Origin of the sequence: Halopseudomonas sp. SMJS2 (genome assembly GCF_029866945.1) — a bacterium.
Classification (GTDB): Bacteria; Pseudomonadota; Gammaproteobacteria; order Pseudomonadales; family Pseudomonadaceae; genus Halopseudomonas; species Halopseudomonas bauzanensis.
On the sequence record NZ_CP123445.1, the window covers coordinates 3,204,685 to 3,260,863 of the forward strand.

The window sequence follows — 56,179 nt, forward strand, 5'->3', positions numbered from 1 at the left end:
GCACACCTCGGCACCAAGTGCCTATCCTGCATTAGCCCACACCCTTCAACATTTTTTCGTCATGACGAAACTTCCTTAGTCATGAACAAGGCTTTTTTCACATCTCGGGGCTTGGCAGTTGCGATGAAACTGTCTTGCAGGAGGGGCGACGTGTAGGCCGCGCAACGCATACGATGAAGCCGCCCCGGTAGGGAGCATCCTGGGGCATTGTGTAATACACTTCACCGGCGTTAGCCTATCCTGCATTAGCCCACACCCTCCCCCACTTTTCGTCATGACGAAAAATCTCCTTGATCATGACCAAGGTTTTGATTTGCAGTTAAGTAAGGCGACGCAGGTGTCGGCCCTGTTTAATGGTGCGCTGAAACTGTCTTGGCCTGCTACCCAAACGTTGTGTAGCACATAGAACCGGCGCGAGCCTATCCTGCACTAGTCCACGCACTCCCCCATTTTTTCGTCATGACGAAATTTCCTTGGTCGTGACCAAGGTTTTGATTTGCAGTAAGTAGGGCGACAAATGGTATCGGTCATGTTTGATGGCGCGCTGGCATTGTCTTACATCAGCGCTGAAACTATCTTGGCCGTGATGCCCGCAGTATTGTGCAGCACATAGATCCGGCGCCTCGCCGATTCTGCATTGGCCTACATTCCTGCTATCCATTTGGTGTCGCCAGCAGCAAGATCATAGGCTTGGCAAAACTGACCGAATGCACGCCGCCCTTGGCCTGTCGGCTGTGGGGGAAAGGCGCGTTCCGCGCTGATAGGTGGCCTGGGCTTACAATAATAAGAAGAATAATAAGATTATTATTCTTATGGGTCGGTGCGAGTCTCTAGGAAGATGGTGACAAAATCCGCCGTACCTGGAAGGTTCGCCGTCACCAAAAAGAAGCCCCGCATCTACGGGGCTGTGGTATGAATTTGATGAGCTATCGTTTGCCTTGTGCTCTTCTCAGATTAGCCAAGACAGCATCACGGTAGGCAGGTTGCCAGCCACCGTCACCGGAGCCACTACCGCTACCCGCTGATCCGCCATTCTCAACCTTGTTGCCCCGGCGGAGCTTGTTGGCGGCCCATTGCCCTGCGCCGTACATGCCTTTTCCAGCTGCCAGGGAGCCTTTCCCGGCACCTTTAGCAATATCAGCGGTTTGCTTCACGCCACCGCTCAGGTTTCGTGCTGTCATGACGCCCATTGTGAGGCCACCAGCAAGCGCTGCCGCCATGGGCATCACGCCTTTAACCAAGGCGTACAGAATGGCAGCCACGATCAGAAGCTCCAGAGCGACGGCCAGCATGTTCTGGTCGCTATCCATCACGACCTTTGATATTTGATGGTCATAGATGCTGACCCCCAAGGTCAACACAACGGCTGTCAGTGCAACAATTATTGTGTGGTTAATGACGAAGCCGAACCATTGGTCAAAGAACCGTGCCGTGACAGGCCACATAAGCATCAAAATGAACAAAGGACCGATAGCGAAAAGGATTTTCAGGTAGACGGTCGACAATAATATGGCAATGCCGCCGAAGACCACGACCAAAGCAAACCCTACGGCGATCAATACGGCGATCAGCCACCACCCGAAGATTGTCCCCATCTGCCGCCAACTGGCTTCACTGGCTTTTTCGCGAGCCTGGAGAATGAGTTCCAATCCTTTGCTCAGGCTGCTATCCAATGTTTCATAAACGGTACCGCCGCCACCACCGCCAAACGCCGATGTAAGCCCCTCCTCAACGCCTTGTAAGCCACTTACCACCCAATTTAGATAAATGTCTGCATTAAGTGCCAGAAGGCTGATGATGATGACCTTGCCGGTCATGATAAGCCCGTTCGGGCCTGCATCTTGTATTCTTCCCATCATCAGCATGTAGCCGTAGAGAACAATAAAGAGGGTGAGACCGCCAATAGCCCAGGGGTAAATTGTTGCAATGGTGTCTGACACAACATCCGTCACGAAGGTGGCTGTAGCATTATCCAGCGTGGCACCGATCCCCTGGAATACAGTGGTTTTTGCTGTCATGGCCGCTACCTCCCAAGCTTGATATCGGACATGGGCTGCACGTCGAGACCGCCCCGTTTAGACGTATCAGCGAGGCTTTCCGCTTGTTCTGCATTGATGCAATTTGGCGTGTCAGCGAGTTCGCCGGGGTTGGCCCGGCACTGCGCCAAGCGCTCAGCACGCTCAACAGTGTTTTCTTTGTACCAGTCAACGGACTGGACGACTTCGGCCTGTTCCTGTTTGCAGCCTGCCAATGTAGAAGCGATGACCAAGGGAAGAATGATCCTCTTCATTTCCGCACCTCCAAAGCATTGGAATCAATGACAAATCCGCTGGTTTTCATGGCGCGGGATACTTCGACCGCATCCAAAATGCGGAACGCAACCAAGGTACGAACGGCACTTTCACGCATTCCGCCCCAGGACGGGCCAGCTTCAAAGCGACGTCCTGCGTTTTGCCACGATAACCCCATGCAAGTGAGGCAGCAGGCCGTCGCCATGAGGACGTATCCCCAATCAGCCAAAGGTTCGTCGTGGAAGAACAGCGGCAGAGTGAAGCCCCAGCCTAGAGCGGCAAAATAGAGGGTGGTAAGAGCGGCGAAGATGGTTACCCCATCGAGGGCCATCATGTGTGGCGCAAAGCGCATCAACTCTTTTGATTGTCCGAGCTGGTGAACGCAACTCCAAAACCGATAGAGACCAACGCTTATGAGCGTTACAGGAACAAGCGTAAAAACAAAAAAAGCATTCATGACAGCCTCCTTAGCGACGAAGTGAAAAGTTCATCGGCTCGACGTTGAGGCCGCCGCGCTTGGCCGCTTCCTCCATAACCATTTCCTGTTCGCGCTGTTCTTGAAGCCGGTCTTCGGCTTCGGCCACCATCGCGTACATTTGCAATTTCGTTTGTTCATTGGCAATCATGGCCTGTTCAGCCGCGATTCGACCTTGCAGTTCCTGAATGTCTTTTGGGTCTTGGGTGCTGTTGATGCGTGCCATTAGCTGGTCAATCTGGGTCAGGCGGTCGCGGGCGGCATCGTAGGCGTCCAGAGCGAAGGCTTTGTCCTGGGCACCTTTCACTGCCCTAGCTTCACATGCGAGCTGCTGGGCATTGACCTGTATATGGGCGCAGCCATCAAAAACTTGGTTCTCGTTGTGAATTTCATAGGCACGGCCAGACAGCCCGGCATAACCACCATTCCGCACAGTGTCATAAACGCCCTGCCATTCAGTGGGAAGGTATTCGCGGTATCGCGGGTCATTCATGATGGTGCCAAGGCCACGGCCACCAGTCATGGATTCATATTCACGGTCCAGTTGTTCAATTTGGTTATCCAGCTGCTCTATTTGATTGAGCATGTGCTCAATCTGCATCGTCCATTGGGCAATGGTCTGGATTTGATTCGCCATGTTTTGCGCGATGGAAGCCCCGTCGGTAACGGGAATTTGCGCCTGGGCTTCGTGATTGCCGAAGAGCATCCAAGCGGATACACCGGCCACGGCCAGAATTTTGATAGTAGACATAGTTGCCACTCCTTGTTGAATCAGGAAGGCATCGGGCTGGCATAAAGCCAAGGCCATTCAGTTGTTAGCTGTCTTGATCCCCATCCGGAACCGTACCTTGAAGGCGATTAAACAACGCGTCTTTCCGTGTGGTCATGCTGTCTGTTCCAGCAAGTCATACCGGGCGCAGCGCGTAGCCGGTCAAGCAGATGGGCGATACCCAGTTAATAAAGCTTTCGCTGAAATTTTGAAGTCAGCGTTACCAATCTTTCCTATCTACGATGAACCGTTCGCTCAAATACGGGATATTAATCAGTTCGTCCAGAGCTTGATCGACCGTTCTGAACCAGACTTGTCGACCGCCACCATCAACTACCCGTCGGCTATCTCCTGCGTTCTCGACCCACAGAGCGAAGCCATTTTCCCGATTGGCTTCTAGAATCACTTGAACGCATCCGTCACGCTCCAAGCTGTCACAGTAGTTATCCAGATCGCTGTATCGAAGCGTTTTCTGGCGACGCCCATAGCTCATTCGCCGCTAGCTCTCGTTCTGCCCAGTAACTCATTGATCTGAGTTAGGTACTGACGGCTACTCTTCGCACCGACTGGTGCTCCACAAGAGGCTCCCTGGGCGTCCCTATTGTGGGTTTCCTTATATCGCCGTGCCTGCACGCTCAACGCAGCTGTTGGCTGAAACTGGCCCTTGCGATAGGCCGCAGCGACAGCGCGAAACCAGCGCTCTGGTGATGTTTTAATGCTACGCGTCGCCATCACGCCGTCGAGTTCGTCCAGTAACGTTTGTGCGGGATCACGCGGTATCCCCTCGAGCATGATGGCGATGGTTTGGCGCGCACTCTCATGCAGCTTGCTTGGCCATACCAATGCGCCGTAGGCGCCTTTCTCTGCCCCGCCCGGAACGGGCGAGGGGGGCGGCGTGTGCATATGGAAACGCTGTAGTTGTGGTGATTCTTTTTTAAGATTCGTTGGTGGTTCAAGGGATGACATAGTTTCGTCATGGGGGGATGTTGTCGGTGTCACCGGGGGGGTGCCACCTGTGCCGCCCTGGGATGTCGGTTTGTCGGATAGGGGTGACAATTTGTCGGGGCGCTGAGATAGATGAAGGTAGTAGGCATTTGACGATTGGCTCCCGTCCCTTCGATACCGCCGATCAACCCGCAGGTAACCTTTTGCTTCCAAGTCTTTCAAAGTCCGCTGCACCGTCCTTTCGGACATACAGCATTTTTGGGCGATAACACGTATGCGGGGCCAGCATAGGCCGTCTTCGTCTGCAGCATCGGCGAGCGACATCAGGATCAGCTTTGACCCGGGGGGTAACGTTTGATCCCATGCCCAGTTCATCGCCTTGATGCTCATTGGCCGCCCACACCATCAGCATCAGCGCCTTCAAGAGCCAAAGCGTCGTTAACTTGGAGTGTGCGGAAATAGACGCGACGCCCTACGCGCAGCATGGTGGGTTTCAGCTTCCTTGACACGTCTGTGTCGCTATACAGAGCAACCCGCACACCTTCCGGTGATCGATCCAATAATGTTGCTATGTCCACCAGGCTCATCAATGGGCCATAGCGTTGAAGTAAGTATTCTTCCGTCGTCATTGATACGTTCCACCCGTGTTTGAGTAAGTGAGCGTAGTTTTTGACGAAAGCAGCAAAAGATCAAATTTAAGCCATTGATTTAAAAGGCCAAAATAGATCATCGGCTACTACCAAGATACCTAACACGCGAAGACCAATATATGGCATCGTGGCTTTTTACTATTTCGGCTTATTCAAAAACCTAGTGAAATCAATAGGATGCGAAGTCTATTAAGGTCGCAGAAGCGATAGAGATTAATCATCAAATACCGCGTTCTTTTTCAGCTTGTCGAGCTTGTCTACAAGGTCTTCAGCTCGAAGATGCGTGTACCGCTTGAGCATCTGCATGGATTTGTGGCCGCTAATCGCGGCTACCTCCTGGTCTGAAAGACCACCCTCGACCAACCTGCTTACAGCTTCATGCCGCAAGTCATGAAAATGCAGATCCGACATGCCAAGCTCTTTTTTTAGCTCGTTCCAAATCTTGTTGAATGCATAAGGTCTGCGACGGCCGTCCTTCCCTGGCTCGCCAAAAAACACGAGGTCGGTGTCGATAGGACGCACAGGATTATCCAAAGCCAGTCTCAGAGTATCCGTTGCCTGCTGAGTCAAGGGCACCGTACGAGCGCTGTCGTTCTTTGTATCGGCGAGACGTACCACACGCCGTTTAAGATCGATCTGACGTCGGCGGAGTCCTGTAATTTCTGAGGAGCGCATGCCCGTTTCTAGGGCCAATCGGATGATCCAAGAGAGCATCGGGTTACTGTGGTTCGCAGCCGCCGCCATTAACCGCCGCTCTTCCCCTGCAGCTAGTCTGCGATCCCTACCTTCCCCTGGACTGGGCTTGCGGATATTCATAACAGGGTTAAACGGTAGCCCCATCCGCCATTCTTTGATCGCGACATTGAAGAGGTGACTGAGCAACGCAAGCTCCAATCTCACGGTGTTTGCGCTTAGCAAATTCCCACGCTGGCTACGTTCGCTGAGCCGCGAGTCGCGATAGCTTGCCAATATATCTGGGGTCAAAGCTGCAAGAGAATATTTCCCCAGCCTGGCGGCAAGGACTTTAGCCGATCCAGCCTCGCTCTGCTGCGTTTTGGGGGCTTTTGTAGGACTTACTTCAGCGAGGTAACGATTCAACGCCATCGCAAGCGTCATGCGCTCTGAAGAGCTGCGCTGAATGAATACCCCGCGCACCATCTCATCCTCAATGCGGCGGGACCAATCTTCAGCATCACGTTTAGTACGGAAGGTTTTGGATGACGTAGGCCAGCCGGTCTTTCGGATGACCGCTTTCCACGTACCAGAGGGGGTTTTGACGATTGTTGCCAAGGGTGCGCTCCTGACTCGGCCAGTGTAGGACTGTACCGAAAATGTACCCCAGGAACGACTGATTGTGCAGCGAAGAGGCAGAAAAATCTCTAACCTCTTGATTTGTATGGTGCCGGCACAAGAGTCGAACTCGGGACCTACTGATTACAAGTCAGTTGCTCTACCAGCTGAGCTATACCGGCATGGGCACGCATTATATAGGGATGGGCAATTCTGTAAAGCACTGAGGGGAAGCGAGGCATGAAATTCTTTTTCTCCGGCCTCAAAAAGCCCTTCTGTCACTTGTGAATTGTTTCTCTCGCTTCACTTGACATTGCGCTCCTAACTCCTTGTTTGCATGAACTTATTCACGCTGTACATTTTTTGACCTGATCTCTGGAGGCCGCGCCACAGAAGGTTCCCGACCACTTGCCAAGGGGTCATCAACATCTTTATGCACAGCAGTCGGGGATAAGTGTGAACAACCGATTCCTGTGGATAACTCTGTGCGCAACCCGTTCACAGCATGGGTGTGCTTTGTGGGCGGATTTTTTCTGCGGTCAGCAGCAGGTTGCGCGGAGTGAGCTGGTATTCACAGAAGTGGCCAAGGCGAACCTGGTAACCCGCCTCCTGGAGATAGAGTGCACGATCCAGTAGCAGCCAGATTTCCAGCGGGCGGCGGAACAGGCCGGGCAGTAGTTCCAGATTGCGCACCTGGGCCAGGCGCTGCCAGCCTCGGCGCTCCAACTGCTCCCAGCTCGCGGGATCTGGAAGCTGCAACTGATGATGTGCCGCCAGGTCCCGGCAGAAATGGGCGATGCCTTGGCTCAGGGCGCTTTCCGGACGCGAAGGGGTGGGCAGATAGTGATCGACACCGCGGGTTTCGCGCTGCCAGAGGTCGAAGGCCAGTCGCCAGGCCATGGATTGATCGCGCAGACGGCGCACCCGTTGGCCGGCGGTGATGCTTTCCTGAAGGGGCAGACCGAGATCGTCCCGTGTCAGGCGCAGCTGGGCGTACCGAGCCGCGGTCGACAGCGGTTGGTATTCCCGGCCCTCAATACGGTTGTAGCAGCAGGGCGAAATGGCTATTTGTGCACAGCCCTGGGCAGCGGCTTGCTGTAGCAGGGTCATGTGCAACTGCCCACAGGCATGCAGTGCCACCACGCTGTGCTGCGGCTGCAGTCGTTGCCAGGCGGCTGGAGTCAGTACATCGGCATCCACATGACGACTGCTGATACCGACCTCTGCTCCCAGGACTTCCCCTGCCCGGTTGAGCGCGGCATCACGCTCCAGGCAGAGCAGCGACTGACCACCCTGCCAGGCCAGCAGGCGCCCCAGGTGGCCCTTGCCGGCGCACCAGTCCAGCCACTCGCCGGTGGGCTGCTGCCACTGGCGGGTGGTGCAATCCGCGAACCGGGTGATCTGCTGCCATTTGCGTCCGGGAATATGTCGCGTCAGCCGCTCTGGAATCTCTGCCGGCCCTGCCCCGCTCCAGTCCGGCAAACGGGTCAGCTCGCGCGCCTGCCGGGCCAGATTGGCAAATGGCTCGGGCGCGTTCAACAGCTGAGGGTGATTGTGCGCCGCCTCGGCTTGTTCCAGAGTGCGTGCACGGAGCCAGGCGGCCAGTTCCGGCAACTCGGCTTCCCAGGGCAAGACTGGAGTGGTAAAGGGTTTGCCGCGCCAGAGCGCCTGATGTTCATGCAACCAGGCGTCCAGCTCGGCGAAACGGGCAGCGTAATCGATGCCCGCTTCAGCGGTTGCGGCTGGCATCCACTTTCAGCCAGCGTTCGACCAGCTTGAACAGCTGGGTAAATAGCAGGGTGATGACCAGGTAGATCAAGCCGGCGATGAGGAAGAACATCTCGTACTGGTAGGTGCGCGCGTTCAGGGTACGCACCACGCCCATGATGTCCAGCAACGTGACGGTATACACCACGGCGCTGGCCTTGAGCATGAGGATGACCTCGTTGCCGTACGCCGGCAGGCCGATGCGGATCGCCCGCGGCAGGATGATGTGCTGCAGCGCCTGGCGCTTGGACATGCCTAGCGCCCGGGCCGCCTCCACCTCACCCGGCGGCACCGCCTGGATCGCGCCCCGCAGGATCTCGGCAATATAGGCCGCGGTATGCAGGGTCATGGTGATCAGCGCGCACCAATAAGGCTCACGCAGGTAGGGCCACAGAACACTGTCACGCACCACTTCAAATTGCGACAGGCCGTAATACACCAGAAACAGCTGCAGTAGCAGGGGCGTACCGCGGAAGAAGAAGATGTAGCTGTAGGGCACCGCACGGATGTACCAGTGCCGCGACGCTCGACCCAGGCCCAGCGGAATGGCGAAGAACAACCCGACCAGCACGGCAATGCCGACCAGTTGCAGGGTAACCAGGGTGCCGTCCCACAGCATCGGCGCCCAACGGACGATCAATTCCCAGCGTTCGGCCCAGCTCACAGTTCGGTCCTCACGTAGCCACGGTTGGCGCGGTGTTCAAACCAGTGCAGCGCCCCCATGATGATCACGGTCAGGCCGAGGTAGATCAGTGCCGCCATGAAATAGAAAGTGAAAGGCTCCTTGGTCGAGTTGGCCGCCACCTGCGCCTTGCGCATGATCTCTTCAAGGGAAATCAGCGACACCAAGGCCGTATCCTTGAGCAGGATCAGATACAGGTTGCCGAGCCCCGGCAAAGCCACGCGCCACAGCTGCGGCAGGGTGATGCGCCAGAAGATCCGCAGCCGCGACATACCCAACGCCAGCCCGGCCTCACGCTGGCCCGGCGGAATCGACAGCAACGCGCCGCGGAAGACCTCGGTGGCATAGGCACCAAAGCACAGCGCCAGGGCAATGGTGCCCGCAGCGAAGGGGCTGAGCGTCAGATAGGGGTTGCCGAAATGACTGCCCAACCAGTTCATGATCGAGGTGGTGCCGTAATAGGCTATCAGCACCCAGAGGGTTTCCGGCACGCCCCGCACCACCGAGGTGTAGAAGCCGCCGACGCCGCGCAGTGCGACGCTGTTGGAGATCTTGGCGCTGGCACCCAGCAGGCCCAGCAGCAGCCCCAAGGCCACCGAGGCCAGGGACAAACGTATGGTCATCCAGGTCCCTTCAATCAGGGCTGGACCGAATCCGTGCAAATCGAGCATGAGGGTCAGAGTCAGTTGGTCAGCGCAACCGGGCCCCGCAGGGCCCGGTCAGTCATCAGTAAATGCTGAAGGGAAAGTATTTGGCGTTGATCTTCTCGTAGGTACCGTCTTCGACGATTTCCTTCAGCGCCTTGTTCAGACGCTCGCGCAGCGGGTCGCCCTTGCGCACGGCAATACCGATCTTGTCATCATCGAATACCGGGTCACCCTTGAACTCGAAATCGGAACCCGCGTCGCTCTGCAGCCACTCGTACTGGACGAAGACGTCAGCAAGTACGCCATCGATGCGGCCGGAGGCCATATCGAGGTAGGCGTTCTCCTGGGTGTCGTACAGGCGGATGTTGACCAGATCACCGATGTCTTCTTCCAGCCACTGCCCGGCGATGGTCGCGCGCTGGGCGCCGATGGTCTTGCCCTTCAGGTAGTCCTTGTCCACCTTGAAGTCGCTGTTCTTCGGTGCGACGAACTGCAGCTTGTTGGTGTAGTACGGGTCAGTGAAGTCCACCGCGCGCTGGCGCTCCTCGGTGATCGACATCGACGCGACCAGGAAGTCGAAGCGACGGGTGTTCAGTGCCGGAATGATGCCATCCCAGTCGGAGGTAACCACGCTGCATTCGGCGCCCATCTTCTCGCACAGGGCATGGGCGATATCCAGATCGAAACCCACGGCCTTGCCGGTGTTGTCGATTTCGTTGAAGGGAGGATAGGCTCCCTCGGTGCCGATGCGCAGCTTATCCGCTGCAACTGCCTGACCGCCGAGGAGAACGGCGGTCAATGCCGCCAGGAGAACTGCCTTGTAGCTTTTCATCGATACTGCTCCTTCTTGTGGCTGGACATGAACTGTTTGCAGCGCTCGGAGTTGGGGTTGTCGAATACCTGCTCCGGCGTGCCAATCTCTTCCACCTGTCCCTGGTGCAGAAATACTACCTGACTGGACACCTGACGGGCGAAGCCCATTTCGTGGGTAACCAACAGCATAGTACGTCCTTCGTCGGCCAGCGCCCGAATTACCATCAGCACCTCCTGGACCATTTCCGGGTCCAGGGCCGAGGTGGGTTCGTCGAACAGGATGACCTGTGGCTGCATGGCCAGGGTGCGGGCGATAGCGGCGCGCTGTTGCTGGCCTCCGGACAGCTGGGCCGGGAAGGCATCGCGCTTGTCGGCGATCCCGACCTTCTCCAGAAATACCTCGGCGGCGGCAACGGCATCGACCTTGGACTGGCCCAGCACCCGGCGCGGCGCCTCGATGATGTTGTCGAGAATGCTCAGGTGCGGCCAGAGGTTGAAATTCTGGAAGACAAAGCCGACCCGGGCCCGCAGGCGGTTGATCTGGGCGCTATCGGCCGCGACCAGGGCACCATCGCGACCGGACTTGAGTTTGATTTCCTCACCGGCGACCAGAATCTGGCCGGCATGGGGGTTTTCCAGCAGGTTGATGCAACGCAGCAGGGTGCTTTTGCCGGAGCCGGACGAGCCGAGGATGGAGATCACGTCGCCGTCGCGGGCGACCAGATCCACACCCTTGAGTACCTCCAGGTCACCATAGCGCTTGTGCAGGTTGCGCACTTCGAGAGCAGGGGGTGTCACGTATCGTTATCCATTTTGAAGCAATTCGGCAAAGCTAGCACAGCCGTTGGGTTCGACCAACAATCCGTTATGCCGACCCGACCAACACCATCGGCTCTGCCCGATTGCATGTCACCGACCAGATCTCGACAGACAACGAAGCTCGTCTGACCGACTGGCCGCTGACAGGGACGGTGTCCGGACCGGCCTGACTGGGCGGTCACCGCAACACGCCAATAAAAAAGCCCGCTGGTGTAAGCCAGCGGGCTTGAAATAGTGGTGCCCGGGGACGGAATCGAACCGCCGACACGGGGATTTTCAATCCCCTGCTCTACCGACTGAGCTACCCGGGCAACGGGGCGCTATTAAACGATTCGAGGCCTTGCATGTCAAGCACCGGCTGAAGATATTTTCACTTTTTTCAGCCGCTTAGGCGGAAGGCCGGATTTTCAGGCGCTGGGTGGAACGTAACCGTCGGCCTGGGCGTATTCCTCACCGGCCAGGAACTTGTCCATTTCCTGCTGCAGGAACTTGCGGTCCTCGGCATCCATCATGTTCAGACGGCGCTCGTTGATCAACATGGTCTGGTGGGCCTGCCACTCATCCCAGGCCTTCTTCGAGACATCCTTGAAGATGGCGTCCCCCTTCGGACCGGGGTATGGCGGCCGTTCGAGGCCGGGCAGTTCCTGCTTGTACTTGCGACACAACACCATGCGTGACATGGACTTCTCCTCTCAGCAATCGAGAATCTGTTCTGCCCGCTTGAGCAACTTGCTGACCGGTGCGGCCAGCCCCAGGCGGGAAGGTTGGCGCAGGTTATACCAGACCTGCCCGGCTTCGGCCACGCTCGGTGTCGGGCTGACCCGCACCAGCAGCGGCTGGATGTCCAGATGAAAGTGGCTGAAGGTATGCCGCAGCGGTGCCAGCGTTTCGGTCGCCTGCACCGGCCAGCCCAGCCGTTCGAGCAGCTCTTCCAGCGCCAGATGGTCATCCAGCTGCGGCGGGCACCAAAGCCCACCCCAGAGGCCGCTGTCAGGCCGCCGCTGCAGCCAGATGTCCCCTTCCGGGTTGACCATCAGCGGCATCACGCATTGGCGCACCGGCAACGCCTTGCGCGGCTTGGAATGTGGATAGGCGCTGGGCGTGCCCAGGATGCGCGCCGCGCACCCCGCCTGTACCGGGCACAGCAGGCACGACGGCTTGCTGCGCGTGCACAGGGTCGCACCCAGATCCATCATTGCCTGGGTGTAATGATCGAAGCGCTGCTGCGGCGTATAGCCCTCGGCGATCTGCCACAGCCGATCATGCACCGCCTTCTCACCGGGCCAGCCTTCGACCGCGTGATAACGCGCCAGCACCCGTTTGACGTTGCCATCCAGGATTGCCGCGCGCAGCCCCATGCTCAGGCTGGCGATGGCACCGGCAGTGGAGCGGCCGATACCCGGCAGCGCCTCCAGGCCTTCGATACTGGCCGGAAACACGCCAGCATATTCACTGACGACGATCTGCGCGGTCTTGTGCAGGTTGCGCGCCCGGCTGTAATAGCCAAGCCCGGTCCACAAATGCAGTACCTCGTCCGGATCGGCCGCCGCCAGCGCATGAACATCCGGCAGTGTGTCCATGAACCGCTGGTAATAGGGAATCACCGTAGCAACCTGGGTCTGCTGCAGCATGATTTCCGAAACCCAGACGCGGTAGGGATTCATATCCTGCTGCCAGGGCAGGTCCTTGCGGCCATGCTGGTCGTACCAGGCCAGCACGGCGCTGGCGAAGGAGTCAGTACTCACCGGCCGAACAGCCCCTTGAGCGCATCGCGCACCGCCGGGGCCTTGTCGCCGAACTCTTCCTCCAACTTCTCGCCAACCTTGTCCTGCACCTTGCGTTCGGCCTCGTTGCGCAGCAACTGACCGGCGATCCGGGTCACGCCTTCGGTATCCACTCCGCAGCTCTTGGCAGCGTTGTGCAGATAGCCGTCACAACGGATCGGCCATTCGATGCCGACATAGCGCTCGTTCACCTGACAGGCCGGGTCGGGCATGTCGCTCTTGTCACCATCGAGCAGCAAGCCAAGCCGATAGTCCAGACGCTGCTCCGGCAGATTGATATCGCCATTGCCCTTGGCTGCAATGCCCGGCAGAGCAGCGATCAGGTCGCGATTGTTGATGTTGCCATTGACGATCTTGAAGCTGCCGCCCAGCTGAGTGAACGGCGTATCCGCGCCGCCATGCTCGGCGCTCAGCGGCTTGCGGTTGGCCAGAGCGATGGCCTGACACAGCTTCTGCTCCAGATTGACGCCGAGCAACGCGCCGTCAGCCACATCAAACCGCACATCGCCGTTCAGTCCATTGATCCACTGGCGCATGCTGTTGCCGCGAGTCGTCAGGTTCATGTTCAGATCCAGGCCGCCGCGAAACTGCTCGGCCATCTCGTAGGCACGCTGCAGCGCCAGCGAGTCCATGTCATCCAGCTTGCCGTTGAGGCTCAGGGTCGCCGGCGAGCGGGTAGTGTTGATGGCTGCAGTGGCGGCGAACTGCCCGCCGAACACGCCACCCTCGAACTGCGTGAGGCGCACATTGCCGTCCACCACCTCGACTGCGGCCTTGAATGGGCTGATGGTCTGGCCGGTCAGCTGCACCTGCTGCAGGTCCAGGCTGCCGATCACGTTCAACCCGGCCAGGGTCTCCAATGGCAGCACGGGGTCATTGCTCCAGGCTTCCGGTGGCTGTCGTGAGGTACTGCCGCCCTGGCCGCCCGCTGCCGCTGCCGGCTTGTCTTCCGGCGGTGGCAGGTAATGATCGATGTTCAGGCTGTTGCCGCGCAGGTCGAAGCGCAGGGCCTGGCGCTCGAAATCGGCAAGGCCCAGATTGCCGTTCAGCTCGGTGCCATCAACGATCAGCTTGAGATTCTGCAGCATCAGGCTGTTGCTGCTTCCGGCCAGCTCGGCATTCAGTGCCACCTTGCTCAGGGCATTGTTCTGCGCCATGGCCGGCAGGCTCTGCCCCAGCGCATGGGCCAATGCACGGGCGTCGAATTCCGCCACGTTAATGACACCGGCCAGCTGCGGCTCACTGTCCAGCTGACTGACGGTCAACTGGCCGGTCGCCCGCAGATCCGCCAGGGACAGGCGCAACTGCTTCAGCTCAGCCACCTGCTGTTGCAGGTCGATCACGCTGTCCCCCTGCAGCTGCATATTCACCGCACGACCGCCGAAGGGGTCGCCGCTGGCATCCAGCTTCAGGTCGAAGCCGTCCAGTTGGTACCGCTCTTTGTCCAGATTGAAGCTGGCCACGGTGTTCAGATCGATGCGCATGCGCATGGCCGGTTGGCCGGTGACCAGCAGGCCGAGAAATGCCACATCGAAGGGCTCGTTCTCGATCAGCGCGCCAGTGGTCAGGTTCACGTCTTCCAGCGACACCTGCTGGGCAGTGCGGCGGTCGGTATAGCTGATATCGGCATTGGTGATGCGCACGCTTTCCACTGCCACATCCAACCGACCATGTTCTTCGGCTTCAGCCTCGGCTTCGGCACTCGCCCCGGTATTCCCTTGCGCGCCGGCATCGGCCTCGCTCTGCGGTCCGATGCTGGACCAGTTGGCCACGCCGTCTTCGTCGATTTCCAGGTTCAGGCTGATATTGTCCAAAATCACGTCGCTCATTCGCAGCTGCTTGCGCAACAGCGGCAGCACTTCGACACCCAGCCCCATGCTGCCGATACTGGCCAGGGTCTTTTCCGGATGCTCGACGGGCGCCAGCCCGACCTGCTTGAGCTCGATGCCCAGCCAGGGAAACAGCGACCAACCAATATCACCGCCCAGGGTCAGCTCGACATTGGCCTGCTCCCGGGCAGCCTGGCGGATCTGTTCCTTGTAGTCATTGGGATCGAACATGCGGGTCAGGAAGAACAGCACTCCGACGCCCAGAACGACAAGGGCCAGCACCACCAGACCGATGATCTTGGCTAGTTTTTTCATGATTACTCCCGTAATTCCGTGTGATCTGGAAACATTAAAGCTTGTCCAGCGATGTTGCCACCTCTTCGGCCAGCGCCAGGCTGGCGGTCAGCCCCGGCGACTCGATGCCGAACAGGCTGATGAAACCAGCAATGCCGTGGATGTCAGGCCCGTGAATCAGAAAGTCCGCCGCCGCTTCACCCGGCCCGCTGAGCTTGGCCCGCACGCCGGTATAACCCGGCTGCAGGCGCTCGCTGCGGCAGTCGGGCCAATAACGCCGTATTGCCCTGGCGAAAGTATCGGCCAACCCGGGGTCGACCTGGTAATCCAGCGCCGCCGTGTAACGAACATCCGGGCCGAAGCGCAACTGGCCCTGCAGGTCCAGAGTGGCATGGATGCCCAACCCGGCGGTGCCCGGCTCCGGCATGGGATAGATCAGATGCCGGAACGGCGAGCGCCCGGCATAGCTGTAATAGCGCCCCTGGCAAGGATACAGCGGCGGTATCGAAGCAGCCGCATAGCCCTCCACTCTGCCGGCCAGCTGCTGGGCAAACAGCCCTCCGGCATTGATCAGATAGCGGCAACTGACGCTGAAACTCTCCCCTGCGCTGACGCCGTGCACGCGCAGTAGACTCGGTTCGCGGCGCACATGTTCCACCCGGGTGTTCAAGCACAGCTGCCCGCCGTAGTGGAGCAGCATCGCCTCGAAGGACTGCATCAGGGCGTGACTATCGATGATACCGGTGGTCGGCGAGTGCAATCCGGCCACCGCCCGCAACTCTGGCTCCAGCCGGCGAAGCTGTTGTTCATTCAGCGGCTGCAGCTCGACGCCATTGGCCGCGGCATTGGCCCGCAGTTTCTCCAGGGCCGGCAGCTCATCGGGGCTGGTGGCGACCAGCAGTTTGCCGATCCGCCGGCACGGCACCTGATGCTCTTCGCACCAGCGGTACAGCAAGGCCTGGCCCTGCCGACACAGCAGCGCCTTGCGCGAGCCGGGCGGGTAATAGAGCCCGGCGTGAACCACCTCGCTGTTGCGGCTGGAGGCATGCTGGCCGAGCCAGTTTTCCTGCTCCAATACCAGCACCTCGCGCCCGGCCGCGGCCAGCCGCTGGGCAACGGCCAGGCCAACTACCCCCGCTCCCACCACAATGATCTCGGTATCCGCCAAACCCTGTCCCTCTCAGTCATCTCGCCCCATTCTGCCGAGCGATCAGATGCATGGGAAGATGAACCATCCCCCTTCTATAGCCCCCGAGCGCGGGCTGCACGTATAATGCCCGCCCTTGAATGACATATTGTGGAGAATTGCCATGACGCAGCGCAGGGCGAGTGTCGAGCGCAACACGTCAGAGACGCAGATCAAAGTGGAAATCAACCTGGACGGTACCGGCCAGGCCCACTTTGATATCGGCGTTCCCTTCCTCGAACACATGCTGGACCAAGTCGCCCGGCATGGCCTGATCGATATGCACATCGAATGTCGTGGTGACCTTCACATCGACGACCACCATACCGTGGAAGACGTCGGCATCACTCTCGGCCAGGCTTTTGCCAAGGCCGTCGGTGACAAGAAGGGCCTGCGCCGCTACGGCCACTCCTATGTGCCTATGGACGAAGCGCTGTCGCGCGTGGCGCTGGACTTTTCCGGCCGCCCCGGTCTGCAGATGCATGTGCCCTTCACCCGCGCGGTGGTGGGTCGGTTCGATGTGGATCTGTTCCAGGAATTTTTCCAGGGCTTCGTCAACCACGCGCTGGTCACCTTGCACATCGACAACTTGCGTGGCGTCAATACCCACCACCAGATCGAGACCGTGTTCAAGGCCTTCGGTCGCGCCCTGCGCATGGCCGTCGAAATCGATCCACGGATGGGCGACCGCATTCCCTCGACCAAGGGTTCGCTGTAGATGAGCTCGGTAGCCGTCATCGATTACGGCATGGGCAACCTGCATTCCGTCGCCAAGGCGCTGGAGCACGTCGGTGCCCGTCAGATCATCGTTACCAGCGATGCGCAGCAGATTCTCGACGCTGACCGCGTGGTGTTACCCGGCGTCGGCGCGATTCGTGACTGTATCAATGAGCTGCGCCAGCTGGGGCTGGATCAGGTAGTGCGCCAGGTGGCCAGCGAGAAGCCGCTGCTGGGTATCTGCGTCGGTATGCAGATGCTGCTGCAGCGCAGCGAGGAAAATGGCGGCGTCGACGCACTGGGGCTATTCCCCGGCACGGTGAAGTACTTCGGCGACGACCTGCGTGAAGGCGATGTGCGCCTGAAAGTGCCGCACATGGGCTGGAACCAGGTCAAGCAGAGCGCCGACCACCCGCTGTGGCACCGCATCGAACAGGATGCGCGCTTCTACTTCGTGCACAGTTATTACGCCAGCCCCGAGCGCACCAGCCAATTGGCCGGGCGTTGCCACTACGGCGTGGATTTTGCCGCCGCACTGGCCCAGGACAATGTATTCGCCACCCAGTTTCACCCGGAAAAGAGCCATACCAATGGCCTGCAGCTGCTGCAGAATTTTCTGGCCTGGGATGGGCGGTGGTAAACCGGAGCTGCAAGCCCTCGACAACCGGCTGCAAGCACACCCGTTAAAGGAACAAGACAATGCTGATTATCCCCGCTATCGATCTCAAGGACGGCGCTTGCGTGCGCCTGCGCCAAGGGCTGATGGACGATGCCACGGTATTTTCCGATGACCCCGTGGCCATGGCGGCCAAGTGGGTCGAGGCCGGCTGCCGGCGGTTGCATCTGGTGGACCTGAATGGCGCCTTCGAGGGCAAGCCGGTCAATGGCGAGGTGGTCACCGCCATTGCCAAACGTTATCCCGACCTGCCGATCCAGATCGGCGGCGGCATCCGTTCGCTGGAAACCATCGAGCATTATGTTCGCGCCGGGGTCAGCTACGTGATCATCGGTACCAAGGCGGTGAAGCAGCCGGAGTTCGTTGGTGAAGCCTGTCGCGCCTTTCCCGGCAAGGTCATTGTCGGCCTGGACGCCAAGGACGGCTTCGTCGCCACCGACGGCTGGGCTGAAGTCAGCAATGTCCAGGTAATCGACCTGGCCAAGCGCTTTGAAGCAGATGGTGTCTCCGCGATCGTCTATACCGACATCGCCAAGGACGGCATGATGCAGGGCTGCAACGTCGAAGCCACCGCAGCGCTGGCCAATGCCACTTCGATCCCGGTCATCGCCTCGGGCGGCATTCATAACCTGGGCGATATCCAGAGCCTGCTGAACGCCAACGCCCCTGGCATCATTGGCGCCATCACCGGCCGTGCCATCTATGAAGGCACCCTGGATGTAGCTGAAGCCCAGGCGCTGTGCGACCAGGCCGTTCCACGGTAGGAGCGGCGCCTCGCCGCGAAGATTGCACTCGCTGTTACCCTTGATCTGGAGCCGCCCATGAGCCTCGCCAAACGCATCATCCCCTGCCTCGACGTGGAGAATGGCCGCGTCGTCAAAGGCGTGAAGTTCGAGAATATCCGCGACGCCGGCGACCCGGTGGAAATCGCCCGCCGCTATAACGAACAGGGTGCCGACGAAATCACTTTCCTCGACATCACTGCCACCCATGAAGGCCGCGACACCACCCTGCACACCGTCGAACGCATGGCCAGCGAGGTATTCATTCCGCTGACCGTGGGCGGTGGTGTGCGCACCGTGCAGGATATCCGCAACCTGCTCAATGCAGGCGCCGACAAGGTGTCGATCAACTCCGCCGCAGTGTTCACGCCGGAGTTCGTCGGCGAGGCTGCCGACCGCTTCGGCTCCCAGTGCATCGTCGTCGCCATCGATGCCAAGCGGGTGTCCGCACCCGGCGAGCCGGCACGCTGGGAAATTTTCACCCACGGCGGCCGCAAGCCCACCGGGCTGGATGCGGTCGAGTGGGCGAAGAAGATGGAGGCGCTGGGCGCCGGTGAGATTCTGCTGACCAGTATGGATCAGGACGGCGTGAAGAGCGGCTACGATCTGGGCGTGACCCGCGCCATCAGTGACGCGGTCAATGTGCCGGTAATCGCCTCCGGTGGCGTCGGCAATCTGCAGCACCTGGCCGACGGCGTCCTGCTCGGCGGCGCCGATGCGGTACTGGCCGCCAGCATCTTCCATTTCGGCGAGTTCACCGTCGGCGAAGCCAAGGCCTACATGGCCAAACGCGGCATCGAGATGCGGCTGTAACCCCAGCCGCTCCCACAATTCGAGATCAATTCCGGTACTTGCGCGCCAGCAACGCCTCCAGACTGACCACCTTTACTCCCTCCTCACGCTGCAGCTCAGGCAACCGCTGCTCCAGATATTCCAGCGTCTGCGGATAAGGGTGCCCGATGATCAGCGCACTACCCTGTTTGCGTGCCAGCGTCAGGGCGTGCTGGAAAGCGGCGTCGATGGCCTCAAAGGTGCGCTCATTGTCGAGAAACACGTCCCGCGACAGGTGCCGCACGCCCGCCGCCTCGGCAGCGAAGGCAGCCTGGGTTGCCGCCGAGGTGCGGCTGTCGATAAAGAACAGCCCGCGCGCAGCCAGCACCTGCATCACCCAGTCCATCGCCTGACGGTCGCTGGTCAGGCGGCTGCCCATATGGTTGTTGACCCCCTGAATGGGCACAAAGTTGTTGAGGTTTGCCTGCAGGGTTTGCTCCAGCTTGGCTCTGTCCATATCGGCATACAGACCGCCTGGCCCAATCGCCAGCGCCGCGCCGTTCTCCATGGGCTGATGGAGTATCACTGTCTTGCCGGCGACGGCAGCTTCACTTGCCAGCAGTTGGGCCGCCTGCGTGTGGGGCAGGATAGCCAGTGCCACCGGGGCCGGCAGGGCGATGATGCGCCGGCCGCGGCTCAGGCTGTGCCCCAGATCGTCGATGATGATCCCGATGGCAGGCGTGGATTCCGGCTCGATGACCGCCACCGGCAGTTCCGAAACCGGCTCCGGTTCCGCCGATAGCGGTGCTTGCTCAGGATCAGCATTGCGGGAGTCGGGGCTTGCTGCAGCACTTCGCTCGGCATGCTCCAACGCAAACCAGCGCGCCCGCAGCTCGTCGTAATAGGCGTCGTCCTGCTGGATGACCGCAGCACCCGGCTCCGCCACCTCCACCGCCGGCGGTTCAGCGGAGGCGGCAACTTCCGGCTCATCCGAGTCGCCGCAGGCGGCCAACATCAGCGTCAGCCATGCGGCCATCAATAGACGCGCGGCGGGCCACCGGCCGGGCAAGCGCCTCATCGACGGCGGGTAATATTCAGCCCCTTGAGCAGGTTCAAGGCCTGATTCAACTGGTAGTCAGCATCACGCTCGGCCGTGGCATCCGTAGGGGGTGTACGCAGGGTCGGGGTTTCTTCGCCATTGATATTATTCAGATGGCCGAGCAGATCCGCCTCGCGGTAGCTGGCTTCTTCATCGTTGCGGGTCAGCTGCGCCCGCTCCACGCGAATATCCGGCACGATGCCCTGGGCCTGAATCGACCGGCCATTGGGCGTGAAATAGAGCGCTGTGGTCAGCTTCAGTGCACGATCATTGTTCAGCGGCAATACCGTCTGCACCGAACCCTTGCCGAAGCTGTCGGTCCCCATGATCACCGCCCGCCCACGGTCCTGCAGCGCGCCGGCGACGATCTCCGAGGCCGAGGCCGAGCCGCCGTTGATCAACACCACCATGGGGATATCCTTGCCGGGGTTGGCCGAGGAGGCATTGAAGCGCATCTCGGTATTGGGCAACCGGCCCTCGGTGTAGACGATCAGCCCCTCGGTGAGGAAGGCATCAGCCACTTCCACGGCGGATTGCAGCACGCCACCGGGATTATTGCGCAGATCCATCACGATACCCTTGAGCTCACCCTTGTCAGTCAGGGTCTTGAGACTGCGCCGGACCTCATCGCCCGTATTGTTCTGGAACTGGGTGATACGCAGGTAGGCATAGCCCGGCTCGAGCGTTTCGGTGCGCAAGCTCTTGACCTTGATCACCGCGCGTTCCAGTTGCACATCGAACGGCCGGCCGGCGCCACGTACCAGGGTCAGGGTAATCTTTGAACCAGCCGGTCCGCGCATTCTGTCGACCGCGTCCACCAGGCTCATGCCCTTGACCGGATGATCATCGATCTTGACGATCAGGTCGCCTGGCTCGATACCAGCGCGGGAGGCCGGGGTGTCATCAATCGGTGAGATGACCTTGATGAAACCATCTTCCTGTCCCACCTCGATACCCAGCCCGCCGAACTGACCACTGGTGGTGTCCTGCAGCCCCTGGAAGGCTTCAGGTTCGAGATAGGCCGAGTGCGGGTCCAGCCCTTCGAGCATCCCGCGGATGGCATTCTCCAATAAGGTGGCATCGTCCACCGGCTCGACATAGGAGGTACGAATTCGCTCCAGCACCTCGGTAAAGGTGCGCAGTTCATTGAGCGGAAGCGGGGCCGCAGCTTCCCTGTCCTGAGCCTGTACGGGCATGAAGCCGAGCATGAAGCTCACGCAAGCGATGGACATTTTCTGCACAGCGGTCATCGAATTCTCCAAGTCAAGACGTTGGATCCGTAAAAGATTCCAGCCAGGCCGGAATTTAACTGATGACTTCCGGCCGCACGAAGTCACTCAGCGAACCCCACCACCCCGCAAAGCGCAGCGAGACACTGCAGCATGACCGAGCCCAGGGGATTTTTCAAAGCGTTCTCAACTGGAAAGCATACACCAGGCAGCCGGATCCAGAGCCTGCCCGCGATGACGGATGGAGAAATACAGCGCTGCCTCGCCCAGCCCACCGCTGTTGCCGACGGTGGCAATGGCCTCGCCCGGCTGCACCCAACTGCCGACATCCCGCAGCAGACTCTGGTTGTGACCGTACAGGCTCAGGTAACCGTTGCCGTGGTCAAGAATGAGCAGCAGGCCGGAGCCGCGCAGCCAATCGGCAAAGACCACGCGCCCGCCATGCACAGCGTGCACCTGCGCGCCTTCCCGGGCGCCGATCAACAAACCATCCCACTTGAGCCGGGAATCGGCGCCCCGCTGGCTGCCGAAGCGTGCCCGGATAGGCCCGCTCACTGGCATCGGCAACTTGCCCTTGGCCTGGGCGAAGGGCAGGCTACCGGCCGGCGCCGGGATGCTGGTGATGGCTTCATCGAGCTTCTTGATCAGGGCCGCCAGTTCGGCCCGCTCGCTTTCGCGCCGGGTAATCTGCTGTTGCTGCGACTGGCTGCGCTCACGCAGCCCGGCAAGCACCTGGCTACGCTTTTCACGCTCGGCTTCCAGTTCACCCTGGCGCGCTGCCAGGGCCTGACGGTCCTGCTGCAGCGCGGTCTGCTGGCTGGCGATTTGCGCACTGGCTTCGCGGATCTGCTCAATGGTGTCACTGTAGCGCTCGATCTCTTCGACCCGCGCGCGGCTGACATAGCCGTAATAACGCAGCATGCGGGCAACCCGCGAGGGGTCGTCCTGATTGAGCACCATCTTCAGATAATCCTGCTGCCCGGCCATGTAGGCGGCCCGGACCTGCCGGGCGATCTGGTCCTGCTGGGCCTCGAGCGCCACCTGCAACGCCTCGGCCTGCTGCTGCAGATCCTGCAACCGGCTTTCGCCTTCGCGAATCTGCTGTTCCAGCTCGCCGCTCTCGCGGCGCAATCGGCCGATCTCGCTCTCGCTGTTCTGCAGCTCCTTTTCCAGACCGGAGGCTTCCTGCCTGATCGAGCCGAGCAGCTTCTTCAGCCGGACGATTTCCTGCTCGGCCTGCTTCAACTCCGCCCGGGCCTTTTCCGCATCAGCCGGCTGCGCCGCGGCAGGCAATGCCGGCAGCAGCATCAGGCACAGCAATAATCCCGCCCATGACCGCATGCCCATGGCGGCGTTCAGTTGTGCAGACTGACGATGGAGCGGCCGGTCATTTCCACCGGCTGTTGCAGCCCCAACAGAGTCAGTACCGTGGGCGCCACATCGGAGAGAATGCCGCCATCGCGCATGCTCACCCGGCGCGGGCCAACATACACGAAGGGAACCGGTTCGCAGGTATGCGCGGTGTGAGCCTGGCCGGTGCTGGCATCAGCCATCTGTTCGACGTTGCCGTGGTCAGCGGTGATCAGGGCTTCGCCACCGACCTTGGCCAGTGCTGCCTCGATGCGGCCAATGCAATGATCCAGGCACTCGACCGCCTTGACCGCTGCCTCGAATACACCGGTATGGCCGACCATGTCGCCGTTGGCGTAGTTGACGATGATGGCGTCATAACGCTGCTGTTCGATCGCTTCGACGATGCGGTCGGTCACTTCCGGTGCGCTCATCTCCGGTTGCAGGTCATAGGTAGCGACCTTGGGCGATGGAATCAGGATGCGCTCTTCGCCCTCGAACGGCTCTTCGCGGCCGCCGGAAAAGAAGAAGGTAACGTGGGCGTACTTCTCGGTCTCGGCAATGCGCAGCTGGGTCTTGCCCTGGCTGGCCAGGTACTCACCCAGCACGTTGGTCAGTGCGGATGGCGGGAAGGCGCAGGGCGCCGGAATGTCAGCAGCATATTGGGTGAGCATGACGTAGCCCGCCATGTTCAGCGCGCGCTGGCGAGCGAAGCCATCAAAGTCCGGCTGGACGAAGGCCCGGGTCAATTCACGGGCGCGGTCGGCGCGGAAGTTCATGAAGATCACTGCATCGCCATCCTCCACTCGCACCGGCTCGCCGATGACCGTCGCCTTGACGAACTCGTCGCTCTCGCCGCGCTCATAGGCAGCTTCCAGGCCGGCGGCGGCGGTGGCAGCGCGGAATTCACCCTGACCTTCGGTAATCAGATTGTAGGCAGCCTGGACCCGCTCCCAGCGATTGTCCCGGTCCATGGCGAAATAGCGGCCGATCAGGCTTGCGGTACGGCCCTTGCCCAGACGCTGGTAGGCCTGTTCGAGCAGGACCAGCGACGGCGCAGCGCTTTTCGGGGGCGTATCGCGCCCATCGAGAAAGGCATGCACCTGAATCTGCTCGGCACCGCGACGGGCAGCCAGCTCGACCATGGCGACCAGCTGCTCCTCATGGCTATGCACCCCGCCCGGCGACAGCAGCCCCATGACATGCACGGCGCGACCGGCCTGTACCGCTTTGTCCACCGCCTGACAGATGGTTGGATTGTCGAAGAATTCTCCGTCGGCGATAGCCTTGGTGACCCGGGTGAAATCCTGGTACACCACGCGGCCGGCGCCCAGATTCATGTGACCGACCTCGGAGTTGCCCATCTGCCCGTCCGGCAGGCCGACATCCATGCCCGAACCGGAAACCAGAGTGTGCGGAGCGTTCGCCCATAGACGATCCCAGACAGGGGTGTTGGCGGCCATGATGGCATTGGACTCAGGTGATTCACTGTGTCCAAAACCATCCAGAATCATCAATACCACGGGTTTGGGAGTTGCTGTCATCCGATTAGACTCGCTGTATGAAAGAGGCATGAGAGTGCACTGCCGAGCCCCGGCAGGCGCGCTGGCGCCAGTTTACTTGGCCGACCGCGGTGTGTCATGCACACCGGGAGGTTCTGCCGCCCGACCGGGCTGTGTATACTGGCGGCCTTCAACGGTTCCGGAATCATACATCCATGCAGTTTCTACAGCACCTTATCGAATTCATAGGCAACCATTATTGGCTGACTAGCGCCTTTCTGGTTGTACTTGCGCTGTTGATCATCACCGAAGGCCGCAAGGCGGGCAAAGCCATTACCACCCAGCAGGCCACGGCGCTGATCAACCGGGAGAATGCATTGGTCGTCGATGTGCGGTCGAAGAAAGACTTCGCTGCCGGTCATATCGTCGATTCCATCAACATTCCACAGGATAGCTTCGCCAAACGCATGGTCGAACTGGAGAAGCACAAGGACAAACCGATCATCCTGGCATGCGCCAACGGCCAGCATGCCGGCGCCCTTTCCAAGCAGCTCAAGGCCGCTGGCTACACCCATGTGCACCGCCTGGCACAGGGCGTGGGTGGCTGGCGTTCGGACAACCTGCCTCTGGTAAAGAGTTGACGATATGACTGATATCACCATCTACAGCAGTAATTACTGCCCTTTCTGCATCCGCGCCAAACAGTTGCTGGACAGCAAGGGAGTCAGTTACAACGAGATCCGGGTGGATGGCAAACCCGCAGTGCGTGCCGAGATGGCGCGCCTGGCCGGCCGCACCTCGGTGCCGCAAATCTGGATCAACGACGCGCATGTCGGTGGGTGTGATGAGCTGGTAGCGCTGGAACGCTCAGGCAAACTGGATACAATGCTGGCGGGCTGACTGCCTACCCAAGACCACTGGAATAAAACAAGGACCGAACATGGCTGACGAACAACAGAACAACGCAACCGCCAATGGCGCACAGAGCAACCAGCCTCAGGTGCAGTTCAATCTGCAGCGCATCTACGTCAAGGACCTCTCCTTCGAGTCGCCCAAGGCGCCGGCGGTGTTCCAGAGCCAGTGGAACCCCCAGGTCAACCTCGACCTGAATACCCGCCACACTGAGCTGCAGGATGGCATCCACGAAGTGGTATTGAGCCTGTCGGTCACCGTTACCAACGGCGAACAGGACGTTACCTTCATCGCCGAAGTACAGCAGGCCGGCATCTTTGCCATCAACGGTCTGGATGAGGCTGGCATGCGCCATACTCTCGGCGCCTTCTGCCCGAACATCCTGTTCCCCTATGCCCGCGAAGCGATCGACAACCTGGTACTGCGTGGCAGCTTCCCTCCCCTGATGCTGGCCCCGGTCAATTTCGATGCACTGTTCGCCCAATCCGAACAGCGTCGGGTCGCCGAGGCAGCCGAAGCCGAGGCCTGATTGTCCACTCGCCGGCCCGCTCGCGGCCGGCGACACCCCTTGTCAGCCACCCTGCCATCATCTAAGGTATCTGCCGCTTTCTCCCATCTATGGATGTGCGCATGACCTTGCCCGCTTCACGCCCGCTCTACCTGCTAGCCTTCATTGCCTGCGTGCTGCTGTTGGCGGCGGCGTACTACATGGAATACGTCATGGGGCTGCTGCCCTGCCCGCTGTGCATCGTGCAGCGGTTTGCAATCCTGCTGATCGGCCTGCTTTGCCTGGCCGCAGTACTGCACAATCCGCAGCCCAGAGCCAACCGCAAACGCAGCCTGGCGACCCGCTTCTATGCCGCAGGCGTGCTGCTGTTCGCGATATTCGGTGGTGCCACCGCCAGCCGGCAGATCTGGCTGCAGCATCAGCCTGCCGACCAACTACCGTCCTGCCTGCCCAGCCTCGATTACATGATCGATGTGCTGCCGGTGGTAGAGATGCTCACCCTGTTATTCAGCGGCACCGCCGATTGCGCCAAGGTAACCTGGACCTTTCTCGGCCTGAGCATTGCCGAGTGCACATTGCTGGTGTTTATCACCATGGGCCTGTTCGGTCTGGTACAACTGTTGCGCCGCCAGGACTGACGGCCTACCCCCTACCTCGTAAGTCTTGATACCGCGGCACGGACTGGCCTATTCTGTTGCTCCACGGGAACAGCAATCCCAATCCCGGCTCACAAGGCAAGACGAGGTGGATCATGCTGGAAAGGTGCACAACAGCCCAGGAACGCTGGGGTGGCGTCGACAAGCTCATCGACCGCTGGCTGGCTGAGCGCAGTAAGCTTGTAGAGCACTACATTGCTCTGCGCGACCGCCAGGATCCCGATATCAGCACGCAGCAATTGCTCAATAACTTTTGCAGCTGTCTGGTCGACTATGTATCAGCCGGCCATTTCGCCGTTTATGAACAACTCGTGCGCGGCGCCGAGGAGGCTGGTGACGAGCGCGCTCTGGGCCTGATCCGTCAGGTCATTCCGCGCATCGAGACCATCACCCAGTTCGCTGTCATATTCAACGACTATTATGGCGCCAACACCAAGCGCACGCTCAAGGTGGACGTCATGCACTCACGTCTGATGAAATTGGGCGGCCTGCTGCTGGAGCGTTTCGAATTGGAGGATTGCCTGATCGAAGTGCTGCACACCGCCTATCGCAACACCCACGTCACCGAGACAATGGAGTAATACGTGACCGGTAGAACCGAAGACCAGAAGTCCGCCCGCGTACCAACCCCGCTGCATCTGCTGCAGGTATTGGCACGCACGCTGAACGAGCACCTGGCCGAAGCCTGCACCCAGGCCGAGGCCGATGCCCACAAGGCGCTGGAAAAGCTCGACCGCGAACAAGTGAAGTTGCAAGAGAAGCTCACCGAAGCCCAGCAGAAACTGGCAGCCCGCCAACAGGACGGCGACAAGCCGGTGGAAAAGGTCACCGCCAAGATCGAGGAATTGACCACGGCCATGGCGACCCTGAGCCAATCCCGCGACGAAGCCCAGGACTACATCCGCCAGTTGCAACAGGACGTGCGCCAGACCCTGCGCCTGGCCAAGGGGCTGGATCGGATCGACCTGCAGGTCACCCAGGCCATCGAAAAGCGCGACAATCCCTCCCCCGCGCCCCGCTCCGGCAACCGCCAGACGCCGCGCCGCACCCGCCGCAAGCCCGCTGCAGCGCCAGCTGCGGACCCTGCCGAGTAACGATGCAGTGTCACCGCCGGTTAACCACCGGCGGCGGCATTCTTCTCCATCGATATCACCAACGCCGCCAGGGCATCCAGTCGTGCCTGCTGTTCCGTCCCCGCACACAGCAGCAAGTGAGCCTGGATAGCCGGTTCCGGCGGCACCTCATCCGGCACCAGCGGCTCGCAGCACTGCTGCAGTCGAGCCAGTTGCTGCCACTCCGCTGCCAGCTCGCAATCCTTCACTTGGGAGCGCAACGTGGCGGCACCGGCATCACCGGTCAAGGCACGTCGCACCTGGCGCAGCGGCTCGATTACCCGGTCGCGCCACGGCGTCTGCCGCTCACGCAGCGATTGCCACAATGGCGCGTCCGCACGGACCCCGCGTGCGCCCAGCCAGCAGGCTACCAATAGCAGCAATACATCTTGTCCATCCTCATCCTGCAGCTCCAGCAACAGGGGCTCGACGCCAGGCTGGACGTACAGTCGACCCGCGTATTCGGTCAGCGACAATCGGCCCATCGAAGTCCTCTCCTGTGCGCGGCACACTGATATACTCCGCGCCATGATAAAGATCGAATCCCTGACTCTGCAACGCGGCCCGCTGCGGCTGCTGGAAAACGCCAACCTGACCCTGCACCCCGGCCAGAAAGCCGGCCTGCTCGGCACCAACGGAGCCGGCAAGTCCAGCCTGTTCGCTCTGCTGCGTGGCGAACTGACGCCCGACGCCGGCGACTGTTCGCTGCCGGCGGACTGGCGTATCTCCCATATGCGTCAGGAGATCGAAAACCTCGACCGCCTGGCGGTTGATTATGTGCTTGATGGCGACCAGCGCCTGCGGGCGATCCAGCGCCAACTGGCTGAAGCCGAGCAGCAACAGCAGCCCACCCGCCTCGGTACCCTGTACGCCGAACTGGAAGCCCACGATGGCTTCAGCGCCGATAGCCGCGCACGCACGCTGCTCGCCGGGCTGGGCTTCAGCTCGGCACAGTGCGAGGCGCGTGTCGGGGACTTCTCCGGTGGCTGGCGGATGCGCTTGAACCTGGCCCAGGCGCTGATGTGTCCCTCCGACCTGCTGCTGCTTGATGAGCCGACCAACCACCTGGATCTGGATGCCATTCTCTGGCTGGAAGATTGGCTGAAAAGCTATCAGGGCACCCTGCTGCTGATCTCCCATGACCGGGATTTCCTGGATGCAGTGGTCGAGCATATCGTGCATGTGGAGTCACGCAAGCTGACGCTCTATCGAGGCGGCTACAGCCAGTTCGAGCGCACCCGTGCCGAACGTCTCAGCCAGCAACAGGCGGCCTTCGAGAAGCAGCAGGCCCAGCGCGAACATATGCAGAAATACATCGCCCGGTTCCGCGCCCAGGCGACCAAGGCTCGTCAGGCGCAAAGCCGTCTCAAGGCATTGGAACGGATGGAGTTGCTCGGCCCGGCGCACATCGACTCGCCCTTCAACTTCAGCTTCCGCGAGGCGGACAGCCAATCCAATCCGTTGCTGGATCTGCACGACGCCACACTGGGCTACGCCGGCACGGCCATTCTGCAGCACGTCAAGCTGCAGTTGGCCCCAGGCGCGCGCATCGGCATCCTTGGCCCGAACGGGGCCGGCAAATCGACGCTGATCAAAACCCTCGCAGGCAGCCTGCCGCTGATCGCCGGCGAGCTGAAGACCGGCGAACACCTGGCTATTGGCTATTTCGCCCAGCATCAGTTGGACAGCCTCGACCCGGAGGCCAGCCCGCTGCTGCACCTGGCACGCATCGCGCCGCAGCAGCGCGAACAGGAGCTGCGCAACTTTCTCGGCGGTTTCGACTTCCATGGCAGCCGCGCCGAGGAGCCCGTGCTGCATTTCTCCGGCGGTGAAAAAGCGCGGCTGGCCCTGGCGCTGATCGCCTGGCAGAAACCCAACCTGTTGTTGCTGGATGAGCCCACCAACCACCTGGACATGGAAATGCGCCATGCCCTGACCGTGGCGCTGCAGAATTTCGAGGGCGCCATGTTGCTGGTGTCCCACGACCGGGCGCTGATCCGCGACACCACGGATGAACTCTGGCTGGTGGCGGACGGCCGACTGACAACCTATGCCGAGGACCTCGACAGCTACACCCGCTGGCTTGCTCAGTTCCGCCAGCAGCAGGCGCAAGCCGGTGCCGATAACGCATCGCAAGCTGCGCCCAAGGTGGATGCCAAGGTTCAACGCCGGCTGGCGGCAGAGCAGCGCCAGCGCCTTGCACCGCTGAAGAAGGCAGCCGACAAGCTGGAGCAGCAGCTCGAAGCCGCCCAGCAGCAGATGCAGGAAATCGAAACCGCACTGGCCGACACCGAGCTCTACAGCGATGCCCACCGGGGTCGACTCAAGGAACTGCTGGCGAAGCAGGCCGGCTGCCGCCAGCGTATCGACGACCTGGAACTGCAGTGGCTCGATGCCCATGAAGCACTGGAGCAGCTGCAGGCGGAGTTGGCCGAATCATGAGCAAGCAACCATGACCCTGTGGATCGATGCCGACGCCTGCCCTCGCCCGGTACGCGACGTCATGCTGCGCGCAGCCCGGCGCCGGGAGCTGCAGCTGGTACTGGTGGCCAATAGCGCGCTGGGCCTGGCGCCTGCGCCGGGTGTGCGTCAGGTGGTGGTGCCGGGCGGCGCCGACGTGGCCGACCTTTATATCATCGAACATGCCGAGCCCGGGGACTTGGTGGTTACCGCTGACATTCCCCTGGCTGATGGCTTGGTCAGCCGCGGCATCACCGCAATCAATCCGCGCGGCGAAATCTATGACCAGAGCAGCATCGGCGAACGCCTCGCCGTGCGCAACCTGATGGATGAGCTACGCGGCGCCGGCCTGGCCGGTCGTGGCGGGCCAGCCCCGTTCAGCGACAAGGACAAGCAATCCTTCGCCAATGCCCTGGACCGGTTGCTGGCCAAGGGGCTGGGCAAGTAGCGCCCCGCCCTACTCTTTCAATTCACACAGACAAGCCACCGTATCCTGCTGGGTGATATTCACCGACCGCCCTTGCAGCAGCGCCCGTATTACCGGCTCGACGAAACTGCTGTCGCTGTTGCAGCTGGTGCCATCGCTATAGGGGCCGACATAGGCCAGCTTGCCCTCGGCATCCCAGATCGCCAGCGCCGGGCCACCCGGCCAATCGGACCAGCCCTCTGGCATCGGCCAGAACGGCAACCCAGCCAGCACGCCCTCAACTGCCGCCCGACTGCCGCTGCGGACAAAACGCACCCCTTGGGCACTGAACCGTCGAGTCATGTCCGCAATATAGGCCTCATGCCCGGCATTGCAGGGACACCCAGCCTGCCATACATGCATCACCTGGATCCGCCCCGGAGCAAAGGGCGGACTCACCTGCGCCGCGGCAAAATGCGCCGGCCTTTCAAAAGTACGATTGTGATAACCGTCGAACCACCACCAGGCCCAGACCAGAGCCGCCGCCCAGGTCATTCCCAAGACTGCCAGCAGTCCCCGTCGCAAAAAAACCATGCAACCCTCTCATCGCTGCCTATACTCCGAACCGAGGATGAATAGTGGCGTATAGCTATTCCGGTTCTGCCAACCTACGCACATCCTGCGAAGGTCGCACTTTAACCTATTCCCGGGGCACATTAATCTGCGTAGTTCACGCAGGATAACCTCCGGATTGGGACGGTCCGCATCGCGGACAAGGATCATCCCGCTTTATGCAAACCGACATGAACACATTTTCCCTGGCTCTGGCGTTGGTGCTGGTCACGCTGGTAATGACCCTGGTGCTGATCATGGCCGCCTGGCATTCCGGTAGTGGACAAGGATTACGGCACTGGGCGCTGGGCAACCTGGCCCTGACCATGGGGTTGGTGCTGGACATCGGCCAAGGTTTGCTGCACCACAATATTTCGCAGATCCTGGCTGCCGGCTTGATGGTGTTGGGTTTGGGGGTGATCTGGCTTGGCGTGCGTGCGTTCAAAGGCTTGAGCCAGCCCCAGGCCGGGCCGATCCTGTTGGCACTGCTGATGGTGCTGGTACTCGGATACTTCCACTACGTGCACGACAGTGTTGCCGCCCGGCTGACAGCCACCGGCCTCTGCCTGGGCGGGCTCTGTCTGCTGTCAGCGCGCGAGCTGCTGGTGGCGGCGGCCACACCGCTGCGCCGGGCTTACTGGTTCACCGGCGGCATCATGCTGTTGAGCGGTCTCGGCCTGCTGGCGCGCGCCGCCACCGGCTTGCTCGGCCCGCTGCTGCAAATCGATGTCAGCGACGAGATCATCCAGCCGGTGACCCTGCTGGGTGTCATGGTGGGACAGATCGGCATGGCCGGCGGCTTCATCCTCATGACGCACTACCGCACCATCATGGCGCTGCAGCAACTGTCCGAGCACGATGCGCTGACCGGCACGTTGAACCGCCGCAGTATGCACGATCAGGCGCAATGCCGGCTCGATGTGTTGCGCCAACAGGGTCAGCCGGCCACCCTGATCATGATCGACGCCGATCATTTCAAGCGCATCAATGACGAGTTCGGCCACCAGACCGGCGACGCAGTGCTCTGCCACCTGGTGACGCGCATCCGTCTGCACATGCGCAGCAATGATCTGCTGGGCCGTTTCGGTGGCGAGGAGTTCGTGGTGTTGCTCCCCGGACTGAACGCCAAAACGGCGGCCGATGTGGCCGAGCGTATCCGCCTGGCGGTCAACAACCACAGCGATCATATTTCCGATCAGCCGGTGATGCTCAGTATCAGTCTCGGCGTGGCCGGCACCGATCTGCAGGGCCACGATTACACGGCACTGGTGGCGGCAGCCGACGCGGCGTTGTACCGGGCCAAAGCGCTGGGTCGCAACCGAGTCGAAGTGTGCACCGAAGCCGATGCCCCTCAGCGCGACAAGATGGCCCTACGTTTACTGTCCCAATTCCGTCATAATCTCGACGTATAAGGAAGGCCTGAGCATTCATCGGGCTGGATCTACCGCACCCGCCCAGGTCCGCCCGTCCCGGTCTTCCAAGTCACTCATCAGACCGGTGTTCCGACACCTTGGGAGTTACAGTGAACCAGCCCGTCAATCGTCCCTTTCCGTTGTCCCGCATGCGCCGCTCGCGCAAGGATGCCTTTTCCCGCCGCCTGATGCGCGAAACCCGGCTGAGCACCGATGACCTGATCTACCCGGTGTTCGTGCTCGAGGGCGCCGGTCAGCGCGAGCCAGTGGCCTCCATGCCGGGTGTCGAGCGGCTATCGATCGACCTGTTGCTGGAAGAGGCTGCCGAGCTGGTCGACCTGGGGATCCCGGCGGTGGCACTGTTCCCGGTGACCCCCACCTCGGCCAAATCGCTGGACGCTGCCGAGGCGTGGAACCCGGAAGGACTGGCCCAGCGCGCCACCCGAGCGCTGAAACAGCAGTTCCCGGAACTGGGCGTAATCACCGACGTCGCCCTTGATCCCTTCACCACCCATGGCCAGGACGGCATCATCGATGAACAGGGTTACGTGCTGAACGACATCACCGTCGAGGCGCTGGTCAAGCAAGCGTTGTCCCATGCCGAGGCTGGTGCCGACATCGTCGCACCTTCGGACATGATGGACGGGCGTATCCGCGCGATTCGTGAAGCGCTGGAAACAGCCGGTCAGATCAACACGCGCATCCTGGCCTATTCAGCCAAGTATGCGAGCGCCTATTATGGTCCGTTCCGCGATGCGGTAGGCTCGGCCAGCAATCTGGGCAAGGCGGATAAGGCTACCTACCAGATGGACCCGGCCAACAGCGACGAGGCATTGCATGAGGTGGGCCAGGACCTGGCCGAGGGTGCCGATATGGTCATGGTCAAGCCGGGCATGCCCTATCTGGATATCGTTCGCCGGGTCAAGGATGCGCATCAGGTGCCGACCTTCGTCTACCAGGTCAGCGGTGAATATGCGATGCATCAGGCCGCAATCGCCAACGGCTGGCTCAGCGAGGCGGTCATCATGGAATCGCTGACCGTTATCAAGCGCGCCGGCGCCGATGCCATTCTCACCTATTACGCAAAATATGCTGCGCAACAACTGCGCGGGCAGAAATAATCTGTAGAGGACATCATGCGGGACACCAACGAGACCGAATTGCCGATCGAATCCACCGCCGGGGAGCCTACCCCGATCACCGCGGCCCGCCGTCCAGCCGCAGTGCCGGCTACCATCGCCCCACCGGAGCCGGTGGAAGAGACCGTGCCAGCCGCGGATATCAATATACCCGAGCTGTATATTCATCGCGAGTTGTCCCAACTGCAATTCAACATCCGGGTGCTGGAACAGGCGCTGGATGAATCCTACCCGTTGCTGGAGCGGCTCAAGTTCCTGTTGATCTTCTCCAGCAACCTGGATGAGTTCTTCGAGATCCGCGTCGCCGGCCTGAAGAAACAGATCACCTTCGCCCGCGAGCAGACTGGCCCCGACGGGCTGCAGCCGCAGCAGGTGCTGAGCAAGATCAGTGAGATCGCGCACCAGGAGGTCACCCGCCAGTATTCGATACTCAACGATATTCTGCTGCCAGAGCTGGCCCGGCAGAAGATCCGCTTTATCCGGCGGCGCCAGTGGACACCCAAGCAGACGCTCTGGGTGCGCCGCTTTTTCCGTGATGAGATCGTACCGATCATCAGCCCTATCGGACTGGATCCGACACATCCTTTCCCGCTGCTGGTGAACAAGAGCCTGAACTTCATCGTCCAGCTGGAGGGCATCGATGCCTTTGGCCGTGATTCCGGTCTGGCGATCATCCCGGCACCGCGCTCACTGCCGCGCCTGATCCGCGTCCCCGATGAGCTCTGCGAGGACGGCGACAACTTCGTGTTCCTGTCGTCGATGATTCACGCCCATGCCGATGATCTGTTCCCCGGTATGAAGGTGCGCGGTTGCTACCAGTTCCGTCTGACCCGCAACGCCGATCTGATCGTCGATCCCGACGAAGTGGATGACCTGGCCCGCGCCCTGCGCGGCGAGCTGCTGTCGCGCCGCTATGGCGATGCAGTGCGCCTGGAGGTAGCCGACAACTGTCCCAAGCCGCTGTCGGACTTTCTACTCAAGCAGTTCGGCCTCAGCGAATCGGAACTCTACGAGGTCAACGGCCCGGTCAACCTGACCCGTCTGTTCTCGATCACCGGCATGGACAGCCATCCCGAACTGCAATTTCCGCCGTTCAGCCCGGGCATCCCCAAGCTGCTGTCCAGTGCCGACAACCTGTTCCAGGCCATTCGCAAGCAGGACATCCTGCTGCTGCACCCCTACGAATCCTTCAGCCCGGTGGTGGATCTGCTGCGTCAGGCCGCCCAGGACCCCAACGTGCTGGCGATCAAGCAGACGCTGTACCGCACCGGTGCCAACTCGGAGATCGTCAACGCGCTGGTCGAGGCCGCGCGCAACGGCAAGGAAGTCACCGTGGTGATCGAGCTGCGGGCGCGTTTCGATGAAGAGTCCAACCTGCAACTGGCCAGCCGCCTGCAGCAGGCCGGCGCGGTGGTTATCTACGGCGTGGTCGGTTTTAAGACCCACGCCAAGATGATGTTGATCCTGCGCCGTGAGGACAAGGACCTGCGCCGCTATGTGCACATGGGCACCGGTAACTACCACGCCGGCAATGCACGTCTGTACACCGACTACAGCATCCTGACCTCGGATCTGGCGATGACCGAGGACGTGCACAAGCTGTTCAACCAGCTGATTGGCATGGGTAAGGCGCTGCGCATGAAGAAATTGCTCCAGGCACCCTTCACCCTGAAGAAGCGCCTGCTGGAGTTGATCAATCGTGAGGCGCTGGCAGTTCAGGCCGGCAAACCGGCGCACATCATCATCAAGGCCAACGCCCTGACCGATGCCAAGGTGATCAAGGCGCTATACAAGGCATCGCAGGCTGGAGTGAAGATCGAGCTGATCATTCGTGGCATGTGCTGCCTGCGCCCGGGCATTCCCGGGGTCTCACATAACATCAGCGTACGCTCGATCATCGGCCGCTTCCTGGAGCACAGCCGGGTTTATTATTTCCTCGGAGAGGGCAACGAGCAGGTGTGGATGTCGAGTGCCGACATGATGGAGCGCAACCTGGACCACCGGGTGGAAACCTGCTTCCCGCTGGAAGGCAAGAAGCTGATCACCCGCGCCCGGCAGGAGTTGCAAGTGCATCTGGCTGATAACACCCATGCCTGGATACTGCAGCCCGACGGCAGCTACACCCGCTGCACTCCGACCGGAAACCAGCTGTCCCGCAGCGCGCAAAGCACGCTGCTGGAGAAGCTGGCCAACTCGCCTCAGCGTACCGTCAGCGTATAACCGATCTTCGCCCAGTACCGCGCTTCCTGAGCGAAGTCGGCCTGGGTGAGCGGGTTGGCCTTCAGCCAGCCCGCCGGGAAGCGCAAGGTCAGCTGCTTGGCTCTGGCGGTCACCTCCAGCTCCGGCATTTCCTGATACCCGCGAATATGGTGATAGAGGATTGCCAGCCGCAGCAGCATGCACAGACGCCGCAGTGGCGGGCCTTCCTCACCCAACTCGGTCATGCGGTCCTCGCCTGGCAGGTTGCGCCGGTGGCCGCGCACCAACAGGGACATGTGCAACTGTTCCTGTCGCGAGAAACCGGGCAGGTCAGCGTGTTCGATCAGGTAGGCGCCATGCTTGTGGTACTGGCTGTGGGCAATGTCCATGCCCACCTCGTGCACCCGCGCCGCCCAACGCAGCAGGTCGGCATGCTTGCTGTCGGTCAGACCCCAGGATTCGGCTACTTTGCCAAGCAGACTCAGCGCCTTGCTCTCAACCCGGGCTGCCTGTTCAGTATCCACATGACAGCGCTCGACCAGGGCGGTCAAGGTCCGCTCGCGTACGTCCTCATGTTCCCGCCGGCCGAATATCTCGTACAGCACGCCTTCGCGCAGCGCGCCTTCGGAATGCTCCATGCACTGCACATCCAGGGCGTCGAACAGGGCTTCGAGGATCGCCAGTCCCGAGGGCAGGATGGGGCGCCGGTCAGCCTTGAGACCGGGCAGGTCCAGCTTGTCCACCTGACTGGCCTTGAGCACCTTACGCTTGAGCCACTGCAGCCCCTCGCGGGTCACCTCGCCGTCGGTCAGGCCACCGCCACGCAGGCACTGGCCGATGGCGCGGATGGTGCCGGAGGCGCCCACCGCTTCCTGCCAGCCCAGGCGCTGGATGCTCTGCTCGATCGGCATGAGTTCAAGTCGCGCGGCGGTATATGCCCGGGCATAGCGGGCGGGAGAAATACGCCCATCGGCAAAGAATTGCTGGCCGAAGGAAACGCACCCTATATGGAGGCTTTCACGCAATATCGATTCGAAGCGCTCGCCGACAATGAATTCGGTACTGCCCCCGCCGATATCCACCACCAGTCGCTTGCCCGCATCGTCGGCCAGCGTATGAGCCACACCGAGATAGATCAGTCGGGCTTCTTCGCGCCCGGAAATAACATCCACCCGGTGCCCGAGTACGTCCTTCACCCGGTTGATGAAAACATCACGGTTGCGCGCCACCCGCAAGGTATTGGTCGCGACGATACGCACCGCACCGGCCGGCAGCCCATTGATCAACTGGGCAAAGCGGCGCAGACAATCCAGTCCGCGCTGCATGGCTTCTTCGTTCAGAATGCCCTGCTCATCCAGGCCGGCCCCGAGTTGCACCTTCTCGCCGAGCCGTTCGAGTATTCGTATCTCGCCGTGGTCCACCCTCGCCAGCACCATATGGAAGCTGTTGGACCCCAGATCAATGGTCGCTACCAGCGGAAAATCCCCGAGCTCTGTCTGCGCCATGCATATCCCCTGTATGTCGTAGGGAGAATTTTACCTGCCAATCGCTGGTATGTCCGCATGCTGCGACAACATGGTGGTGATCACGCGGAGGCGACCACGCGTTTCACAGTTGCGCAGGGTGATGCTATCATCCTTTGCATTGCACCTAGCGAACCTTTCCCTGGAGAAACTCATGAGTGATTTGATCGTGCACGTCACCGACGGCAGCTTCGAAGCCGAAGTGCTGAAGGCCGACGGCCCCGTTCTGGTTGATTATTGGGCTGAATGGTGTGGTCCGTGCAAGATGATTGCCCCCGTTCTGGACGATATCGCCCGGGACTACGAAGGCAAGCTCAAGATCTGCAAGCTGAATATCGATGAGAACGCCAATACCCCGCCGAAATATGGCGTACGCGGTATTCCCACACTCATGCTGTTCAAGGACGGCAATGTGGAAGCCACCAAGGTGGGCGCCCTGTCCAAGTCCCAACTGGCCGCTTTCCTCGACAGCAATATCTGAGCTACCCGGCATCCCCGGTCTACCGGGGATGCATTTTTCTTTCCCCTGGTTATAGACGTCACCGCGCAGCGGTGCTAGATTTGCATTCCAACTCCCTGTCGCACCCTGCGGCAATTGGCTTCCCTACTTGCCAAATTCATCGCCCCATCCCATATGGCGGCTGTTTACTAACCCCGTCCTGCCGAAAGACGCCACAACTCACCGAACCTATGAACCTGACTGAACTCAAGCAAAAACCTATACCCGAACTGCTGGAAATCGCCGACCAGATGGGCCTGGAAAACATGGGCCGATCGCGCAAACAGGATGTGATCTTCGGCATTCTGAAGAAGCATGCCAAGAGCGGCGAAGACATCCACGGCGACGGCGTGCTGGAAATTCTGCAGGATGGTTTCGGTTTTCTGCGCTCAGCCGATTCGTCGTACCTGGCCGGCCCCGATGACATCTACGTGTCGCCCAGCCAGATTCGCCGTTTCAACTTGCGCACCGGCGATTCCATTTCCGGCAAGATCCGCCCACCGAAGGATGGTGAGCGCTACTTTGCGCTGTTGAAGGTCGACTCGATCAACTTCGACCGCCCGGAAAACACCAAGAACAAGATCCTGTTCGAAAACCTGACCCCCCTGTTCCCTGATGATCGTCTGAAGATGGAAGCCGGCAACGGTTCCACCGAAGACCTGATGGCGCGGATCATTGATCTGTGCGCCCCGATCGGCAAGGGTCAGCGCGGTCTGCTGGTAGCACCGCCGAAGGCCGGTAAGACCTTGATGTTGCAGAACATCGCCTCGAACATTGCCCGTAATAATCCCGAGTGCCACCTGATCGTCCTGTTGATCGATGAGCGCCCGGAAGAAGTGACCGAAATGCAGCGCACCGTACGCGGTGAAGTGGTTGCCTCGACCTTCGATGAGCCGCCGAGCCGTCACGTACAGGTCGCCGAGATGGTGATCGAGAAGGCCAAGCGCCTGGTTGAGCACAAGAAAGACGTGATCATCCTGCTCGACTCCATTACCCGCCTGGCTCGTGCCTACAACACCGTCATCCCCAGCTCCGGCAAGGTGCTGACCGGTGGTGTCGATGCCCACGCCCTGGAAAAGCCCAAGCGTTTCTTTGGCGCTGCGCGGAACATCGAGGAAGGCGGTAGCCTGACCATTATCGCCACCGCACTGGTCGATACCGGCTCGAAGATGGATGAAGTGATCTACGAGGAATTCAAGGGCACCGGCAACATGGAGATCCACCTGGATCGCAAGATTGCCGAGAAGCGTGTCTTCCCTGCCATCAACATCAACCGCTCCGGCACCCGTCGCGAAGAATTGCTGACCAGCGAAGACGAGCTGCAGCGCATGTGGATTCTGCGCAAGATCTTGCACTCCATGGATGAAATCGCTGCTATTGAATTCCTGCTCGACCGCCTGAAAGATACCAAGACCAACGACGAATTCTTCCTGTCGATGAAGCGCAGCAAGAACTGACCCGGCTGGAAGCGGCACGTTGCAAACGGCAAGCCGGCCTCGCAGGCTTGCCGTAGTTCCACTGCCTGCAGCACCCAGCAGTCGGATGCCGCACTCCACACCCCATTCACGGGCGGCGGCTGGGTATCCATCAGCTCGCCGCTTGAAGCTTGAGGCTTGAAGCTGCCATGCAATATTCCGATCTTCGTGATTTCATCAAGGGCCTGGAACAGCGCGGTGAACTGAAGCGCATCCAGACACCCGTCTCCCCCATCCTGGAAATGACCGAAGTCTGCGACCGTACCCTGCGCAAGGGCGGCCCGGCGCTGCTGTTCGAAAACCCCACCGGTTTCGACATGCCGGTGCTCGGCAACCTTTTCGGCACCCCCGGGCGGGTGGCACTGGGCATGGGCGCCAATGACGTCAGCGAGCTGCGGGAGATCGGTAAACTGCTGGCCTACCTCAAGGAACCCGATCCGCCGAAGGGGCTGAAGGACGCCTGGTCCAAGCTGCCGCTGGTGAAGAAGGTCATCTCCATGGCGCCCAAGGTGGTACGCGACGCGCCCTGCCAGGCCACCGTGATCGAAGGCGATGACGTGGACCTGTCGCAGATCCCAGTGCAGACCTGCTGGCCCGGCGATGCCGGTCCGCTGATCACCTGGGGGCTGGTGGTTACCCGCGGGCCGAACAAGGATCGACAGAACCTGGGCATCTATCGCCAGCAGGTGATCGGCCGCAACAAGGTAATCATGCGCTGGCTGAGCCATCGGGGCGGCGCGCTGGACTTTCGCGAGTGGTGCGAGAAGCACCCCGGCGAGCCCTTCCCGGTAGCGGTAGCGCTGGGCGCCGACCCGGCGACCATCCTCGGGGCGGTGACGCCGGTGCCTGATACCTTGTCCGAATATGCCTTTGCCGGCCTGCTGCGCGGTCAGCGTACCGAACTGGTCAAGTGCCGTGGCTCCGAGCTGCAGGTACCGGCCGGTGCGGAAATCGTGCTCGAAGGGGTGATTCACCCCGGCGAGATGGCCGACGAAGGCCCCTTTGGGGATCACACCGGTTACTACAACGAGGTGGACAGTTTCCCGGTGTTTACCGTGGAGCGCATCACCCAGCGGGAAAAACCGATCTATCACAGTACCTACACCGGCCGGCCGCCAGATGAACCGGCAGTGCTGGGCGTGGCGCTGAACGAGGTGTTCGTACCGATCCTGCAAAAACAGTTTCCGGAGATCACCGACTTCTACCTGCCGCCCGAGGGCTGCTCCTACCGCATGGCGGTAGTGTCCATGAAGAAGCAGTACCCTGGCCATGCCAAGCGGGTGATGCTCGGCGTGTGGAGCTTCCTGCGCCAGTTCATGTACACCAAGTTCGTCATCGTGGTGGACGATGATATCAATGTGCGCGACTGGAATGACGTGATCTGGGCTATCACCACCCGCATGGACCCCAAGCGCGATACCGTGATGATCGACAACACACCGATCGATTACCTCGACTTCGCCTCGCCGGTCTCCGGCCTGGGCAGCAAGATGGGCCTGGATGCCACCAACAAGTGGCATGGCGAAACCACCCGCGAATGGGGCACGGCGATCACCCAGGACCCGGCCGTGAAGCAGCGGATCGATGCCATCTGGTCGGAATTGGGAATAGATTGATGAAAGTGACTCTTCAGCCTTCGGGGCATGTAATCGAGCTGTTGCCCGGCGAGCGCATCATCGATGCCGCCCGCCGCCTGGGCTTCGATGCACCGCAGAGCTGTCGCAACGGCAATTGCCATATCTGCACCGCCAACCTGATCAGCGGCCGGGTACTGCAACACGGCACCGAGCGCCGCGGTGGCGAGCTGTTCACCTGCATTGCCGAGCCGCTGGAAGATTGCGTCGTACAGTGGGACAACGTCCTCGCGCCGGACGAGCTGCCGCTGCGCAGCCTGGCCTGTCAGGTGCTGGATATCCAGGATCTGGGCGGCGATGTCTGCCGGCTGCTGCTGCGCACACCGGCCGGCAAGCCCCTGCGCTACCATGCCGGGCAGTATCTGCTGCTGGAGCGCTTCGATGGCGAGCTATCGGCCTTCTCCATCGCCTCGGCGCCCCATGAAGAACGGCTGCTGGAATTGCATATTCTGGTTCGTGAGCAGAATACCGTCACGCTGGTGGAGCATATCCGTCAGCAGGGCATCGCCCGCATCAAGGCGCCCTTGGGTGACAGCTGCCTGCCGCGCCTGCCACAGCGCCCGCTGGTGCTGATTGCCGCCGGTACCGGTCTGGCGCAGATACAGAGCCTGACCCAATACTGCCTACAGCAAGGCTTCATCCAGCCGATTCACTTGTACTGGGGAGTCCGCCAGCCCGAGGACTTCTACCAGGCGCCGCATTGGGATCATTGGCAGCAGCAAGCCAATGTCTATCTGCACAAAGTAGTCAGCGATGCACCGGACTGGAGCGGTCGCCAGGGCATGCTGCCCGAGGCAGTATGTGAGGATCTGGCCGAGCTGGGGGGTTACGAGTTCTTCCTGTGCGGCTCGCCAGCAATGGTCTACGGCACGCTGGATGCTCTGCTGGCTGCTGGGGCAGTGGAGCAGCAGATCCATTCGGATGTGTTTGCCTATGCCCCGCGCGAGGCGTTGCCGGTAGAGCCGAACTAACTCGCCGGCAGCTTTTCGGCCAGGGAAGGCAAGACCGAAAAGCTTCGCGGCCAAGGCCGCTCCCACAAGAAGCACTCCGTTACAACAGCGCTTTCCCCGGCTGCGGCAGTTCTGGCAGATCATTCACCATCAGCGCAAACCCCTGACGCAGCATCTGCTGGCTGGCCTGGTGCTCACCCATGTGCTCCAGCAGCCTGACCAGCTCGGCGCAGGTCTGAATATCCCGGCGGCTGGCGAAGCTGGCTTCCAGATACTCCCGCGCCTTGCCCCACAAGCTGTTACGCAACGACAACCGCCCCAGCGCCAGTAGCAGGGTGGCGTCATGGGGATGATCCGGCAACCATTGCTCTGCGGCAGCCAGCTGGCGCGCCGGGTCGGCACCGCGTACCAGGCCGTAGATATGCACCAGACGATCGTTGTAGCTGTGCGTCAGCGCTTCGCGCAGGGTCTTTTCCGCATGCACCTCAGCCCCGGAAGCACGCAGCTGCAAGCAATAGGTCTCGATCAGCGCCACATCCTGCCGGTGCGGTTTGGGCAAACGCTCCCAGACACTGCTGACCGGGTTGGCTTCCCCGTCGGGCAGCCGCTGGCCACGCTGCCCGGCCTGGCTCAGCAGGGCGATGTAGACCTGACGCTCCAATGCCTGCTGATCCGCCTCACCGTATAGCTGGTGCCGACGTAGTTCCGGCAGCAGCTGTTCCAGCCGCTCCCAGTCTTCCAGGCGCAGATACAACTGGCCCATCAGTTTCAGCGCATACAGATGCTTGGGATGCTCCTTGCGGACCCGGGTCAGGGTTGCCAACGCCTGCTCCAGCTGACCGCGCGCCATCTGCAGTTGCGCCTGGGTGACGGCAATGGCGACATCGGCGTTGGGGGTGGTCTCATAGGCTTCGCGCAGCAGGTTATCGGCTTCGCGGTAATCTTCCAGCTCGTGGGCCGCGCGTGCCGCCGCCAGATAATTGATCAATGGCTGTTCGGCATGCGGCGCGGCGCGGCGCAACAGCCGCAGACTGTTGGACCAGTGGCCTTCGGCAAACTCCAGCAGCCCACGGGTAGTCACCTGGCTGGCACGGCGACTGCGGTTGCGCCGGGACCAGGGATTGACCCGGCGACTGGAGGCGTTGATCAGCCGCACCAATGCGCGCAGCAGCGCCAGCAGCAGCCACAGCGCCAGCACGAAGGCCAGGCCGACCCAGATGCTGGTCTCGATGGACATGTTGCGCCAGGCAATCAGCAGATAGCCTGGGTCCTCGGCAACCGCCATACCCAGCAGGGCGGCGATCAGCACCACTACCAGCACGGCGATGTAGCTTTTACTCATCAGCGCTTTCTCCCCTGCTGGCGGGCGCATTGCGGCTCTGGATATAAGCCGCCAGACCCTGCTGCAGCGGCGCCAGATCCGGCGCGATGATGGTGATGCGCTGCTCGGCCAGTTGCTGCAGCCGGTTCTGCATCGCCCGCACCTGCGGGTTGTCCAGTTCGAAGAACTGCTCCAGCATGCCGCTGGCGTGTTCCAGGCTGTCGCGGTAGATATCGCCCTCGCCGCGCAGCACTGCCCACTGAGCTTGCTCCAGCGTCAGTTGCAGGGTGCGGCGGATACGCTGCATCTCCGCTTCGTCAAGCAGCGGGGTGATGACCTTGCCGCGCTGGAAGTCGACCCGCACATAGCGCTCCAGGCGCATCAGCATGCGTTCACCGCGGGTGCGGCGGGCCAGGCGATCCTCGAACTCCTCTTCGGGCGTCACCTCATCAGGATCGAATACCGGCACCGGCAACGCGGTCAGATTGGCCACCTGGTCGTGCAGCGCCGCCAGCTTGAGATATAAACCGGAGCGGTCCACCACCGGCAGTGCCTCCAGTTCGGTCTGGTAGCGGGCCAATTGTTCGCGCACGGCAAACACGCCGCTATCGGGCTGGGCCTGCAGGATATGATCCACCGCTTCCAGCAACTGTCGCGCCGAGGTCACGTCCTGGGCCGCCAGCAGCCGCAGGGAGGCCAGGCGCAGCAGATACTCAGCCTCGGCCAGCTTCCAATCCGCCCGGGCATCACCCTGCAACGTATCCAGCCGTTGATTGAGGGCCTGCTGGCTGCGCTGCATGTCTGCCGTCAGACGCCGCAGCTGTTGCCACTCCTCGCTCGTCGGCAGCCCGGCCAGCCGCTGTTCAGCGCTGCGCTGATCCTGGCGCTGGGTATTGCGCAACTCGGTAAGCTGGTTATTCAACTGCTGCTGTTGGCCCTGCGCCAGCTGCTGGGTCTGATACCACTGCCAGCCGGACAGGCCCAGGGCAGCCAGGCCCACCAGCAGCGCGAGTATGGACACACCGCGCCCACCACCTTTGCCCGAGCCATGCTTGTCTCGCGAACGCGGCGAGGTCGGCGGTGGCGTCGCTCCGCTGCCGGTCACCTGGTCGCGCTTGTCCGATGTGCCGGCGCTCGTTTGTACCGGCGGCGTCACGGTAGTGTCGGTGGCAGGTTCGCCGGTGCCCTGATTATTGTCTTTAGTCGGTTCCACGCGTTTCCCCTTATGGCGTGAGCGGATGCGCCGTCACAGCTGCCAATACACTGTCATCATCTGCCCCTTGGCAAACGATAACATCTGTACAGCCCAGCTCGCGGGCCAGTCTGGCCACCCGCGCTCCCGGTACCCAGCATCGCCAATGGCGCTGCTGTTCCCATGTCGTTCCGGCCGCGCGCTGCCAATGCTGCAGCGCCTGACCACTGAGTATCACTATTGCCCTCGCGCCCTGCTCGGCCGCCACGGCAAGATCCTGCGCCAGCGTCGCTGGCATGTTGCGCTCGTAAAGCTCCAGCAGATCCACCCGGCCACCTGCGTCACGGATGGTTGCCGCCAGATGCTCACGCCCGCCTACCCCGCGCCAGATCAGCACACGCAGATCCGGCAGACTCAACAATCGCTGCCAGGCCGGCAGACGCAGCAGCGCTTCACTGTCCTGGCCATCCAGCGGGATTTGCACCGGCAGGCCGTAATCTTCCAGCACCGCCGCGGTTCCCGCGCCCACCGCAAACCACTCGATGGCGGCTGGCGGTTGCGGCCACAGCGCATCCATTCGCTCCAATCCCAGCCGCGCTGCGACCGGGCTGACCACCATCACCGCGTGGTAGCGGTCCAGTTCCAGCATCAGGCTGCGCTGGGCGCCGGTTTCCGCCTGCGGATCGATCTGCAGCAGTGGCAGGCTGACGGTGGTAACGCCCTGTGCCTGCAGACGCCCGGCGAGGCGGCGATTGTCGCTATCCGAGCGGGTCAGCAGCAGCGCTGCGCTCACTGCCCGTCCGCCTCCCGGTAGACCGCATCCAGAATCTCCTGCGCGCCCTGGCGCAGCAAGTCTTCCGCTACCGCCACGCCCAACTGCTCGGGTTCGGCCTCTGGACCACGGGCTTCGGCGGTCAACAGGCGCTCGCCGTTCGGATCACCCACCAGTCCACGCAGCCAGATTTCGCCATTGGCGCGCTCGGCATAACAGGCGATCGGCACCTGGCAACCGCCGTTCAGATGGTTGTTCAGCGCTCGCTCGGCGCGCACCCGCAGGGCGCTGTCGAGATCATTCATCGGTACCAGCAATGCTTGCAGTTCGGTGTCGTCGCTGCGGCATTCGATACCCACGGCGCCCTGGCCGCCGGCGGGCAGGCTCAACTCCGGCGGGATGCAGCTGCGGATGCGCGCATCGAAACCCAGCCGCTTGAGCCCGGCCGCGGCGAGGATGATGGCGTCGTATTCGCCGGCATCCAGCTTGGCCAGGCGGGTGTTGACGTTGCCACGCAGAAAGCGGATCTGCAGATCCGGGCGCCGGGCCATCACCTGGGCCTGGCGACGCAGGCTGGACGTGCCGACCACGCTGCCCTGGGGCAGTGCGTCGATGGATTCGTAGGTATTGGAAACAAAGGCGTCGCGCGGGTCTTCCCGCTCGCAAATGACGTACAGCCCCAGCCCTTCGGGAAACTGCATGGGCACGTCCTTCATGGAGTGCACGGCCAGGTCGGCCTCGTTCGCCAGCAGTGCCGTCTCCAGCTCCTTGACGAACAGGCCCTTGCCGCCAATCTTGGCCAGCGGGGAGTCCAGCAGCTTGTCGCCGCGACTGACCATGGGGACCAGGCTGACGGTCAGCCCGGGATGCAACTGTTCAAGACGCGCCTTCACATACTCGGCCTGCCACAGGGCCAGGGCGCTCTTGCGGGTGGCGATTCGCAGATGTCGACTCATGGGATTCTCGCTGTCTACCAACAGGCATGATACGCGATGCCCCGTCCATCATCCACGCGGGGTAGTGACGCAGGCCCGTCACAATTCTTCCATCAGCTTGCGCAATCCCGGTACGTGACGGCGACTGACCGTCAAGGTTTCATCCGGCAGCCCCTTGAGGTGCAGATGAAAATGTCCCATGGAGCTGCGTTGCAGCCGGCCGATGCGATTGCGGGCCACCAGCGCATTGCGGTGGATGCGCACGAAGTGGTTGCCGAACTCATCCTCGAGCGCCTTCAGCGGCTCGTCCAGCAGCAGCTCGCCCTCGCTGTGGCGCAGGGTCACGTATTTGTGGTCGGCCACGAAATACAGCACATCCTCGATCGGCACCAGCTCCACACCCTTGCGCGTGCGGGCGCTGATATGGCTGCGCGCCTGCTGCGTCTCGCTGGCGATACCGGCCTTACCCAGGCTCGCCAGCTGCAGACGGTTGAGTTTCTGCGCCTTGCCCAGCGCATCGGCCAGATCCTCGCTGCGCACCGGCTTGAGCAGGTAACCGACGGCGCTGACGGCGAAGGCTTCCAGCGCGTATTCACCGTGGGCGGTGCAGAACACCACCGCCGGCGCATCGGTCAGCCCGCACAGCCGCGCCGCGGCCTGCAGGCCATCCATGCCGGGCATGCGGATATCCAGCAGGACAATATCGGGATGCAGTTTCTCAACCAGTTCCAGCACCTCGTGCCCGTTGCTCGCCATCTCCGGCAAGGCGGTGTAACCCGGCAAGGCCGAGACCTGTCTGGCCAGGCGCTCTCGGGCAAGAGGTTCATCATCGGCGATAAGTACTTTCATGCCTGAATGACTTCCTGTTAAGTGGACGGTTGCCTACAAGGATAGACCAGCCTGCTGAAGTAGCGCGGCCCATCCTGCCACGCCTCCACTCGGGCGGCCGGCCCGAACAAGGCGGCGAGGCGCGCGCGGATATTGTTCAGCGCCATGCTGGCTCCCCGGTGCTCTGACTGTTGTGGACAGCTGTTGGATACCAGCAGTTCAACGCAGCCCTCACGATAGTGCCCTGCGACGATAATATCGCCACCCTGGATGCTCGGCTGCAGGCCATGCAAAATGGCGTTTTCCAGAAGTGGTTGCAGGGTCAACAGCGGCATCGGCAGGCTTTCCGGCAGCTCGTTCACTTGCCAGTCGATGCGCAAGCGTTCGCCCAGGCGGTACTGCTCGATGCGCAGATAACCACGACACAGGCGATATTCCTCCCCCCAGGTTGCCAGCGCTTCGGTGTCGGCCAGGTTGGCGCGGAACAGATCGGACAGATCAAGCACGGCGGTTTCTGCCTTGTGCGGCTGGCTGCCGATCAGGCTGACGATGCTGTTGAGGCTGTTGAACAGAAAGTGGGGCCGGATACGCGATTGCAGCGATTGCAGGCGCGCCTGCAGGGCAGCCTGATTGTGCAGCTGCCATTGCTGCTGCAGATAGAAATAGCGCAGCAGCATGCTGGTCATGATCAGCGCAATCAGCCCATGGCGCAGCAATTGATCGCCATGCAACGGCGGCACACCGACCATCCCCTGATAGAGCACCCAGTCGGCCACCACGGTGAACAGCAGCGCCAGCCCAACCACCACCGTATAGCAACAGGCGATCGCCAAGCCCAAGGGGCGACGGCGCATCCACGGCCGCAGGCGGCATAACAGCGCCGCGGACAGCAGCACTATCCATTGTACGAATAACGATGCCATCGCCAGCTGCAACCAGTCGAAACCTGCCGTGGCTGGCTGCGCCAACACCCACACCAGAACCATGAGCTCTGCCAGCACCACCAGGGTGAACACCGCTACCGATGAGCACAGGTCGGGGAGAAAGAAATCCTCCCCTGCCTGGGGCTTGCTCAATAATGTCCAGAATCCATTCTTCATCCGCGCAGTCTCCGCCAGCCGGGCGCCATGGTGCAAGTACAAATGATATCCTATGCGTCTTCTTTCCAATTCTGCAGCGGAACCATCCGACCCATGAGCCAAGATCAGACTACCAACCAATCCTGGGGCGGCCGTTTCAGCGAACCGGTGGACGCCTTCGTCGCCCGTTTCACTGCCTCGGTCGATTTCGACAAGCGCCTGTACAAGCATGACATCCAGGGCTCCATTGCCCATGCCACCATGTTGGCGAAGGTTGGCGTGCTCAGCGACAGCGAACGCGACAGCATCATCGACGGGCTGCGTGCGATCCAGGGCGAAATCGAGGCCGGACAGTTCGATTGGCGGGTGGATCTGGAAGATGTGCACATGAACATCGAGGCACGGCTGACCGAGCGCGTCGGCATCACCGGCAAGAAGCTGCACACCGGCCGCTCGCGCAATGATCAGGTCGCCACCGATATCCGCCTGTGGCTGCGCGAAGAGATCGACATCATCGTCGCCGAACTGGAGCGCCTGCAACGCGGTCTGCTGCAACAGGCCGAGCAGCACGCCGAGGTGATCATGCCCGGCTTTACCCACCTGCAAACCGCCCAGCCGGTCACCTTCGGGCATCATTTGCTGGCCTGGTTCGAGATGCTCTGCCGCGACCGCGAACGTCTGCTCGATTGCCGCAAGCGGGTCAACCGCATGCCGCTGGGCAGCGCTGCCCTCGCCGGCACCACCTACCCGATCGATCGCCAGCTGACCTGCGAGCTGCTGGGTTTTGATGCGGTGTCCGGTAACTCGCTGGATGGCGTGTCCGACCGCGATTTCGCTATCGAATTCTGCGCCGCCGCCGCGCTGGCCATGATGCACCTGTCGCGCTTCTCCGAAGAGTTGGTACTGTGGACCAGTGCCCAGTTCAACTTCATCGAGTTGCCTGACCGCTTCTGCACCGGCTCCTCGATCATGCCGCAGAAGAAAAACCCCGATGTACCCGAGTTGGTACGTGGCAAGTCCGGCCGCGTTTACGGCCACCTGATGGGCCTGCTGACCCTGATGAAGAGCCAGCCGCTGGCGTACAACAAGGACAATCAGGAAGACAAGGAGCCGCTGTTCGACGCTGCCGACACCCTGCGTGACAGCCTGCGCGCCTTTGCCGACATGATCCCGGCGATTCGGCCCCGCGTGGACGTGATGCGCGAAGCGGCCCGCCGCGGCTTCTCCACCGCCACCGACCTGGCTGACTATCTGGTACGCAAGGGCCTGCCCTTCCGCGACTGCCATGAGATTGTCGGCCATGCGGTGAAATACGGGGTGGACAGCGGCAAGGATCTGGCAGAGATGAGCCTGGACGAACTGCGCCGCTTCAGCGACCAGATCGGGCAGGATGTGTTCGAGGTGCTGACTCTGGAAGGCTCGGTGAATGCCCGCGACCATATCGGCGGCACCGCGCCGGCCCAGGTCAGAGCGGCCGTACAGCGTGGTCGCGAGTTGCTGGGCGACAGCTGAACGAGTCCCTCCGTGGAGGGCCTCCCCCGGCGGCGATACTGACCGCAGGGGGGTGCCCTTTCATTCAGAGTGCTGCGCTGACCGACAGCACAAAGTTGCCGGTGCCCTGGTCGCCGTAGGTACTGTTGATCAACTGATACTCACCCGCTCCCAGATACAGCTCCAGCTGGGCATTGGTGCCTCCGGCGCTGTCATCATCCTGCTCTTCCAGCCCCTGTCCCTGCAAACCCAGCATTGCGTCAAAGTCCGATGAGCGCAGGGTAATCCGGTAGCGTCCGGGTTGCTCGATTGGCAAAGCGACGGTCGTCGGCTGCCCCTCGCTCAGGCGCCCCACGCGGGTTTCGCCCGGTGCGATGCGACCATCCAGCTGCGCCACTTCGGTCAGCTCCGTACGCAAGGTGAATACGCCTTCACCGTTGCCATGCTGAGCGGCATTGATACGGTAGGTACCCGGCTCGACCACCACGCTCAGCAGCGCATCATGGCCGCCACCGCTGTCATCATCACGCGCGTTGACGCCCAGGCCAGACAGCTCCAGCAGGCTATCGATATCATCCGACTGCATGCTCACCTGCAGCAAGCCAGACTGTTCAATGGTCAGCCGGTAGGTCTGCGGATGCCCGGTCAGCATGCCAGTGGCATCGACGCCCAGGCGCAGCTCATCGCCATCACCGAGGGTGACTCCTTCGGGCATCTCCCAGCGTTTGAAGCTCAGGCTGTAGACCCCTTCGACACTGGTATCGATGCCGCTGGCTATCAGCTGATAACTGCCTTCGGGCAGCATGGTCAGCATCCGGGAATCGGTGCCGCCAGCGCTATCGTCATCCGTCCGGTTGATGCCATTGCCCCGCAACTTCAACACGGTATCGAATTCGGCTGAGCGCATGACCAGCTCATACAGGCCTTTTTCTGCCACCTGCAGACTATAGTGATTGCCGTTGTTCGAACTGCCGGCCCGCAGCCGCCCCAGGATATCCGCCTCCGGCTGCAGCTCACCGTCGTTGGTGAGTTCACCGGTGCTCAGCTCGACACGGAAAGGGCCATAATCGCTGGCACTTCGGCCGCTGACCGCCAGGCGGTAGCGACCATCCTTCTCCGGCTGCAGAAACAGGCTCTCGTTCCGCGGGCCGCTGACCAGCTCGCCCTGCTCTGACAACAGCAACAACACCGGCTGGTTCAGCGCACCGCTGCTTTCCACTCGGTACAGGCTGCCACCCTGCAACTGCAGGTCGAAGCTCTGCGTACGCGAGCCATCGTTCAAATTGATCGGGCTCTGGCTGGACAGCTCGCCAGTCAGGGTCGCGGGCACTTCGCTCACGACCGGAGTAGCCGTCGAGGCGGTCGGTTCTTTACAGCCAGACAACAGGATCGCAAGGCCCGCCAGCGGCAGGGCGAGAGCACGGTGTGTAAACGGCATAGAGCATCCTCAGTTTCAGCTCATTGACGAAAAAACGCCCGACAATCAAAGCATTGCCGGGCGCAGAGCAGAGACTATAAAACGTATCCCAGGGAATGGGCAGCGGAATATTCAGGCGGCGGGCTGTTGCTGGGTAATGCAATGAATATTGCCGCCACCCAGGAGAATCTCACGTCCGGGCACCATCACCACCCGGCGCTCGGGAAACAGGGATTCAAGTATGGCCTGCGCCTGGGCGTCCTGCGGATCATCAAATGCAGGCGCGACAACACCACCGTTGACGATCAGGAAGTTGATGTAGGAACCGGCCAGGCGAACGCTGGGCGAACGCGGCTGACTGCCTGGTACCTGATCCACCCCTGCGCATTCCGCCGTGGTGGCGTGAATCGGCCCGGGAATCGGCATCCGATGTACTGTCAGTTCCCGCCCCTGTGCATCCCGGCTGCTCTCCAATACGCGCAATGCTGCCTGGCATCGGACATGGTTGGGGTCAGTCGGATCATCGGTCCAGGCCAACAAGACCTCACCGGGGCGCACGAAACAGCAGAAGTTGTCCACATGGCCGTCGGTTTCGTCGTTGTATAACCCCTCCGGCAACCAGATGACCCGCTCGATGCCCAGATAATCCATCAACATCCGCTCGACCTCATGGCGTTGCAGGTGCGGGTTGCGATTGGCATTGAGCAGGCATTCCTCGGTGGTGATCAGGGTGCCCTCGCCGTCCACATGAATCGCCCCGCCCTCCAGTACGAAGCCGTCGGTACGATAACGCGGGCAGCGCTCCAGGCCGAGAATCTTGTCGGCCACCTGATCGTCCCGGTTCCACGGCCAGTACAAGCCGCCATCGAAGCCGCCCCAGGCATTGAACACCCAGTCGACACCGCGCACCCCGCCCTGGCCATTGGTAACGAAGGTCGGGCCGGTATCACGCACCCAGGCATCATCGCTGCTGATTTCCACTACCCGAATGGCCGGGTGATCCAGCTGCAGACTGGCGTTGGCATATTGCGCGGCAGATACGCCGACCGTGACCGGCTCGAAGCTGGCAATCGCGCGCGCCACCTCGGCAAAGGCGGCCTGGGCTGGTTTGGCTCCGAGCCGCCAGTTGTCCGGGCGTTCCGGCCAGAGCATCCAGGTCTGACTGTGCGGTCCCCACTCGGCGGGCATGGCGTAACCGTCGGCGCGGGGCGTACTGTGCAAGGTGTACATGAATCAGGACTCCAGCGAACCATCCAGGGTTTTCAGCGGACCATACAGATTCGGCCGGCGGTCACGGAACACACCCCAGGCGGCGCGGATATGCTCCAGCTGGTCCAGATCGAATTGCTGCACCAGCACGGTTTCGTCGCTGTCATTGGCTTCCTGCACCTTCTCGCCGAACTGGTTGGCGATGAAGGAGGCGCCGTAGAAGGTGATGTCATAGCCGTCCTGCTCTTCCAGCCCAACCCGGTTGCTCGCCACCAATGGCATCAGATTGGCCCCGGCGTGGCCCTGTTGCACCCGCTGCCAATGATCCTTCGAGGTAATGGAGGAGTCATGCGGCTCACTGCCGATGGCGGTGGGATAGAACAGGATTTCCGCGCCTTGCAAGGCCATGGCCCGGGCGCTTTCCGGGAACCACTGATCCCAGCAGATACCCACACCGATAGTGGCAAAGCGGGTCTTCCAGACCTTGAAACCAGTATCACCGGGGTTGAAATAGTACTTTTCGTGATAGCCGGGGCCATCCGGAATATGACTTTTGCGGTACACACCCAGATTGCGTCCGTCGGCATCAATAATGACAACGCTGTTGAAGCGCGCCCGGCCAGACAACTCGAAGAAGCTGATCGGCAATACCACCTCGAGCTCCTTCGCCAGCTTGCTGAAATGCGCAATGGCAGGATTGTCTTCAACCGAGGTGGCCAGCTGCAGGTATTCAGGATTGGGCTTCTGGCAAAAATACGGGGTTTCGAACAGCTCCTGAATCAGAATGATCTGCGCGCCCTTGGCAGCGGCCTGCCGTACCAGTTGTTCGGCTTTGGCAATATTGGCCTGGCGATCCCAGCTGCAACTCATCTGGGTGGCGGCGACGGTAACGAGGCGGGGCATGGCGGTTCTCCGGCAGGTGGATAATGTATCAGAGCATAACCCATGCAACTCTCCATCGCCCCTTGGCGCTGTCATCGAGCTCTGAAACGCCACTGACTGAGAATGATGCCGGCAAACACACAGGCGGCACCGGCCCACTGCCAGCCGGTCAGGCCCTGATCCAGAAACCAGTAACCCAATGCCAATGCCGACAGAGGGCTGAGCAACAAGAGGATGGAAAGAAACACCGGATCCAGGCCACGCAAAGCACGAAACCACAGCAGATAGGGCGCCCCCGTGCCCAGCAATGCCAGATAGAGGTAGCCTCCCACCTCGCCGGAACTCAGGGACGGCGGCAGCCCCTCAAACCACAGCATAAAGGGCAACAGCAGCAGTCCCCCGAGCAGCAATTGCCACCCGGTAAAAGCCAGCAGCGGGATGGGCAGTTGCCAGCGTTTGACCAACAACGTGCCTAGCGCCATGCTGAACGCCGCCACTGTCGCCGCCAGGACGCCGATACCATCCCAGACCAGGCGGCTGGGAGAGACCAGCACCATGGCCACGCCCAGCAGCCCCAGCAGCACCCCAAGGATCATCTGCAGACCGGTACGTTGACGGAACAGCAGCCAACCAAAACCTACCACCAACAAAGGCTGGGTACAGATCAGCAAGGCAGCCAACCCCCCAGGCAAGCGATAGGCGCTGACAAACAGCGGCCAATGCAACAACGACATGCAGAGTGCACTTACTACCACCAATCTGAGCCAATCATCCCGCGACGGTATATAGCGGGTGATCAGCACCATAAGCAGTCCTATAGGCAGGATGCGCAAAACCGCAGCCGTCAGCGGTCGATCCGGTGGCAGCCATTCGGTGGTGACCAGATAGGTACTGCCCCAAACCAATGGCGGTAACGCCGCCATAACCCATAACCGACTCATACCGTCTTCTCCATTGAAACCGCTTATTGCCTGGGTGTCAGCAATATGGGTGCCAAACCACCTTTGCGGCGCTGTCCCGCCAATATCAGGGCCCGGCGAATGGCAGCTGGATCCGACATCCGTTCAGGATGAAGGCGTTTCGTGCATATTGCAGAGAGCAAACCTTGCTCGGCAGCAGCCAAACGCGCAGCGATGCCGGGTACAGGGAAACCAGCCAACTGGCGCGCTTCTTGCTGGCTGCACTATGTCTTTTACCTAGGAGTTCTGTAATGCAACGTATATATACCCAACCCGATCCGTTCGAGCCATTCGCCTTGTCTCAGGCCATCGCTGCGGGTGAATGGATTTTTGTGTCCGGCCAAGCCGCTTTAGATGCTCAGGGAAATATCGTCGGAGAGGATGACTTTCGATTACAAGCCGAGACCGCTTTCAATAATCTGCAGGCCATTCTGCAGGCGGCTGGTTCCGGGCTGCAGGACGTAGTGAAAGTCACCATATTCATGACCAACATGCAGTACTTCGGCGAGGTGGTTGAGCTGCGCCACCGCTACTTCAGCCAACCCTACCCGGCGGATAGTATTGTTGAGGTAAAAGCGCTGGCCCTGCCGCAACTGATGTTCGAGATTGAAGCCGTCGCCATGCGCGGAGCAGGTAAAAGCTGACAGGCCTGGCATCCAGTGTCGCGTTACAGTTCATCTTCTCCTCCGCGGATACGCTTGAGGCGCCGCCATAGCGTTGTCTGGCTGATACCAAGGTACTCAGCCGCCTGGGCCTTATTGCCACCGAACATCTGCAACGCCTTGACGATCTCCTCCTGCTCGATGTTATGCAAATGCCCACCACGCGGCTCAATTGTTGGCTGCTCGTATAGTTCGGGAAGAACCCTGGGCAGTGATTCAACCAGCAACTCCCAGTTACCATACAGCTTGAGCGAGACAATCAGACGCTCAACGTAGTTCTCCAGCTCACGGACGTTGCCGGGCCAGCGGTAGCGTCGGAAAATCGGGGTAATCCCCTTGACCAGATCCTCCAGCGCCACCTCAATGCCGTAGCGCAGCGACTCGTTGCGCATGAGAAACTCGGTCAGCACAGGAATATCTTCCGGGCGCTCGCGTAAGGGCGGCATGTGTACCTGAAAGGTACTGATCCGGTAGTACAGATCTTCACGGAAACGACCGGCTCGCACTTCTTCCATCAAGTCCACGTTGGCGGCTGCAACAAACTTGATATTCAGGGCAATGGGCCGGCGGGAGCCAACAGGTGAGATCTCTCGCTCCTGTAGCACCCGGAGCAGCTTGGCTTGCTGGGACAGCGGCAACGAGTTGATCTCGTCCATGAAAAAGGTGCCACCGTTTGCAGCCTCCAGCAGACCCGACTTGCCGCCACTCTTGGCGCTGGTAAAAGCCCCATCGGCGTAGCCGAACAGCTCGGACTCAAACAGTTCCGCAGGAATAGCCGCGCAGTTAATGGCGATAAAGGGCCCTTTCGCATTAGCACTGGCCTGATGCGCCTGTCGAGCAGCAAGCTCCTTGCCGGTACCTGTTTCACCGCGAATCAACACCGTGCCCGGTGTGGCGCCGTATACCAGTAGCTGATTCTGCACATCCGCCATGCGGCCAGACTGATAGACCAGTCGGCGATTGTCACCATTCGATACGGCCACCGGGCTTGGCACTACATGATAAAGATAGCCAACCCGCTCGCCACCGACATCAAACGACTGCTTGCTCAGGTTGCATAGTCGCTCGCCAAGCAGCAGACCCTCTGCACTGATGCTCTCGGCCTCGAGCACCCGGGCATCAAACAGGCCATCCAGCCGGCGCCGACGATGGAGTGAGGGTAGCAGGCTGCTGGCGCCTGCGTTCCACGACACAATCCCACCCTCGCGGTTGGTCAATATCTGCGCGTTGGACGTCTGATCCATGAGGAACTGCACCAGAGCATGCTGCTGTTGCTGACGCTTGTGCTCCCCGGCATGGCGTATCGCCTTGCGTATCAGGTTACGGCAGGACTCCCGGGAGTACAGCAGGACTGATTCCAACCCCCACTGCCGGGCCAGATCACAGGCGTAGCTGGAGCCGATCACCACACCAAACCCCTGGTCGCGCAGGTTGTGGAAAACTTCCTTGGCGTGTTCGGCGGTACTGTAGGTGTGATGTGACAGTTCAAGACCGTCGAACAGACCAAGCAATTCAAGATTGGTCTCCTGCCGCTCGTAAGTGAGCAACAGAATGCGGGAGGAGATTCG

At 61.1% G+C, this 56,179-nt stretch carries 55 protein-coding genes, 2 tRNA genes and 1 pseudogene (1 of these 58 cut by a window edge); 22 read left to right on the top strand and 36 right to left on the bottom strand.

What is annotated here, in order from left to right:
* Positions 1–926: 926 nt before the first annotated feature.
* The 4 genes from QAO71_RS14990 to virB5 are packed head-to-tail and all read right to left on the bottom strand — an operon-like array spanning position 927 to position 3,517.
* Positions 927–2,018, bottom strand: coding sequence for a type IV secretion system protein (locus QAO71_RS14990; RefSeq protein WP_280164793.1), 1,092 nt, complete (start codon positions 2,016–2,018; stop codon positions 927–929).
* A 5-nt stretch (positions 2,019–2,023) separates the two neighbouring features.
* Complete coding sequence (locus QAO71_RS14995; protein ID WP_280164794.1) at positions 2,024–2,290, bottom strand: EexN family lipoprotein; 267 nt, start codon at positions 2,288–2,290, stop codon at positions 2,024–2,026.
* A complete protein-coding gene (locus tag QAO71_RS15000; RefSeq protein WP_280164795.1) occupies positions 2,287–2,748 on the bottom strand; it encodes a hypothetical protein in 462 nt (153 codons plus the stop codon). Before QAO71_RS15000 ends, QAO71_RS14995 begins: the two co-directional genes overlap by 4 nt.
* Before the next feature lie 10 nt (positions 2,749–2,758).
* Positions 2,759–3,517 (bottom strand): P-type DNA transfer protein VirB5, encoded by a 759-nt coding sequence (gene virB5 / locus QAO71_RS15005; protein ID WP_280164796.1) that lies wholly within the window; start codon positions 3,515–3,517, stop codon positions 2,759–2,761.
* Positions 3,518–3,614: 97 nt separating this feature from the next.
* Here virB5 and QAO71_RS15010 point away from each other — a divergent pair, with 97 nt between their 5' ends.
* The gene (locus QAO71_RS15010; protein ID WP_280164797.1) at positions 3,615–3,935 is read left to right on the top strand and encodes a hypothetical protein; all 321 of its coding nucleotides are present in this window, start codon (positions 3,615–3,617) and stop codon (positions 3,933–3,935) included.
* Positions 3,936–4,024: 89 nt separating this feature from the next.
* Here the strand turns inward: QAO71_RS15010 and QAO71_RS15015 are convergent, their stop codons facing one another.
* The 14 genes from QAO71_RS15015 to QAO71_RS15080 form a co-directional block, all read right to left on the bottom strand.
* Positions 4,025–4,870 (bottom strand): helix-turn-helix domain-containing protein, encoded by an 846-nt coding sequence (locus QAO71_RS15015; protein ID WP_280164798.1) that lies wholly within the window; start codon positions 4,868–4,870, stop codon positions 4,025–4,027.
* Entirely contained in the window at positions 4,867–5,109 is a 243-nt protein-coding gene (locus QAO71_RS15020) for a plasmid-related protein (RefSeq protein WP_280164799.1), read from the bottom strand. The genes QAO71_RS15015 and QAO71_RS15020 overlap by 4 nt, the downstream gene beginning before the upstream one ends.
* A 234-nt stretch (positions 5,110–5,343) precedes the next feature.
* Entirely contained in the window at positions 5,344–6,420 is a 1,077-nt protein-coding gene (locus QAO71_RS15025) for a site-specific integrase (protein ID WP_280164800.1), read from the bottom strand.
* Positions 6,421–6,527: 107 nt separating this feature from the next.
* Positions 6,528–6,602 (bottom strand) — tRNA-Thr (locus QAO71_RS15030).
* A gap of 316 nt (positions 6,603–6,918) precedes the next feature.
* Positions 6,919–8,169: a methyltransferase gene (locus tag QAO71_RS15035; protein ID WP_074779425.1), complete on the bottom strand. Its 1,251-nt coding sequence runs from the start codon at positions 8,167–8,169 to the stop codon at positions 6,919–6,921.
* A complete protein-coding gene (locus tag QAO71_RS15040; RefSeq protein WP_036990141.1) occupies positions 8,150–8,806 on the bottom strand; it encodes an ABC transporter permease in 657 nt (218 codons plus the stop codon). The genes QAO71_RS15035 and QAO71_RS15040 overlap by 20 nt, the downstream gene beginning before the upstream one ends.
* A 41-nt stretch (positions 8,807–8,847) precedes the next feature.
* Positions 8,848–9,540, bottom strand: a complete 693-nt coding sequence (locus tag QAO71_RS15045; protein WP_136868771.1) for an ABC transporter permease — start codon at positions 9,538–9,540, stop codon at positions 8,848–8,850.
* 55 nt (positions 9,541–9,595) lie between these two features.
* Positions 9,596–10,348, bottom strand: a complete 753-nt coding sequence (locus QAO71_RS15050) for an ABC transporter substrate-binding protein (protein ID WP_074779429.1) — start codon at positions 10,346–10,348, stop codon at positions 9,596–9,598.
* Positions 10,345–11,127 carry an ABC transporter ATP-binding protein gene (locus tag QAO71_RS15055; RefSeq protein WP_074779431.1) on the bottom strand — a complete coding sequence of 261 codons (783 nt, stop codon included), beginning with the start codon at positions 11,125–11,127 and terminating at the stop codon, positions 10,345–10,347. Before QAO71_RS15055 ends, QAO71_RS15050 begins: the two co-directional genes overlap by 4 nt.
* Positions 11,128–11,383: 256 nt before the next feature.
* Positions 11,384–11,459, bottom strand: a tRNA-Phe gene (locus QAO71_RS15060).
* Between the two features lie 96 nt (positions 11,460–11,555).
* Positions 11,556–11,828: an oxidative damage protection protein gene (locus QAO71_RS15065; RefSeq protein ID WP_036989067.1), complete on the bottom strand. Its 273-nt coding sequence runs from the start codon at positions 11,826–11,828 to the stop codon at positions 11,556–11,558.
* A gap of 12 nt (positions 11,829–11,840) precedes the next feature.
* On the bottom strand, positions 11,841–12,893 hold the full coding sequence (gene mutY / locus QAO71_RS15070) for an A/G-specific adenine glycosylase (RefSeq protein WP_036989065.1): 1,053 nt from the start codon (positions 12,891–12,893) through the stop codon (positions 11,841–11,843).
* On the bottom strand, positions 12,890–15,076 hold the full coding sequence (locus QAO71_RS15075; protein WP_280164801.1) for an AsmA family protein: 2,187 nt from the start codon (positions 15,074–15,076) through the stop codon (positions 12,890–12,892). The genes mutY and QAO71_RS15075 overlap by 4 nt, the downstream gene beginning before the upstream one ends.
* A 34-nt stretch (positions 15,077–15,110) precedes the next feature.
* On the bottom strand, positions 15,111–16,223 hold the full coding sequence (locus tag QAO71_RS15080; protein ID WP_036989063.1) for an NAD(P)/FAD-dependent oxidoreductase: 1,113 nt from the start codon (positions 16,221–16,223) through the stop codon (positions 15,111–15,113).
* A 142-nt stretch (positions 16,224–16,365) separates the two neighbouring features.
* Between QAO71_RS15080 and hisB the strand changes: the two genes are divergently transcribed.
* The 4 genes from hisB to hisF are packed head-to-tail and all read left to right on the top strand — an operon-like array spanning position 16,366 to position 19,229.
* Complete coding sequence (gene hisB, locus QAO71_RS15085) at positions 16,366–16,959, top strand: imidazoleglycerol-phosphate dehydratase HisB (RefSeq protein ID WP_036989062.1); 594 nt, start codon at positions 16,366–16,368, stop codon at positions 16,957–16,959.
* Positions 16,960–17,598: an imidazole glycerol phosphate synthase subunit HisH gene (gene hisH / locus QAO71_RS15090; RefSeq protein WP_036989061.1), complete on the top strand. Its 639-nt coding sequence runs from the start codon at positions 16,960–16,962 to the stop codon at positions 17,596–17,598. It begins immediately after the preceding gene.
* Between the two features lie 59 nt (positions 17,599–17,657).
* Positions 17,658–18,398, top strand: a complete 741-nt coding sequence (gene hisA / locus QAO71_RS15095) for a 1-(5-phosphoribosyl)-5-[(5-phosphoribosylamino)methylideneamino]imidazole-4-carboxamide isomerase (RefSeq protein WP_036989059.1) — start codon at positions 17,658–17,660, stop codon at positions 18,396–18,398.
* Positions 18,399–18,455: 57 nt separating this feature from the next.
* Positions 18,456–19,229 carry an imidazole glycerol phosphate synthase subunit HisF gene (gene hisF / locus QAO71_RS15100; protein ID WP_280164802.1) on the top strand — a complete coding sequence of 258 codons (774 nt, stop codon included), beginning with the start codon at positions 18,456–18,458 and terminating at the stop codon, positions 19,227–19,229.
* Between the two features lie 25 nt (positions 19,230–19,254).
* On the opposite strand, the gene QAO71_RS15105 is transcribed toward hisF, so the two are convergent.
* The 4 genes from QAO71_RS15105 to gpmI form a co-directional block, all read right to left on the bottom strand.
* Positions 19,255–20,223: a divergent polysaccharide deacetylase family protein gene (locus QAO71_RS15105; RefSeq protein ID WP_280164803.1), complete on the bottom strand. Its 969-nt coding sequence runs from the start codon at positions 20,221–20,223 to the stop codon at positions 19,255–19,257.
* Positions 20,224–20,261: 38 nt separating this feature from the next.
* The gene (locus QAO71_RS15110; RefSeq protein ID WP_280165696.1) at positions 20,262–21,494 is read right to left on the bottom strand and encodes a S41 family peptidase; all 1,233 of its coding nucleotides are present in this window, start codon (positions 21,492–21,494) and stop codon (positions 20,262–20,264) included.
* Between the two features lie 207 nt (positions 21,495–21,701).
* On the bottom strand, positions 21,702–22,862 hold the full coding sequence (locus tag QAO71_RS15115; protein ID WP_036989056.1) for a peptidoglycan DD-metalloendopeptidase family protein: 1,161 nt from the start codon (positions 22,860–22,862) through the stop codon (positions 21,702–21,704).
* An 8-nt stretch (positions 22,863–22,870) separates the two neighbouring features.
* Entirely contained in the window at positions 22,871–24,409 is a 1,539-nt protein-coding gene (gene gpmI, locus QAO71_RS15120) for a 2,3-bisphosphoglycerate-independent phosphoglycerate mutase (protein WP_036989055.1), read from the bottom strand.
* 173 nt (positions 24,410–24,582) lie between these two features.
* On the opposite strand from gpmI, the gene QAO71_RS15125 reads away from it, so the two are divergent.
* The 6 genes from QAO71_RS15125 (at position 24,583) to QAO71_RS15150 (ending at position 27,537) form a co-directional block, all read left to right on the top strand.
* Complete coding sequence (locus QAO71_RS15125) at positions 24,583–25,008, top strand: rhodanese-like domain-containing protein (RefSeq protein ID WP_074779442.1); 426 nt, start codon at positions 24,583–24,585, stop codon at positions 25,006–25,008.
* Positions 25,009–25,012: 4 nt separating this feature from the next.
* Positions 25,013–25,267 carry a glutaredoxin 3 gene (gene grxC / locus QAO71_RS15130; protein WP_036989053.1) on the top strand — a complete coding sequence of 85 codons (255 nt, stop codon included), beginning with the start codon at positions 25,013–25,015 and terminating at the stop codon, positions 25,265–25,267.
* A 40-nt stretch (positions 25,268–25,307) separates the two neighbouring features.
* Positions 25,308–25,808, top strand: coding sequence for a protein-export chaperone SecB (secB, locus tag QAO71_RS15135; protein ID WP_136868764.1), 501 nt, complete (start codon positions 25,308–25,310; stop codon positions 25,806–25,808).
* A 101-nt stretch (positions 25,809–25,909) separates the two neighbouring features.
* Complete coding sequence (locus QAO71_RS15140) at positions 25,910–26,425, top strand: disulfide bond formation protein B (protein WP_036990138.1); 516 nt, start codon at positions 25,910–25,912, stop codon at positions 26,423–26,425.
* Between the two features lie 113 nt (positions 26,426–26,538).
* A complete protein-coding gene (locus tag QAO71_RS15145; protein ID WP_036989051.1) occupies positions 26,539–27,024 on the top strand; it encodes an Rsd/AlgQ family anti-sigma factor in 486 nt (161 codons plus the stop codon).
* Positions 27,025–27,027: 3 nt separating this feature from the next.
* Entirely contained in the window at positions 27,028–27,537 is a 510-nt protein-coding gene (locus QAO71_RS15150) for an aminoacyltransferase (RefSeq protein ID WP_136868763.1), read from the top strand.
* Positions 27,538–27,557: 20 nt separating this feature from the next.
* Here QAO71_RS15150 and QAO71_RS15155 read toward each other — a convergent pair whose 3' ends face one another.
* Positions 27,558–28,040, bottom strand: a complete 483-nt coding sequence (locus QAO71_RS15155) for a TIGR02444 family protein (RefSeq protein WP_169304556.1) — start codon at positions 28,038–28,040, stop codon at positions 27,558–27,560.
* 43 nt (positions 28,041–28,083) lie between these two features.
* Here QAO71_RS15155 and QAO71_RS15160 point away from each other — a divergent pair, with 43 nt between their 5' ends.
* Complete coding sequence (locus tag QAO71_RS15160) at positions 28,084–29,997, top strand: ATP-binding cassette domain-containing protein (RefSeq protein ID WP_280164804.1); 1,914 nt, start codon at positions 28,084–28,086, stop codon at positions 29,995–29,997.
* A gap of 10 nt (positions 29,998–30,007) precedes the next feature.
* On the top strand, positions 30,008–30,463 hold the full coding sequence (locus tag QAO71_RS15165) for a YaiI/YqxD family protein (protein ID WP_036989046.1): 456 nt from the start codon (positions 30,008–30,010) through the stop codon (positions 30,461–30,463).
* Positions 30,464–30,472: 9 nt separating this feature from the next.
* Here QAO71_RS15165 and QAO71_RS15170 read toward each other — a convergent pair whose 3' ends face one another.
* Positions 30,473–31,015: a DUF6436 domain-containing protein gene (locus QAO71_RS15170; protein WP_280164805.1), complete on the bottom strand. Its 543-nt coding sequence runs from the start codon at positions 31,013–31,015 to the stop codon at positions 30,473–30,475.
* Between the two features lie 209 nt (positions 31,016–31,224).
* Here QAO71_RS15170 and QAO71_RS15175 point away from each other — a divergent pair, with 209 nt between their 5' ends.
* The 3 genes and pseudogenes from QAO71_RS15175 to ppk1 all read left to right on the top strand — a co-directional run.
* Complete coding sequence (locus QAO71_RS15175) at positions 31,225–32,445, top strand: GGDEF domain-containing protein (RefSeq protein ID WP_051610755.1); 1,221 nt, start codon at positions 31,225–31,227, stop codon at positions 32,443–32,445.
* A gap of 110 nt (positions 32,446–32,555) precedes the next feature.
* On the top strand, positions 32,556–33,566 hold the full coding sequence (gene hemB / locus QAO71_RS15180) for a porphobilinogen synthase (protein WP_036989042.1): 1,011 nt from the start codon (positions 32,556–32,558) through the stop codon (positions 33,564–33,566).
* Positions 33,567–33,725: 159 nt separating this feature from the next.
* Positions 33,726–35,804: pseudogene (gene ppk1, locus QAO71_RS15185) on the top strand (polyphosphate kinase 1); the annotation flags it as partial.
* Here the strand turns inward: ppk1 and ppx are convergent.
* On the bottom strand, positions 35,783–37,288 hold the full coding sequence (gene ppx, locus QAO71_RS15190) for an exopolyphosphatase (protein ID WP_280164806.1): 1,506 nt from the start codon (positions 37,286–37,288) through the stop codon (positions 35,783–35,785). The pseudogene ppk1 and the gene ppx sit on opposite strands and share 22 nt — an antisense overlap.
* A 172-nt stretch (positions 37,289–37,460) precedes the next feature.
* Here ppx and trxA point away from each other — a divergent pair, with 172 nt between their 5' ends.
* From trxA to QAO71_RS15210, 4 genes are all read left to right on the top strand, one after another.
* Positions 37,461–37,787, top strand: a complete 327-nt coding sequence (gene trxA / locus QAO71_RS15195; RefSeq protein ID WP_036989038.1) for a thioredoxin TrxA — start codon at positions 37,461–37,463, stop codon at positions 37,785–37,787.
* A 209-nt stretch (positions 37,788–37,996) separates the two neighbouring features.
* The gene (gene rho, locus QAO71_RS15200; RefSeq protein ID WP_036989037.1) at positions 37,997–39,262 is read left to right on the top strand and encodes a transcription termination factor Rho; all 1,266 of its coding nucleotides are present in this window, start codon (positions 37,997–37,999) and stop codon (positions 39,260–39,262) included.
* 167 nt (positions 39,263–39,429) lie between these two features.
* Entirely contained in the window at positions 39,430–40,896 is a 1,467-nt protein-coding gene (gene ubiD, locus QAO71_RS15205) for a 4-hydroxy-3-polyprenylbenzoate decarboxylase (protein ID WP_074779456.1), read from the top strand.
* Positions 40,896–41,885 (top strand): 2Fe-2S iron-sulfur cluster-binding protein, encoded by a 990-nt coding sequence (locus QAO71_RS15210; protein ID WP_280164807.1) that lies wholly within the window; start codon positions 40,896–40,898, stop codon positions 41,883–41,885. Before ubiD ends, QAO71_RS15210 begins: the two co-directional genes overlap by 1 nt.
* Before the next feature lie 79 nt (positions 41,886–41,964).
* Here QAO71_RS15210 and QAO71_RS15215 read toward each other — a convergent pair whose 3' ends face one another.
* The 6 genes from QAO71_RS15215 to QAO71_RS15240 form a co-directional block, all read right to left on the bottom strand.
* Complete coding sequence (locus QAO71_RS15215; protein WP_036989033.1) at positions 41,965–43,206, bottom strand: heme biosynthesis HemY N-terminal domain-containing protein; 1,242 nt, start codon at positions 43,204–43,206, stop codon at positions 41,965–41,967.
* Positions 43,199–44,398 carry a uroporphyrinogen-III C-methyltransferase gene (locus QAO71_RS15220; protein WP_051610753.1) on the bottom strand — a complete coding sequence of 400 codons (1,200 nt, stop codon included), beginning with the start codon at positions 44,396–44,398 and terminating at the stop codon, positions 43,199–43,201. The genes QAO71_RS15215 and QAO71_RS15220 overlap by 8 nt, the downstream gene beginning before the upstream one ends.
* A 10-nt stretch (positions 44,399–44,408) precedes the next feature.
* Positions 44,409–45,170, bottom strand: coding sequence for a uroporphyrinogen-III synthase (locus QAO71_RS15225; RefSeq protein WP_074779460.1), 762 nt, complete (start codon positions 45,168–45,170; stop codon positions 44,409–44,411).
* Positions 45,167–46,105, bottom strand: coding sequence for a hydroxymethylbilane synthase (gene hemC / locus QAO71_RS15230; protein WP_036989031.1), 939 nt, complete (start codon positions 46,103–46,105; stop codon positions 45,167–45,169). The genes QAO71_RS15225 and hemC overlap by 4 nt, the downstream gene beginning before the upstream one ends.
* A 78-nt stretch (positions 46,106–46,183) precedes the next feature.
* Positions 46,184–46,933, bottom strand: a complete 750-nt coding sequence (locus tag QAO71_RS15235; RefSeq protein ID WP_280164808.1) for a LytTR family DNA-binding domain-containing protein — start codon at positions 46,931–46,933, stop codon at positions 46,184–46,186.
* A 17-nt stretch (positions 46,934–46,950) separates the two neighbouring features.
* Positions 46,951–48,012, bottom strand: a complete 1,062-nt coding sequence (locus QAO71_RS15240) for a sensor histidine kinase (RefSeq protein ID WP_280164809.1) — start codon at positions 48,010–48,012, stop codon at positions 46,951–46,953.
* Between the two features lie 93 nt (positions 48,013–48,105).
* Here QAO71_RS15240 and argH point away from each other — a divergent pair, with 93 nt between their 5' ends.
* Positions 48,106–49,503, top strand: coding sequence for an argininosuccinate lyase (gene argH / locus QAO71_RS15245; protein WP_036989027.1), 1,398 nt, complete (start codon positions 48,106–48,108; stop codon positions 49,501–49,503).
* Between the two features lie 64 nt (positions 49,504–49,567).
* Here the strand turns inward: argH and QAO71_RS15250 are convergent, their stop codons facing one another.
* The 4 genes from QAO71_RS15250 to QAO71_RS15265 form a co-directional block, all read right to left on the bottom strand.
* The gene (locus QAO71_RS15250) at positions 49,568–50,920 is read right to left on the bottom strand and encodes a hypothetical protein (protein ID WP_280164810.1); all 1,353 of its coding nucleotides are present in this window, start codon (positions 50,918–50,920) and stop codon (positions 49,568–49,570) included.
* Positions 50,921–51,031: 111 nt separating this feature from the next.
* Positions 51,032–52,129 carry an agmatine deiminase gene (aguA, locus tag QAO71_RS15255; protein ID WP_280164811.1) on the bottom strand — a complete coding sequence of 366 codons (1,098 nt, stop codon included), beginning with the start codon at positions 52,127–52,129 and terminating at the stop codon, positions 51,032–51,034.
* Positions 52,130–52,132: 3 nt separating this feature from the next.
* Complete coding sequence (gene aguB, locus QAO71_RS15260; protein WP_036989024.1) at positions 52,133–53,011, bottom strand: N-carbamoylputrescine amidase; 879 nt, start codon at positions 53,009–53,011, stop codon at positions 52,133–52,135.
* Between the two features lie 71 nt (positions 53,012–53,082).
* The gene (locus QAO71_RS15265) at positions 53,083–53,931 is read right to left on the bottom strand and encodes an EamA family transporter (RefSeq protein WP_136868750.1); all 849 of its coding nucleotides are present in this window, start codon (positions 53,929–53,931) and stop codon (positions 53,083–53,085) included.
* Positions 53,932–54,095: 164 nt separating this feature from the next.
* Here QAO71_RS15265 and QAO71_RS15270 point away from each other — a divergent pair, with 164 nt between their 5' ends.
* Positions 54,096–54,593, top strand: a complete 498-nt coding sequence (locus QAO71_RS15270) for a RidA family protein (RefSeq protein WP_280164812.1) — start codon at positions 54,096–54,098, stop codon at positions 54,591–54,593.
* A 23-nt stretch (positions 54,594–54,616) separates the two neighbouring features.
* Here the strand turns inward: QAO71_RS15270 and QAO71_RS15275 are convergent, their stop codons facing one another.
* A protein-coding gene (locus tag QAO71_RS15275; protein ID WP_136868749.1) for a sigma 54-interacting transcriptional regulator crosses the window boundary here: on the bottom strand, positions 54,617–56,179 show its 3' portion. The gene runs 300 nt beyond the window's last position; only the last 1,563 of its 1,863 coding nucleotides appear in the window; its start codon lies beyond the right edge, outside the window; it ends in the stop codon at positions 54,617–54,619.

Excerpts from the sequence above, each read along its gene's own strand:
- QAO71_RS15105 (WP_280164803.1), bottom strand. The coding sequence starts at position 20,223 with ATGGCCGCATGGCTGACGCTGATGTTGGCCGCCTGCGGCGACTCGGAT.
- QAO71_RS15015 (WP_280164798.1), bottom strand. The coding sequence starts at position 4,870 with ATGAGCATCAAGGCGATGAACTGGGCATGGGATCAAACGTTACCCCCC.
- argH (WP_036989027.1), top strand. The coding sequence starts at position 48,106 with ATGAGCCAAGATCAGACTACCAACCAATCCTGGGGCGGCCGTTTCAGC.
- QAO71_RS15035 (WP_074779425.1), bottom strand. The coding sequence starts at position 8,169 with ATGCCAGCCGCAACCGCTGAAGCGGGCATCGATTACGCTGCCCGTTTC.
- QAO71_RS15115 (WP_036989056.1), bottom strand. The coding sequence starts at position 22,862 with ATGGGCATGCGGTCATGGGCGGGATTATTGCTGTGCCTGATGCTGCTG.
- QAO71_RS15155 (WP_169304556.1), bottom strand. The coding sequence starts at position 28,040 with ATGGGCCGATTGTCGCTGACCGAATACGCGGGTCGACTGTACGTCCAG.
- hemC (WP_036989031.1), bottom strand. The coding sequence starts at position 46,105 with ATGAGTCGACATCTGCGAATCGCCACCCGCAAGAGCGCCCTGGCCCTG.
- QAO71_RS15140 (WP_036990138.1), top strand. The coding sequence starts at position 25,910 with ATGACCTTGCCCGCTTCACGCCCGCTCTACCTGCTAGCCTTCATTGCC.
- hisH (WP_036989061.1), top strand. The coding sequence starts at position 16,960 with ATGAGCTCGGTAGCCGTCATCGATTACGGCATGGGCAACCTGCATTCC.
- grxC (WP_036989053.1), top strand. The coding sequence starts at position 25,013 with ATGACTGATATCACCATCTACAGCAGTAATTACTGCCCTTTCTGCATC.
- QAO71_RS15020 (WP_280164799.1), bottom strand. The coding sequence starts at position 5,109 with ATGACGACGGAAGAATACTTACTTCAACGCTATGGCCCATTGATGAGC.
- QAO71_RS15050 (WP_074779429.1), bottom strand. The coding sequence starts at position 10,348 with ATGAAAAGCTACAAGGCAGTTCTCCTGGCGGCATTGACCGCCGTTCTC.
- secB (WP_136868764.1), top strand. The coding sequence starts at position 25,308 with ATGGCTGACGAACAACAGAACAACGCAACCGCCAATGGCGCACAGAGC.
- QAO71_RS14995 (WP_280164794.1), bottom strand. The coding sequence starts at position 2,290 with ATGAAGAGGATCATTCTTCCCTTGGTCATCGCTTCTACATTGGCAGGC.
- QAO71_RS15165 (WP_036989046.1), top strand. The coding sequence starts at position 30,008 with ATGACCCTGTGGATCGATGCCGACGCCTGCCCTCGCCCGGTACGCGAC.
- QAO71_RS15040 (WP_036990141.1), bottom strand. The coding sequence starts at position 8,806 with ATGCTGTGGGACGGCACCCTGGTTACCCTGCAACTGGTCGGCATTGCC.
- QAO71_RS15175 (WP_051610755.1), top strand. The coding sequence starts at position 31,225 with ATGAACACATTTTCCCTGGCTCTGGCGTTGGTGCTGGTCACGCTGGTA.
- virB5 (WP_280164796.1), bottom strand. The coding sequence starts at position 3,517 with ATGTCTACTATCAAAATTCTGGCCGTGGCCGGTGTATCCGCTTGGATG.
- hisA (WP_036989059.1), top strand. The coding sequence starts at position 17,658 with ATGCTGATTATCCCCGCTATCGATCTCAAGGACGGCGCTTGCGTGCGC.
- QAO71_RS15110 (WP_280165696.1), bottom strand. The coding sequence starts at position 21,494 with ATGCTCGGCTTCATGCCCGTACAGGCTCAGGACAGGGAAGCTGCGGCC.
- rho (WP_036989037.1), top strand. The coding sequence starts at position 37,997 with ATGAACCTGACTGAACTCAAGCAAAAACCTATACCCGAACTGCTGGAA.
- QAO71_RS15215 (WP_036989033.1), bottom strand. The coding sequence starts at position 43,206 with ATGAGTAAAAGCTACATCGCCGTGCTGGTAGTGGTGCTGATCGCCGCC.
- aguB (WP_036989024.1), bottom strand. The coding sequence starts at position 53,011 with ATGCCCCGCCTCGTTACCGTCGCCGCCACCCAGATGAGTTGCAGCTGG.
- QAO71_RS15045 (WP_136868771.1), bottom strand. The coding sequence starts at position 9,540 with ATGCTCGATTTGCACGGATTCGGTCCAGCCCTGATTGAAGGGACCTGG.
- aguA (WP_280164811.1), bottom strand. The coding sequence starts at position 52,129 with ATGTACACCTTGCACAGTACGCCCCGCGCCGACGGTTACGCCATGCCC.
- QAO71_RS15145 (WP_036989051.1), top strand. The coding sequence starts at position 26,539 with ATGCTGGAAAGGTGCACAACAGCCCAGGAACGCTGGGGTGGCGTCGAC.
- QAO71_RS15125 (WP_074779442.1), top strand. The coding sequence starts at position 24,583 with ATGCAGTTTCTACAGCACCTTATCGAATTCATAGGCAACCATTATTGG.
- hisF (WP_280164802.1), top strand. The coding sequence starts at position 18,456 with ATGAGCCTCGCCAAACGCATCATCCCCTGCCTCGACGTGGAGAATGGC.
- QAO71_RS15170 (WP_280164805.1), bottom strand. The coding sequence starts at position 31,015 with ATGGTTTTTTTGCGACGGGGACTGCTGGCAGTCTTGGGAATGACCTGG.
- ubiD (WP_074779456.1), top strand. The coding sequence starts at position 39,430 with ATGCAATATTCCGATCTTCGTGATTTCATCAAGGGCCTGGAACAGCGC.
- trxA (WP_036989038.1), top strand. The coding sequence starts at position 37,461 with ATGAGTGATTTGATCGTGCACGTCACCGACGGCAGCTTCGAAGCCGAA.
- QAO71_RS15250 (WP_280164810.1), bottom strand. The coding sequence starts at position 50,920 with ATGCCGTTTACACACCGTGCTCTCGCCCTGCCGCTGGCGGGCCTTGCG.
- gpmI (WP_036989055.1), bottom strand. The coding sequence starts at position 24,409 with ATGACAGCAACTCCCAAACCCGTGGTATTGATGATTCTGGATGGTTTT.
- QAO71_RS15210 (WP_280164807.1), top strand. The coding sequence starts at position 40,896 with ATGAAAGTGACTCTTCAGCCTTCGGGGCATGTAATCGAGCTGTTGCCC.
- hisB (WP_036989062.1), top strand. The coding sequence starts at position 16,366 with ATGACGCAGCGCAGGGCGAGTGTCGAGCGCAACACGTCAGAGACGCAG.
- ppx (WP_280164806.1), bottom strand. The coding sequence starts at position 37,288 with ATGGCGCAGACAGAGCTCGGGGATTTTCCGCTGGTAGCGACCATTGAT.
- QAO71_RS15265 (WP_136868750.1), bottom strand. The coding sequence starts at position 53,931 with ATGAGTCGGTTATGGGTTATGGCGGCGTTACCGCCATTGGTTTGGGGC.
- QAO71_RS15065 (WP_036989067.1), bottom strand. The coding sequence starts at position 11,828 with ATGTCACGCATGGTGTTGTGTCGCAAGTACAAGCAGGAACTGCCCGGC.
- QAO71_RS15235 (WP_280164808.1), bottom strand. The coding sequence starts at position 46,933 with ATGAAAGTACTTATCGCCGATGATGAACCTCTTGCCCGAGAGCGCCTG.
- QAO71_RS14990 (WP_280164793.1), bottom strand. The coding sequence starts at position 2,018 with ATGACAGCAAAAACCACTGTATTCCAGGGGATCGGTGCCACGCTGGAT.
- QAO71_RS15240 (WP_280164809.1), bottom strand. The coding sequence starts at position 48,012 with ATGAAGAATGGATTCTGGACATTATTGAGCAAGCCCCAGGCAGGGGAG.
- QAO71_RS15000 (WP_280164795.1), bottom strand. The coding sequence starts at position 2,748 with ATGAATGCTTTTTTTGTTTTTACGCTTGTTCCTGTAACGCTCATAAGC.
- QAO71_RS15075 (WP_280164801.1), bottom strand. The coding sequence starts at position 15,076 with ATGAAAAAACTAGCCAAGATCATCGGTCTGGTGGTGCTGGCCCTTGTC.
- QAO71_RS15160 (WP_280164804.1), top strand. The coding sequence starts at position 28,084 with ATGATAAAGATCGAATCCCTGACTCTGCAACGCGGCCCGCTGCGGCTG.